Annotated in this window: 50 protein-coding genes and 2 pseudogenes (2 of these 52 running past the window's edge); 7 read left to right on the top strand and 45 right to left on the bottom strand. The window is 45.4% G+C overall.

Features of this window, described 5'->3' with window-relative positions; translation table 11 throughout:
* From LOZ80_RS10870 to LOZ80_RS10770, 22 genes and pseudogenes are all read right to left on the bottom strand, one after another.
* A protein-coding gene (locus LOZ80_RS10870) for a PLP-dependent cysteine synthase family protein (protein ID WP_238171444.1) crosses the window boundary here: on the bottom strand, window positions 1-116 show its start. Its footprint begins 1,024 nt before the window's first position; only the first 116 of its 1,140 coding nucleotides appear in the window; the start codon lies at window positions 114-116; its stop codon lies beyond the left edge, outside the window.
* The gene (locus LOZ80_RS10865) at window positions 97-1,740 is read right to left on the bottom strand and encodes an ABC transporter ATP-binding protein (RefSeq protein WP_238171443.1); all 1,644 of its coding nucleotides are present in this window, start codon (window positions 1,738-1,740) and stop codon (window positions 97-99) included. The genes LOZ80_RS10870 and LOZ80_RS10865 overlap by 20 nt, the downstream gene beginning before the upstream one ends.
* Window positions 1,741-1,751: 11 nt before the next feature.
* Window positions 1,752-2,591 (bottom strand): ABC transporter permease, encoded by an 840-nt coding sequence (locus LOZ80_RS10860; protein WP_238171442.1) that lies wholly within the window; start codon window positions 2,589-2,591, stop codon window positions 1,752-1,754.
* Window positions 2,572-3,543 carry an ABC transporter permease gene (locus LOZ80_RS10855; RefSeq protein WP_238171441.1) on the bottom strand — a complete coding sequence of 324 codons (972 nt, stop codon included), beginning with the start codon at window positions 3,541-3,543 and terminating at the stop codon, window positions 2,572-2,574. Before LOZ80_RS10855 ends, LOZ80_RS10860 begins: the two co-directional genes overlap by 20 nt.
* Before the next feature lie 8 nt (window positions 3,544-3,551).
* Complete coding sequence (locus LOZ80_RS10850) at window positions 3,552-5,138, bottom strand: ABC transporter substrate-binding protein (protein ID WP_238171440.1); 1,587 nt, start codon at window positions 5,136-5,138, stop codon at window positions 3,552-3,554.
* A gap of 41 nt (window positions 5,139-5,179) precedes the next feature.
* A complete protein-coding gene (locus tag LOZ80_RS10845) occupies window positions 5,180-5,977 on the bottom strand; it encodes a class I SAM-dependent methyltransferase (protein ID WP_238171439.1) in 798 nt (265 codons plus the stop codon).
* Window positions 5,952-6,812: a Rossmann-like domain-containing protein gene (locus LOZ80_RS10840; protein ID WP_238171438.1), complete on the bottom strand. Its 861-nt coding sequence runs from the start codon at window positions 6,810-6,812 to the stop codon at window positions 5,952-5,954. The genes LOZ80_RS10845 and LOZ80_RS10840 overlap by 26 nt, the downstream gene beginning before the upstream one ends.
* Window positions 6,809-8,068 carry an ATP-grasp domain-containing protein gene (locus LOZ80_RS10835; protein WP_238171437.1) on the bottom strand — a complete coding sequence of 420 codons (1,260 nt, stop codon included), beginning with the start codon at window positions 8,066-8,068 and terminating at the stop codon, window positions 6,809-6,811. Before LOZ80_RS10835 ends, LOZ80_RS10840 begins: the two co-directional genes overlap by 4 nt.
* Window positions 8,069-9,217: 1,149 nt before the next feature.
* Window positions 9,218-9,697 carry a carboxymuconolactone decarboxylase family protein gene (locus LOZ80_RS10830; protein WP_238171436.1) on the bottom strand — a complete coding sequence of 160 codons (480 nt, stop codon included), beginning with the start codon at window positions 9,695-9,697 and terminating at the stop codon, window positions 9,218-9,220.
* 62 nt (window positions 9,698-9,759) lie between these two features.
* On the bottom strand, window positions 9,760-10,653 hold the full coding sequence (locus LOZ80_RS10825) for a sigma-70 family RNA polymerase sigma factor (protein ID WP_238171435.1): 894 nt from the start codon (window positions 10,651-10,653) through the stop codon (window positions 9,760-9,762).
* Window positions 10,654-10,847: 194 nt separating this feature from the next.
* Window positions 10,848-11,816 (bottom strand): alpha/beta hydrolase, encoded by a 969-nt coding sequence (locus LOZ80_RS10820; RefSeq protein WP_238171434.1) that lies wholly within the window; start codon window positions 11,814-11,816, stop codon window positions 10,848-10,850.
* Window positions 11,817-12,564: 748 nt separating this feature from the next.
* Entirely contained in the window at window positions 12,565-13,839 is a 1,275-nt protein-coding gene (locus tag LOZ80_RS10815) for an FAD-binding protein (protein WP_238171433.1), read from the bottom strand.
* Window positions 13,840-13,967: 128 nt separating this feature from the next.
* A complete protein-coding gene (locus LOZ80_RS10810; protein ID WP_238171432.1) occupies window positions 13,968-14,981 on the bottom strand; it encodes an ABC transporter substrate-binding protein in 1,014 nt (337 codons plus the stop codon).
* A gap of 97 nt (window positions 14,982-15,078) precedes the next feature.
* On the bottom strand, window positions 15,079-16,917 hold the full coding sequence (locus LOZ80_RS10805) for a helix-turn-helix domain-containing protein (protein WP_238171431.1): 1,839 nt from the start codon (window positions 16,915-16,917) through the stop codon (window positions 15,079-15,081).
* A gap of 473 nt (window positions 16,918-17,390) precedes the next feature.
* Window positions 17,391-17,559, bottom strand: a pseudogene (locus LOZ80_RS39455) (transposase zinc-binding domain-containing protein); the annotation flags it as partial.
* Between the two features lie 168 nt (window positions 17,560-17,727).
* A complete protein-coding gene (locus LOZ80_RS10800; RefSeq protein ID WP_238171430.1) occupies window positions 17,728-23,250 on the bottom strand; it encodes a glycoside hydrolase family 99-like domain-containing protein in 5,523 nt (1,840 codons plus the stop codon).
* Window positions 23,251-23,264: 14 nt separating this feature from the next.
* Window positions 23,265-24,296, bottom strand: a complete 1,032-nt coding sequence (locus tag LOZ80_RS10795; RefSeq protein WP_238171429.1) for a glycoside hydrolase family 88/105 protein — start codon at window positions 24,294-24,296, stop codon at window positions 23,265-23,267.
* 15 nt (window positions 24,297-24,311) lie between these two features.
* Window positions 24,312-26,066 (bottom strand): hypothetical protein, encoded by a 1,755-nt coding sequence (locus LOZ80_RS10790; RefSeq protein WP_238171428.1) that lies wholly within the window; start codon window positions 26,064-26,066, stop codon window positions 24,312-24,314.
* A 14-nt stretch (window positions 26,067-26,080) separates the two neighbouring features.
* Window positions 26,081-27,715: an extracellular solute-binding protein gene (locus LOZ80_RS10785; RefSeq protein ID WP_238171427.1), complete on the bottom strand. Its 1,635-nt coding sequence runs from the start codon at window positions 27,713-27,715 to the stop codon at window positions 26,081-26,083.
* A 66-nt stretch (window positions 27,716-27,781) separates the two neighbouring features.
* A complete protein-coding gene (locus LOZ80_RS10780; RefSeq protein WP_238171426.1) occupies window positions 27,782-28,657 on the bottom strand; it encodes a carbohydrate ABC transporter permease in 876 nt (291 codons plus the stop codon).
* A gap of 24 nt (window positions 28,658-28,681) precedes the next feature.
* Entirely contained in the window at window positions 28,682-29,623 is a 942-nt protein-coding gene (locus LOZ80_RS10775; protein WP_443147060.1) for an ABC transporter permease, read from the bottom strand.
* Between the two features lie 251 nt (window positions 29,624-29,874).
* Window positions 29,875-32,106 (bottom strand): helix-turn-helix domain-containing protein, encoded by a 2,232-nt coding sequence (locus LOZ80_RS10770; protein ID WP_238171425.1) that lies wholly within the window; start codon window positions 32,104-32,106, stop codon window positions 29,875-29,877.
* 122 nt (window positions 32,107-32,228) lie between these two features.
* On the opposite strand from LOZ80_RS10770, the gene LOZ80_RS10765 reads away from it, so the two are divergent.
* Entirely contained in the window at window positions 32,229-32,657 is a 429-nt protein-coding gene (locus tag LOZ80_RS10765) for a hypothetical protein (RefSeq protein ID WP_238171424.1), read from the top strand.
* A gap of 342 nt (window positions 32,658-32,999) precedes the next feature.
* Here LOZ80_RS10765 and LOZ80_RS10760 read toward each other — a convergent pair whose 3' ends face one another.
* The 6 genes and pseudogenes from LOZ80_RS10760 to LOZ80_RS10735 form a co-directional block, all read right to left on the bottom strand.
* Window positions 33,000-33,503 carry a GNAT family N-acetyltransferase gene (locus tag LOZ80_RS10760; RefSeq protein WP_238171423.1) on the bottom strand — a complete coding sequence of 168 codons (504 nt, stop codon included), beginning with the start codon at window positions 33,501-33,503 and terminating at the stop codon, window positions 33,000-33,002.
* A 33-nt stretch (window positions 33,504-33,536) separates the two neighbouring features.
* Complete coding sequence (locus LOZ80_RS10755; RefSeq protein WP_283214752.1) at window positions 33,537-34,067, bottom strand: GNAT family N-acetyltransferase; 531 nt, start codon at window positions 34,065-34,067, stop codon at window positions 33,537-33,539.
* Window positions 34,068-34,122: 55 nt separating this feature from the next.
* Entirely contained in the window at window positions 34,123-34,593 is a 471-nt protein-coding gene (locus tag LOZ80_RS10750) for a GNAT family N-acetyltransferase (protein WP_238171422.1), read from the bottom strand.
* 42 nt (window positions 34,594-34,635) lie between these two features.
* Window positions 34,636-35,250: a hypothetical protein gene (locus LOZ80_RS10745; protein ID WP_238171421.1), complete on the bottom strand. Its 615-nt coding sequence runs from the start codon at window positions 35,248-35,250 to the stop codon at window positions 34,636-34,638.
* Between the two features lie 24 nt (window positions 35,251-35,274).
* Complete coding sequence (locus LOZ80_RS10740) at window positions 35,275-35,436, bottom strand: hypothetical protein (protein WP_238171420.1); 162 nt, start codon at window positions 35,434-35,436, stop codon at window positions 35,275-35,277.
* A gap of 58 nt (window positions 35,437-35,494) precedes the next feature.
* A pseudogene (locus LOZ80_RS10735) lies at window positions 35,495-35,905 on the bottom strand (response regulator transcription factor); the annotation flags it as partial.
* Window positions 35,906-36,024: 119 nt separating this feature from the next.
* Here LOZ80_RS10735 and LOZ80_RS10730 point away from each other — a divergent pair.
* The 4 genes from LOZ80_RS10730 to LOZ80_RS10715 all read left to right on the top strand — a co-directional run bounded on the left by LOZ80_RS10730 (window position 36,025) and on the right by LOZ80_RS10715 (window position 39,290).
* Window positions 36,025-37,041, top strand: coding sequence for an AI-2E family transporter (locus LOZ80_RS10730; protein ID WP_238171419.1), 1,017 nt, complete (start codon window positions 36,025-36,027; stop codon window positions 37,039-37,041).
* Window positions 37,042-37,056: 15 nt separating this feature from the next.
* Window positions 37,057-37,599 (top strand): CDP-diacylglycerol--serine O-phosphatidyltransferase, encoded by a 543-nt coding sequence (pssA, locus tag LOZ80_RS10725; RefSeq protein ID WP_238171418.1) that lies wholly within the window; start codon window positions 37,057-37,059, stop codon window positions 37,597-37,599.
* A gap of 52 nt (window positions 37,600-37,651) precedes the next feature.
* Window positions 37,652-38,179, top strand: coding sequence for a DedA family protein (locus LOZ80_RS10720; RefSeq protein WP_079417921.1), 528 nt, complete (start codon window positions 37,652-37,654; stop codon window positions 38,177-38,179).
* A 448-nt stretch (window positions 38,180-38,627) separates the two neighbouring features.
* The gene (locus tag LOZ80_RS10715) at window positions 38,628-39,290 is read left to right on the top strand and encodes a stalk domain-containing protein (RefSeq protein ID WP_079417748.1); all 663 of its coding nucleotides are present in this window, start codon (window positions 38,628-38,630) and stop codon (window positions 39,288-39,290) included.
* A gap of 310 nt (window positions 39,291-39,600) precedes the next feature.
* On the opposite strand, the gene LOZ80_RS10710 is transcribed toward LOZ80_RS10715, so the two are convergent.
* Window positions 39,601-40,371, bottom strand: a complete 771-nt coding sequence (locus tag LOZ80_RS10710; RefSeq protein ID WP_238171417.1) for a DUF3891 family protein — start codon at window positions 40,369-40,371, stop codon at window positions 39,601-39,603.
* 296 nt (window positions 40,372-40,667) lie between these two features.
* On the opposite strand from LOZ80_RS10710, the gene LOZ80_RS10705 reads away from it, so the two are divergent.
* On the top strand, window positions 40,668-40,901 hold the full coding sequence (locus tag LOZ80_RS10705; protein WP_238171416.1) for a hypothetical protein: 234 nt from the start codon (window positions 40,668-40,670) through the stop codon (window positions 40,899-40,901).
* A gap of 109 nt (window positions 40,902-41,010) precedes the next feature.
* On the opposite strand, the gene LOZ80_RS10700 is transcribed toward LOZ80_RS10705, so the two are convergent.
* The 5 genes from LOZ80_RS10700 to LOZ80_RS10680 all read right to left on the bottom strand — a co-directional run bounded on the left by LOZ80_RS10700 (window position 41,011) and on the right by LOZ80_RS10680 (window position 45,934).
* Window positions 41,011-41,853, bottom strand: coding sequence for an RMD1 family protein (locus LOZ80_RS10700; RefSeq protein WP_238171415.1), 843 nt, complete (start codon window positions 41,851-41,853; stop codon window positions 41,011-41,013).
* Between the two features lie 204 nt (window positions 41,854-42,057).
* On the bottom strand, window positions 42,058-42,702 hold the full coding sequence (locus LOZ80_RS10695) for a nitroreductase family protein (protein ID WP_238171414.1): 645 nt from the start codon (window positions 42,700-42,702) through the stop codon (window positions 42,058-42,060).
* Between the two features lie 132 nt (window positions 42,703-42,834).
* Window positions 42,835-43,281 carry an RrF2 family transcriptional regulator gene (locus LOZ80_RS10690; protein ID WP_238171413.1) on the bottom strand — a complete coding sequence of 149 codons (447 nt, stop codon included), beginning with the start codon at window positions 43,279-43,281 and terminating at the stop codon, window positions 42,835-42,837.
* Between the two features lie 230 nt (window positions 43,282-43,511).
* Window positions 43,512-44,522, bottom strand: coding sequence for an HD-GYP domain-containing protein (locus tag LOZ80_RS10685; protein ID WP_238171412.1), 1,011 nt, complete (start codon window positions 44,520-44,522; stop codon window positions 43,512-43,514).
* A 41-nt stretch (window positions 44,523-44,563) separates the two neighbouring features.
* Window positions 44,564-45,934 (bottom strand): dihydroorotase, encoded by a 1,371-nt coding sequence (locus LOZ80_RS10680; RefSeq protein ID WP_238171411.1) that lies wholly within the window; start codon window positions 45,932-45,934, stop codon window positions 44,564-44,566.
* A 306-nt stretch (window positions 45,935-46,240) separates the two neighbouring features.
* Here LOZ80_RS10680 and LOZ80_RS10675 point away from each other — a divergent pair, with 306 nt between their 5' ends.
* Window positions 46,241-46,978 (top strand): IclR family transcriptional regulator, encoded by a 738-nt coding sequence (locus LOZ80_RS10675; RefSeq protein ID WP_238171410.1) that lies wholly within the window; start codon window positions 46,241-46,243, stop codon window positions 46,976-46,978.
* A gap of 75 nt (window positions 46,979-47,053) precedes the next feature.
* Here the strand turns inward: LOZ80_RS10675 and LOZ80_RS10670 are convergent, their stop codons facing one another.
* The 11 genes from LOZ80_RS10670 to LOZ80_RS10625 all read right to left on the bottom strand — a co-directional run.
* Window positions 47,054-47,452: a cupredoxin domain-containing protein gene (locus LOZ80_RS10670; RefSeq protein WP_238171409.1), complete on the bottom strand. Its 399-nt coding sequence runs from the start codon at window positions 47,450-47,452 to the stop codon at window positions 47,054-47,056.
* 21 nt (window positions 47,453-47,473) lie between these two features.
* On the bottom strand, window positions 47,474-47,581 hold the full coding sequence (gene cydS, locus LOZ80_RS39450; protein ID WP_443147059.1) for a cytochrome bd oxidase small subunit CydS family protein: 108 nt from the start codon (window positions 47,579-47,581) through the stop codon (window positions 47,474-47,476).
* A 46-nt stretch (window positions 47,582-47,627) separates the two neighbouring features.
* A complete protein-coding gene (locus LOZ80_RS10665; protein WP_238171408.1) occupies window positions 47,628-48,653 on the bottom strand; it encodes a cytochrome d ubiquinol oxidase subunit II in 1,026 nt (341 codons plus the stop codon).
* Complete coding sequence (locus tag LOZ80_RS10660) at window positions 48,650-50,005, bottom strand: cytochrome ubiquinol oxidase subunit I (protein ID WP_238171407.1); 1,356 nt, start codon at window positions 50,003-50,005, stop codon at window positions 48,650-48,652. Before LOZ80_RS10660 ends, LOZ80_RS10665 begins: the two co-directional genes overlap by 4 nt.
* 484 nt (window positions 50,006-50,489) lie before the next feature.
* Window positions 50,490-51,896 (bottom strand): PAS domain-containing sensor histidine kinase, encoded by a 1,407-nt coding sequence (locus tag LOZ80_RS10655; protein WP_238171406.1) that lies wholly within the window; start codon window positions 51,894-51,896, stop codon window positions 50,490-50,492.
* Window positions 51,897-51,962: 66 nt separating this feature from the next.
* Entirely contained in the window at window positions 51,963-52,571 is a 609-nt protein-coding gene (locus LOZ80_RS10650; protein ID WP_238171405.1) for an ABC transporter ATP-binding protein, read from the bottom strand.
* Entirely contained in the window at window positions 52,561-53,478 is a 918-nt protein-coding gene (locus LOZ80_RS10645; protein ID WP_238171404.1) for an ABC transporter ATP-binding protein, read from the bottom strand. The genes LOZ80_RS10650 and LOZ80_RS10645 overlap by 11 nt, the downstream gene beginning before the upstream one ends.
* A gap of 30 nt (window positions 53,479-53,508) precedes the next feature.
* Window positions 53,509-54,366 (bottom strand): ABC transporter permease, encoded by an 858-nt coding sequence (locus LOZ80_RS10640; protein WP_238171403.1) that lies wholly within the window; start codon window positions 54,364-54,366, stop codon window positions 53,509-53,511.
* Window positions 54,363-55,337, bottom strand: a complete 975-nt coding sequence (locus LOZ80_RS10635; RefSeq protein ID WP_238171402.1) for an ABC transporter permease — start codon at window positions 55,335-55,337, stop codon at window positions 54,363-54,365. Before LOZ80_RS10635 ends, LOZ80_RS10640 begins: the two co-directional genes overlap by 4 nt.
* Complete coding sequence (locus tag LOZ80_RS10630; protein WP_238171401.1) at window positions 55,325-56,926, bottom strand: ABC transporter substrate-binding protein; 1,602 nt, start codon at window positions 56,924-56,926, stop codon at window positions 55,325-55,327. Before LOZ80_RS10630 ends, LOZ80_RS10635 begins: the two co-directional genes overlap by 13 nt.
* A 368-nt stretch (window positions 56,927-57,294) precedes the next feature.
* On the bottom strand, window positions 57,295-57,671 hold the 3' portion of the coding sequence (locus tag LOZ80_RS10625; RefSeq protein ID WP_238171400.1) for a response regulator transcription factor. Its footprint extends 247 nt past the window's final position; the window shows 377 of its 624 coding nt (coding positions 248-624); the start codon falls outside the window, past its right edge — the gene reads right to left on this strand; its stop codon occupies window positions 57,295-57,297.

Below are 57,671 nucleotides of genomic sequence, written 5' to 3'. Positions count from 1 at the left end.
CCTCCAGGATTATATCGTTCGTATTTGAACAAAACTTGGCCTTCATTCGCCTTATTGGTGCCCGCTATCGTTAGCAGCGGCGTATTGCCAATGGTCTCAAGAATACTGCAAATCATATGTCCTGTCCCCTCCTTTTGCATAAAAGCCATCTTCCAAATCGCCAGCACAGTTGAGCAGCAACTGGGTATACGCATGCGTACTTGCGCGGAGTTGATCTGCCGGTCTCATCTCACAAAACTTCCCCTGATTCATCACCGCAATATGATGACAAAAAGACTCAAGCACACGGATATCGTGCGAAATCATGATGATCGAGAACCCAAGTTGTTGTTGCATACGCTGCAGCAATTCTAATATTTGTGCTCTTACGCTCATATCCAGTGATGATACCGCCTCATCACAAATCAGGATGTCCGGGCCAAGCACCAGCGCTCTTGCAATGGCAACACGTTGACATTGACCTGAACTTAATTGAGGAGGTCTCCTATTCCATGCATCGCCACAGATCCCTACCTCTTCCAAAATCAGCTTGGCCTTTGTTTTCCATTCTTTTTTCTGGCCTATATGCAAGTATCTCAGTGGTTCTTGCACCAATTGCCAAGCCGTTCGTCCAGGATTGAGACTTGCTCTGGCATCTTGAAATACCATTTGAATATGCTGGCACATTTCTCGCTTTCTCTTGCCTTTCAAGCGGCTAATCTCTCTGCCGCGATAAAGGATACTCCCTCGACTCAAAGGTTCCAAACCGGCTAGACATTTTGCCAAAGTTGATTTCCCGCATCCACTTTCTCCTAGAATCCCTACGATGTCGCCCTTGTGAAGCTGCAGATTGACATTGTGCAGAACAGGCTTTTGATCATACCTCTTCTCAAGTTGGCTAATTTCGAGAATTAGTTCTTGCTCATCCCTTATCCCGAGTACTTGAGAAGGACTTGCTATGTGATAGCGGGAATTGAGCAAATGGCGCGTATAGGCAGTCTGCGGGTTGGTGAAAACACTTCGGGCATCTCCTTCTTCTTCAATGACACCGTTATGTAAAACAAGGACTCTATCACTCACCGCGTTGGCTACGGCAATATCATGTGTTATGAGGAGGACTGCTAAGCCGTATTCTTCCTGCATACTTTTGAGCAAATCGAGAACTTCTTTCTGACTCACGATATCCAAAGATGACGTCGGCTCATCAGCAATCAGCACCAATGGTTTAAGGCACAACGCCAGTGCAAGACAAATACGTTGACACATGCCGCCGCTGAGTTGAAACGGGTAACAATCCAGTATCCTTAGTTCATCCTCAAAATGAAGCTTCCTCAGCATTTGAATTGTAATCGGCATGACTTGATCAGATGTGGCCGCGCGATGGAACAGCAGCGTTTCCTTGAAATGGTCTCTGATCTTAAGAACCGGATTAAGAGCTTGCCGAGCATCCTGGAAAAGCATCGCGATCTGTCTTCCTCTGATGCCTTTCCAATTCACCCTTGTGCTGGCAAGGTCGGCAACAACATGAGTGCCAATATGCAGCATCCCGCTTGGGATATGGGCAGAAGCAGGAAGCAGCCCTGAGAGTGCCTTGGCAATCGTCGACTTTCCCGATCCGCTTTCCCCCAGCAGCGACAGGATTTCCCCTTCTCTAAGCTCGAAAGAAAGATGATTCAGGATGTTCGCTTCTTGAGAACTTTGCTTATACGCCACATGTAGATTCTTTACTTGCAGGATAGCCTCACGCTGTTTTATTGCCATGTACGATTCTCCTATAGCCTGGTAATTTCATATGGATCAAGCCGATCGCGCAGTCCCTCGCCAATTAAATTGAAAGCTAGAACAGTAAGAATGATAAAAAGTGTTGGTCCTAGTAAAATATAGGGCGCTTGCAGAAAGTGATCACGTCCATCTGCTAACATGCTGCCCCATTCAGGCGTTGGCGGTTGTGCGCCTAACCCTAAGAATGAAAGGGCGGAGATGGCAAGAATCAAGCTCCCTAACTCAAAAGTCGCCAAAATCAGCACTGGACTTAATGCTTTTGGCAATAATTCTCGCAGGATGATGACCTCGTTCTTAGCCCCGAGTACTCGGGCCGCTGCAAAAGCAGTTTCACTCTTGGCATACAGAACAACACTGCGCGTTAATCGGGCAAAAGATACCCACCATACAGATACGACAGCGATTAGCAGGTGGATATAGCTTGTGCCGAACAGCGCCGCGATGACCATCACAAGCACCATAAAGGGAAAAGCCAGCAGCACATCAATCAGTCGCATCAATAGGATATCGATGATCGTTCCGTGGAACATGCCCGCAACCAATCCCACGAGCATTCCTATAAGAAGTGCCGCTCCAAGCGCGAGGATGGTTGATACCAGCGTCGTTTGCCCACCGTGAAGAGTTCGTGAAAGAACATCTCTGCCAAATCGGTCTGTGCCTAAAGGGTGGACCTTGGCTGGTTTCTCCAGTCGTTCCGAGACATGCTGCTCCAAGGGGTCGTATGGCGTAAACAAGGGGGCTCCTATAACGAGAATGCCGATTAAACCAAGTAATACACAGCCAGCAACGAAGCTGATCGGAAATTTGAATTTACGCTTCCGCTTTGGCATCTGCCCCTCCTTGGTATGAAATTCGAGGATCTATGAGAATATAGACCACATCAACAAGTACATGGATGAGTACCACGATCGTTACCATGACAAATGCATACCCTTGAATGACGGGATAATCTTTGACCAGGATACTATCAAGCGCATATTTGCCAATGCCAGGCCATGAAAAGATGCTCTCAATGACGACAGCTCCGCTTATAAGTGTTGTGAGTGATAAAGCAACCATCGTTACGATAGGCAGATAAGCATTTCTTAAGGCATGCCCAACTACCAGCTTTCTTGACAATCCTCTTGAAAGGGCTGAAAGGATATAACTCTGACCAAACTCGGATAGCATGTTCGCTCTCACTAAGCGAATCAATTGCGGTGCGCCAATTAAGCCTAAGGTAATGGCTGGAAGACTTAGCCTGCTCAGGTTGGCGTCGCTGCTTATTTCATACAAGTGCCACGTCACGGCAAAAAGGGATAATAACATCAAGCCGATGACAAACGCCGGGAGCGAGGCGAACGCCACGCAAATAAAGCGGATGAGGGTATCCAAGGACTTGCCTGCATGAAGGGCTGAAACGATGCCAAACAACAGTCCCAGGCCGACTTGAATAACCAAAGCTGATAGGGAAAGCAGCATAGTTGCCGGGAGTCTTCCTGCTATTTCCATGCCAACATCTCTCCCTGTATGCATGGATGTACCCAAGTCCAACCGGGCTAGATGCCCCATCCAAGTAGCATACTGAACAAGGATGTTCTGATCGAGGCCCCACTCCGCTCGCAACTCCGCCGCTTTCTGCTCATACGCCTCTGTGTCGCTGCTCGCGACTTGCGCCGGTTGGTTCAACAGCAAACTCACAGGGTCTCCTGGAGCCAAATGAGTCAAAATGAATATGAGCAGCGTTGCACAAAATAGCGTAATGATGCCTTGTAATCCCTTCTCAAACAATGCTTTGCACATAAAGTCTCTTATTTACCGATGCCAGAACCGAATGAAAGGTTGGCATTCACGGCATTCTCGAATTGCATGAAATGCTCTTCGAATCCTGTGAGATTTTTGCTAACAGCTGTCAGTTGTGGACGCGGGAATAAAGCTATGATCGGAGCTTGCTGAGCGACTCGCTCATTAATTTGCACAGCGATCACATGACGCGCAGCATCATCTCCAGCGGCTTTTAATTGATCAAGCAAGGCATTCGTTTGAGCATCGTTGTAAACGCCATAGTTTCCCTTGCCTTTGGGTGAAAATTGCCCGCTTAGCAGGGTATGTGTATTGCCAAAGGTGCTCCATGCTTCAATGGAAGCATCCCAATCGCCTTTGTCACGAGCAGCCTGAATTAAACTATAGTCACCGTGCTGTACGTCTGCTTTCACACCAAGCTTGGTCCATTGGTTCTGCAAGGCTTCCCCAAGCGCTTTATCGCCGCCCCACGTCATCAAACGAATCGATAAGGGGTTGCCGTCCTTCATTCGTATGCCATCAGCACCTTTCATCCACCCGGCTTCATCGAGTAATTGGTTGGCTTTAGCGGGATCAGATTTGGGGTATACAGCGTTTCTTGCTTCAGCAAATTCTGGATTGGAGCTTAGCCATGTGGTTACTGGAATACTCTGCCCTTCTGCACCAAGAACAACCAGTTCCTTGCGATCTAACGCCCAGGATAGTGCTTGCCTTACTCTGCTATCCGCCAATTGCGGTTTACTTACATTTAAATAGATGGTTTGCGTATTGGCTGCCGGAGCTGCGGAAATTCTCACGTCTTTATTGTCTTTGAACTGTGCCAAGCTGGTTACCGGTATATTCAATGCCAGTTGGCTTTTCCCGCTCAGTACAGAAAGCACTCTTGTTTGGCCATCCGTGATTTCTTCATATACCACTCTTTTGATAGTTGGCTTCTTCCCCCAATAATTTTCATTCAGCACCGCCACCATTTTCTGTTTAGGAATGAACTCAACGATTTTATACATCCCTGATAAATCCATGGTGTCTACAGCGGCTTGCTTAGCTTCCGTGTTATGTATAACCGTTTGGTAGTAGGAAAGGTTCAAAGGCACTGGCACATGCGGACTGGTCGTTTTCACTTGTATGGTGTAGTCATCAAGCCTCGTGAACGTTAGATCAGCGAGAAATGGCAGTGCTTGTAGATCCTTGGCCTTGGAACGTTCCAAAGAGGCGATTACAGCAGCAGCATCGATAGCTTTCCCACTCCAGAAATGGGCATTGGATCTTAATTTGATTTCCCAAGTCAGAGCGTCCACTTCTTTGGAATTCTCGGCCAGAGACGGTTCCACTTTCCCGGATGAATTCACTTTAAATAACGCCTCTGCTGCGCCGATGTTTCTCAAATAGCTGGAGGTCAAAGGTTGCACAGGGTCCAAGCTGGCTGCGATTTCCTGACCAACAATAACTAAATCTTTAGCTTCTGCATTGGCAGACAGAGCACTTGGTGATGCCGTAATGCTGCTGTTGCTAGTGTTGTTATCGTTGTTAATGCCGCATCCCATTACTGTAATAATTACGAATAATAACGATATTGAAAGCAAACCTTTCTTCATATGAGCCTCCTTGTGATTCGTTGCCTACGAAATGCGAAATTTTATATCGCTTGCGCAATGATCTGCATACGTCTGCCTACCATTTCATTGCTAAAAGAAAGAGGGCCTTGCAGGTCGTAATTGTTAATATGAGGATCTGGTTTATCAAAGAGCTGCACGAGGCGGAAACCAGAAGAAGCGAGATACTGCACCAATTCCTGGGGAAATAAGAGACGATGCCTGAGATGCTCTACAATCGGCTTAAATCCATCAACTGTCCAGCAATAATCGCGCTCCAGTATTTGGTTTGCCAAGTCTATGCTGAATCGCGTTTGCAGAGAAATAACCTTGTCTTTCACCTGCCTCTGTTCAACAAGTTCATCTGTAAGCCAGCGCTGTCCTTCTTTCGTCAGAAAAAAAGCGGCGTTTCGCATATCAAGGTACAGCATCCCGTCTGTATGAAGATGACTGCGGAAACACTGCAAACTTGAGAGAACAGCATCATTCGTAAAGTTGTATAGAAAGGTGCTTCCTACACAAAAGAGTGCATCAAACTGCTGGTGAAGCGAGAAATTAGCTTGATCACCATGCACGAATGACATTTCGGGATAATGTTCTTTTGCCCATAAGAGCATCTCTTCCGAGTTGTCAAGCCCGACAGCCTCATATCCCATATGATTCAGATAAGCCACCTCACGACCAGGTCCGCAGCCGATATCCAGCACTTTTTTGCCTACCTTATATTCGCTCAAAAGCTTATGCATGAAATGCGCCATGCTTAGATCGTCCTCGCCACTGAATGCCAAGTAAAGCGAAGGGTTCGTATGTAAAAAGTTATCTGTATCCAACTTGAGGTTCATTCGCGTCACCTTCCTTTTCACATGTGTAGCCAAAGAGAAGTGATTCGCCTGCGCTGAACTGGGTGAATGGGAACGGTTCTGCAACAAGTGCTGTGACGCCTTGATTAATAAATTGAGCAATAACAGCACTTCCTGTTTGTGCATATACGGTTAAAGGAATTTGCCTTTCACGGACTCTCTTCAAAATATGATCAAACGTTCCATTGCTTAGCGTCATGCCTGTGCAGATCACACTGTCCGCATCATTCAGCACGCTATCCATATCCTTCTCCACAATATCCCCCCACTGGGTTTGCGCGAGCTGCAAATCACAAGGCAAACAAATCCCGCCATGTGCTCGAATTGCTTCAATCAGTGGATTGACCACGCCGATGAGCGCCACTTTCTGCGAGGGTTGAATATTCGCCATATCCGCAATAAGAGCATCACGCAGCTTCGCTTTCTGAATTGGCGATCCTGCAGGGATTCGGGTTATCCTGTCGCATAACACATCATGCGGGTAGACACTGCCTAGATAAGCGTCCAAAGCCGCGATTTGCACTGGCAATCTTGTATCCTGCAGCGCAACATGCAAGGGAGTTCCAGAAAGCTGCGCTGCCGCTTCCATTTCCACTTGGTCCGAAGTATGTGAACAAGCGCCGAAAGCCGCTTCCACTCTAACTAGTACATAGTAATTGTGATACTTGGTTATGGAGGATGGAAACTGCGTCGTTTGATAAATATAGGATGATCCCGTAACTGTTAATGTTTCTGGTTTAGGTCCAAGCTTGCCTTCCAGTACGGCTTGTCGCAATTCCGCAATGGTATGCGGTGAATCTGTCAGAGTTGGTCTCATACGGATGCCTCATGATGATCATAATGAAAGATCATGCGCTTAACCGCTTCTTCTGCATAAGCTCTGGCATTTAATCCTTCCTTATCATGGGTGATGACATAGCCTAAGTAGCAGGCGTTATCTATCGGAGTGGCAATCGTTGTACACTCACAGTCTTCGACGTTGAAGCGGGTAATATGGTCATCCGACGCTAGTAAATCAATACCTTGAATGCGAGTAAGCTTGCCACCATGCGGTGGAACGAGGAACATCACAGCGCCGCTTGTAATCCCATTATTTTTGGGAGCGATAAGAGGTTTGAAGCCTAATGAGATGTCAACAAATGCTTGAAGCAAATGGATATCCGTAACATTTTGTATAAGTTCAACAATATAGTTCCCTGCCGTCCTTGGATTGATCTCGACAATACGAGGCCCATCTGCGGTAATTTTCACTTCTGTATGGGCAATCCCATGATTAAAATCTACGGCTTTCAGCGCGTCAAGAACAAACTGAGTCACTGCCATTCTAGTTTCTTCGCTTAACTTTGCAGGGAACATGTGCCCATTCTCGATGAAATAGGGGGAGCCAGTAACGGATTTGTCCGTAATGCCGATTATGGTTGTTTCACCCTGGTAGGTGACGCTCTCTACACTCACTTCTTCCCCTGTCATGAATTCTTCGAGAAGATAGGTACAATCCCTTGCCTGGTCTCGAAAATTAAGCGGGAAGTCCTTCAATGCCTGATAAGCATCCTTTAGTTCATCTGCATTCTGAATAAGCCTAACAAATGCGCTGGATGCCAGATCTACCGGTTTGATAACTAGCGGAAAGCCGATGTCTTGAGCAGCTTCTTCGACTTCTGCCAGATGATGCGCAAGTCGATACTTAGGGTTGGCAAGACCTGCTATATCAAGTGCGCCGCGCATAAGATGTTTATGACGGACAGTTTTCACCGCTTTTGGGAACGGACATGGGAGTTTCAATGCATCTGCTACCTCTCTCACCACCTCAATGTAGTAATCACACACTGTAATGACACCATCGAAAGACATTGGACGTAAAAATGCAATCAGATGAGGAATATCATTCGTTTCTGTTACATAAACAGAATCGGCATTTCTGATCACTGGATGCTTTTCTGGGCTATGTGCATGCTGATAATGCTCCAACTTTCGAGTAACAAACGTGTACGTGTGCCCCTGCGACTTGAGCAAAGCCGGCAACAGAATACCGCTTGCTCCTACCCAGCTCTCAATCATTAAAAGATGTGCCATGGGATATCTCCTTGGATTTTAGTTAATAGTAAATTTTACTATTAGCAGCGAGTATACGTCACCTGTTTTACATTGTCAATCGTCTAATGAAATTTTTTCCACTTCTTAGCCCTTGCAACAGTACTCGCTTCGATAACGAATTAAAATGGCCATTAGGTTTGCGGATTTATGCTTTTGACTGGATATACTCCAGTAAAAGTTGCATTTTCACCCCCCAAACTCGATAATACTGGAGTTTTCTCCAATTAAATCTCAAAATTATCCTTTTATTGGAGTTTATGAGCCAAAATATTGGATAAATCCAGTCAAAGGCTGATTTCAATCTCTTTCGAGCCAATTTCATTGGATTAATCCAATGAAGAAGAAACACTAGCTAGTTTTTGGTGCATGGTGCCGCAAAGTGAGTGGTTGCAAGGTGTATGGTGCGGTGGGCGAGATTAGGAGTTGGAAAAGCAGTCAGGTGGAATCGCGCGTTGTCAGATAGCTGGAGACTCTTGCAGATTGCAATTGCTTCTTATAATTTCATTGGATAAATCCAATGAAATGCACAATTTCCGGGTTGAAAACTCACTTTCATTGGATATTTCCAATGAAAATCTCAAAATCAGCCCTTTCTGGGCGATTCCAAGCCAAACCATTGGAATAATCCAATGAAAGGTTGATTTCAGCCTCCTTTGAGCCAATTTCATTGGATATTTCCATTGGTAGAAACACTTGCTAGTTTTTGGCGCATGGTGCCGCAAAGTGAGTGGTTGCAAGGTGTATGGTGCGGTGGGCGAGATTAGGCGTTGGAAAAGCAGTCAGGTGGAATCGCGCGTTGTCAGATAGCTGGAGACTCTTGCAGATTGCAATTGCTTTTTGTGATTTCATTGGATAAACTCCAGTGGAATTCGGATTGCGGCCTCTAGGATGGCGATTTTAGGCTTTTCACTGGATAAACTCCAATCAAAGTTGCATTTCTACCCTCCAAACACCGATAACACTGGAGTTTTTCCAGTGGAACTTAGGAACAAGCTTGGGGGTTGGGGTTGGGGATAAGGTGTACCAGTTGGAGCCGCTAAAAAAAGAAGAGGCTGTCTCACAGTCATTATCGACTTTTGAGACAACCACTCCATTCTATAATTAATAATTTGCGGAGACCACAATGGGTTAGTGTAAACCTGCTTTATTCAATCCAAATACGGCGTCAGCCGAACCCGGTACATTCTTGAAGGCTACGTTTATGCGATTCCATGCATTAATCGCCATAATGGAGAACGTCAGATCGGAGATTTCTTTTTCAGAGAACTGCTCTCTAGCGCGATCATAAACATCATCAGGCACACCTTGTTCAGGCAGTTTGGTCAGGATTTCTGTCCATGCCAGCGCAGCACGTTCACGCGGATTAAACAACGTCGATTCCCACCAAATTGAGATGTGGTAGAGGCGAAGCTCACTCTCGCCATGAATCTTAGCCTGCTTGACATGCATGTCCAAACAGAATCCGCAGCCATTCATTTGCGAAGCTCTAATGTGAACGAGATCAAGAATCTTCTCCTCAATTACACTTTCCTGCTCAGCATTGCTGAATTCCAGCATTTTTTTGAAAAGTTCAGGTGATTGCTGCATATAATTAATGCGTTGTGTCATATTGGTATACCTCCTATTTATTTTGACACTGATAAGACAATTGGCAGCTTCAATGTGTGACATCATAAAATCAGTGCAGTAATTTTATCAGGGTTTACGATAATGTAAATACGCTGAATCGACGTCGCTAGGGCATCCCATTCGAAACAAATGACTCCAGTAGGAATGCCTTCTTTGGTTAACAATATCCCAGGCTGGTTATTAACTTCGATTAATTGTGCCTTAGATTCAGGAAATCGATTTATCGAAAGGGCTCTCAAAATGTCGAGCACACGTGCTCTATTAGATATTGGATGAGTTGCCGCGGACACTTTTCCTCCACCGTCGGCAATCAAAATGACATCCTCGGTTAACATTTCCACCAGAGATTGTATCTGACCATTCGAAATGGCTGCAATGAAGCGAGTTACCAATTCATTTTTTTCCAGTAGATACGTTGATTGCACATCATGTTTTACCGAGGATAAATCTATTTTTTTCTTGACACGGCTGAATATTTTTCGACAATTGACCTCTGATTTATTAAGTATTTCGCCAATTTCACCATGTTCATAAGCCAAGACTTCTTTTAAAATAAACACAGCTCGTTCCAAGGGAGTAAGCTTATCCATAAGAATAAGAAAACCATACGAAATAGATTCTTGACGCTCAATGATTTCTAACGGACTATCTTCGATAAGTTGTACAGTTGGTTCTGGAAGCCAATTCCCGACGTAGCTAATTCTTTGTTTGCGCGCAGATTTTAATTCGTTCAAACATCGATTGACCATCATTTTGCTTAAATAGGATTTAATATTAGTAATATTGTCGTTCAAATAGTCATATATGCTTATAAACAAATCTTGAACCATATCCTCAGCATCTGCTCTAGAGCCAAGCATACGGTATGCAATTGAAAATAAATGAGGTTTGTAGGTTGAATACAAGTCCTCAATGGTATTAGAAAATGGATCCATTGTCTGAAACTCCATAATTTCCGCCTTTCTTAAATTCGATAACCCCATTGATAAGACAATTGGCAGCTTCAATGTGTGACATCAATTGCCAAAAGTTAAAAAAAACTGCCCACAACGAGAATTCAATCGTTTGTGGGCAAGTTTCTATTCAGACTATATGGCCGGTCTAATCACATTTCGTTGACGCCAATGGTCTATTTTTTGGCCAAGGCCAATATTTCATCTGCTACGAGATCAGGGCGGTATTGATGGATATAATGCTCCGTATCCACGACTACCAGCTGCTTCCCTTGTAAGGACCAGGAAGTGAATTCCGCCTCGTATTTGTTCCAAACCTCATTGGTAACACCTAAGTAATCCGATGTCAGTATGGTAATAGGGAACGGGAAAGGCTTTTTGTTATCCAATACGACCTTCGCATTAACCTTGAATTGCTGCAGCTCGTCTGCTATATTGGCATTTTCAAGCTTCAGCAATGAAGCTGTCAGGTCAATCCCTTTCAGTTCCTCCGGCACGAACTTCAAGTCGTTACGAATTGAACGCGAGCTAGCGACAACACTGTCAGATTGAAAAAGCAACCGAATCACGCCTGATTTTATGAGCAGCTTTTTCATTAAGCCGTCACTTACTGGATCTGCGTCATTGTAATAATATTCCGGACTTCCGCTATCCAGCATCACGATGCCTTTTACTTCACCCGGGTATTTCTGCGCAAACCGCAGCGTTTCAAGGGAACCTAGAGAATGCCCCACGAACAGGTACGGCGGCTTTTGGCCGGATAGCTGCAGCACTTCGTGTATTTCGTTCGTGATTGTATCAATGTCGCGTTTCTTGTCCGTCGTATCACTGTACCCATACCCGAACCGATCATACACGGCGAATTTAACATGTGGCGTAAGCTTCTCATATAACGGAGAGAAATCAACATACGGATTGGCTGTACCCCAACCAGATGCGAATACAACCGTAACATCCCCTTGACCGCCGGAAAATAAATGCATGTTTTTTCCATCCACTTTGTACAATTTGCCGCTAGGTGTATATGATTTCAGATCCCTTCGGACGCTCACCTGCTCAAATATCGCACCTGATCCCAGTAGAACAAGAATAGCTGCCAACCCGATAACAACAGTCTTCCATAATCTTCTAAGCCATTTATTCATCTCTCACACTCCCTTGTAGTACCTTAAGTATACATCTCCAATCTTACTCAAGAAAAAACAGTACCTTAATTCCAGCTTAATTATTTACGATGTGAAGCGATTACTGAAAAAATAGCTGTTCCAAACTGTCACTGAACGGTGAGCCACGCCCCTTACGAACTCAACAACCCTTATTTAATCAGAATGGGCCATTTAAAAAATCTAATGAACTTCCGAAGCCTTATTTCAAACAAATGATCACCATTCTGCCTAAAAACTAGTCGGTAACACCAATACAGTTCATTAGATCTCCCAACAAGCCAATTTCTCGTCTATAAGCATCATACGGTTCATTAGAATGATAGATTAACCATGCGGAGGGCTCGGTGAACCGGGGACCGAAACGGCGACGGTTCGGCAGTGCGGGGAGTAAGGCCTAGGGGAACCAGGTTCGAACTTGGCTCGGGCTTCGTTCGAGCTTGGCTCCTGCTTGGTTCCTGCTTCGCTCCAGCTTGGCTCGGGTTTCGTTCCGGCTTGGCTCCAGCTCGGCTCAAACTTGGTTAGGACTAGCAGTTGCCCATAATTTGGCGATGAACGACACGTACAAAAGAGCTAAGCAGACGCTTAGCTCTTTTCAATCATCATTTGAAGATGTCCCTCCCACCATGCTTATCTGCTGTAATCCTCACTTGCATACCAGTCATAGGAAGGCTCAACCAGCAAATGGGCATAGCCTCCTCCTCATCAACATGCAAAATCCGTACATCATTCATTGTCTTTCGTTTCCCATCACATATGTATCTAAAAAGTCATTCCGGAACTTACCTTGCGGATCACAACGCAGAAGCAGCTTATGAAAGTCTGGCAGCTTCGCATAGAGGGATTTTACCTGAGCGGGCGGCATGGTAAACAATTTCCCCCAATGTGGACGTGCCTGGAAAGGCGCAAGCTCCTTTTCGATCATCGGCAGCACTTGCCGGACGGCTTCCCAATTCGGTTTCCATGTAAAATGAATAGCTATTGACCCTTGTTTGTAACAAGGACTCATCCACAAGTTGTCTGCCGCAACGGTACGAACCTCAGAGATATAAAGCAGTGGCGCGATATGCTCCCGAATGCGATTAAGCGCACACAAGGCAGCGTAGGCATCGCTTCGCGGTACGAAGTACTCGCTTTGGAGCTCCTCACCCGCACTCGGGGTGAAATCCATGCGAAAGTGCGGCAATCGTTCATGCCAAGGCCCCTGTACACCCAGCTGTTGACTGCAATTCTCAGCCGTATGTCCAGGTACCGGATGCCGCGGCGAGTCGGCAAGTCTCGCGCCGAAAAATTCAGATTCTGCCTGATCAGAAGCCTGTTTAACCATTTGACGCTTCAGCCAGACTTGATTGAAACTCGCCATCTTCCAATCAGTGAACAGACTAACACTATAGCCACTGGAGAAAATATCGTCGAAGTGTTTTTCTAGCTGTGCCCAAGGCAGGTTGTCGTACACATGCTGGCTCATCTGAAAATCCGGAATTACATCCAATGTGATTTTCGTGACTACGCCCAATGCTCCAAGCCCAACGACTGCGCCTAAGAAGTCTCCGTTTTGCTGCGCACGAGAGAACACGACTACGCTCCCATCAGCTTGGACGATCTCCATTGCAGCTACAGCGGTAGCCAAATTGCCATTCCGATCACCTGATCCATGCGTTGCCGTTGCGCATGCACCTGCGACGGTAATATGCGGCAGCGACGCCAAATTGTGAAGCGCATAGCCCTCATTGTGAAGATATTGACAGAGTTCTCCATATCTTATTCCGCCCTCAACCGTTACTGTATGGTTCACACGATCTAAGGCGATGACTTGGTTCAGATTCTGAAGGGAGAGAAGCCCTTCCGCACAGTCGGCGATGCTATTAAAAGAGTGCCTCGTGCCAAGCACCTTGATTTGTTTGCTGCAAGCTACTAATTCTTGTACTTGTTCCACGTTTCCTGGAACATGAAGTTGAGTAGCTCTATACGTGTAATTTCCAGCCCAATTCCGATTATTCTCCAAATCTTCGCACTCCTTTCACAGCTGTTATTCGTTAATTTTATCATATCTTTGCAAGGCAGGTAACGCGAACAGCGTTAACCCACCCCAATATATAGGAATGTGCTAACGCTGTTTGTACGGAAATAATCTTAAGAGCCGCTCTTAACGAGCATATCTGTGATCAAATCCGCTTGGCCAAGTATGGAAATTGGATCGTAATAAAGGTATGTATTATAGTCCAGAATGTGCACTTTATTGTTCTTCACAGCGGGAAGCGTCTTCCAGACGGGACTATCCAGAACCGCTTTCACCTGCTCTTCCGTTGTGCCGGCATTCATACAGATGAAAATATGATCCGCATTGGCATATGTCGGCAATGTTTCCATCGAGATTTCGACTAGCTGCTTGCCGCTGTCAATGGCTTGCTTTTGTACAAAATCAGGCACCTTGAATTTAAGCATATTGTAAATGACTTCGCCGCCTCGCCCATAATTATCACCGAGCAGCGAAATCTTTTTCTCGCGGACATTGATAATGACAGCCGATTCGTCTTCTTTGACCGAAGCTTTAATCTTCTCGCGGCTCTCCTTAGCTTTCTGCTCATATTTAACCAGCCAATCTGCGGCTTCCTTTTGTCGGCCGAATGTGTCGCCGAGCAGCTTCATTTCTTCTCTGACATTTTTATAAGAGGTATAAGGAATAAATACGGTTGGAGTGATTTTAGCAAACTTATCGTAATTCTCTTCCGAGAATCCGTTGATGACAATCAAATCGGGGTCCATGGACGTCACTTTTTCCAAAGAAGCAGGAGATCCAATATCCGCCATTTTCGCTTCTTGCTCCTTGAGGAACGGGCTGCCCATCCACCACTCCTTACTGGCGCCGATTGGCGTAATGCCTAGTGCAGCCAATGTCCCATGATAATAAGCTGCTACGACACGCTTGGGTGCAGCCGGAATTGTCACATCTCCCTTCGCAGTTTTCGCTGCATATGTCTTCGGCGCTGAAGCCGTAGCTTCTGCTTGCGCAGTTGCCGCAGGGGTTGTTGTTGCTTGCGTGCCTGTCTTGGTTGAGCTTGTTGTATCTGTACCGTTGCCGCAAGCGCTCAAAACGAGCAGCAAAGCTGTCATCCCTGCGGATAACCATGTTTTCTTGACGATCATGCTGTGTATCTCTCCCTTTGATAATGATAATAGTTCTCACCGGAATCATAACAATCTGTTCCTCTTGCCGTCCATGCACATTCATGACGATTATTCCCTACAATTGTGATGAAAGGCGCTTAATAATTTCCTGCAATTGAAGCTTTAAGGAAAGCGGGTCGAAGCCATAGAAGACATCACGATTGACTTCATAGACCTGATTTTTGCGAACGGCTGCGAATTTCTTCCAGTTCGGATGCGCTTTGAAGGATTCCCCGCTTTCCAGCCAATTGGATTCATAATTAATGAGGAAAACATGATCAGCGGAGTACTCGCCTAGTTCAGACAGCGATATGCAGCGGTTCAGCAGCTTCGCATCGATAATATGCTCCTTGACGATTGGCGGTGGAGACAGTAGTAACCCTCGATAGAGCATGGGCCCGCCCATGCTTCTCAAATCACCGTAAATATATATTTTACCGGATACAACTTTCATGATGATGAAGGTATCCTGTGCAGATAGATGACTTCCAAGCTGCTCTCTAGCCGCTGCAAGTTGCTGATCGAACGTTTGCAGCCATACTTCCGCCTCCTGCTGCTTGCCCACGACATCGGCAATAAAGCGGAGGTGGGCCCGCCACTCCATATTTTCCATATCGACCGACGCGACTGGGCCTAAACTGCGTATCCAATTCATATCCTGCTTATGAATATTAGAGAAAATAAGATCCGGCTGCAGCTCCGTGACCATTACTGCGCTATGCTCGTCCAAGCCCTCAATCGGCTTAAACTCCGCCTGACTGAGCAAGCTCTGGTAATGCTCCGACATCCAGGGGTTCATGATGCCGACACGCGGAACGACGCCCAAAGTAAGCAAGCTTGATGTCATGCAAGCATCCAACGATACATATTTCTTGGGCTGAAGCAGGTACGTGCTAGGTGAAACACCGACTAATTGTTTAAATTTCCGGCTGAAATAATATTGACTCTGAAAGCCTACTTCCTCAGCAATTTCTTGCAGATTGAATTTGGAGAGCAGCAGCAGCTCCCGCGATTTCTCAATGCGAAGATGGAGCAAATAGTCGATAAAGCTCATGCCTTTCTCTCTTTTGAACAATCGGGAGAAATGCTCCGGACTAATGCCTAGCTGCTCGGCGATCTGATCGCGTGTCAAATCATCCCTATAATGCTGATCGATGAGGGAAACCGCATGTGTGATGACATTATGCGTTTCCAGTGGTCGCTCTTCACTTGTATGGCGAACAATCCGATCCATCATTGTATAAAATAATAGCTGCCGCTTAAACAATCCTTGCGGTTGTCCACTCACTTGCATCGCATCCAATTCTTTGGATATCTGAAGCGCCCAATATGGCGTTTGCAGTTGAATCGGCTCTTGAAACATACGCTTCATCTTATGCGGAAGATAGGCGCCTCGATCCGCAGCCGTGCTGCTTCGCTGCAGCACATCGAAGGCAATCCGATCGAGCTGCAGCAGGCTGCTGCTCGTATTGACGACATGCATCCCGCTGCCGGAAGGCGCATATACAACCATCCCGTACCTAAGTACGACCTTCTTCCCATCCATGAACAACTCGCCAGTCCCCTCACGAACGAGCAGCAGCATATCCACTTCTGTCACATTCCATTCTTTTTGAGCGAAAGGTTCGTAGGTCAACTGCTTCGTATCCAATAAGACAAATACGGGGATATCCTGCCGCACCTCAGCCAAATGACTGACTTCACTTTCCACTGATCCAACCTTCTGCCCGGCTTGCCACTGACCTTGTTCCTTCAATGCCTGACGCACCTCGGCTGCCTCTTCATCCGTTAGCTTGCCTAGATGCTTTACGACACGGTGCTTATTTTTTCCAGCATCATCTTTATAGGTGCTGACGATTTTATAATAGAGATAGGACTTTCCATTTCTTGTAAAACTGCTTTTTTTTAAAAACATGTGGGTTCTTCCTCCAATGTTTTGGTGACTATGTTGGGTACTATAATTATTATACGAGGTCTTCCTCCAATAAGAAAACCGGCTTCGCCGCCCTAAGAGATGAACGTCTTCATAACGGCTTTCAACAATCTAGCAGATCCTAGTTCCCTTCAGGCTATGCAATGACAGAGAGCGTCGTGTGAAAAGGAACTATGATCCGCTAACTGGCGGGAAATGGGGTAAACGTAGCATGAAAGGGAACTGAGGTCCGCTATTTAAGCGGAACCTGCTGATTCCGACGGAGAAATGGTGACATAGCGGATCATAGTTCCCTTTGGCGTGGAATATGGTGGTTTTCAGAATTATAGCGTACTGTAGTTCCCTCAAACTCGCGATCATGACACATGTTGCTAGTATCGCGGCTTCACGTTCCCTTAACTTCGCGCGATTGCAAAGCTAGCGGATCTCATTCTGCCAAATAGCTTATTTATACACATGTCTCTTAGACCTTCGTCGATTGTCAAGATACCCTGTCTATGGTTGACTTGACATACGTCCCCAGACAAGACCCGGCTCCACTCCTTCCGTTTCTCCGCATGAACACATCGTTCAGAAACGTCCCTTGCACCCATAGGGTACCACCTTAAGAATGTGGCACCCTTCACTGCCAATTCTCATCAAAGAACATTCGGTGTAGGATGTCCTGTTTCATATTCGAAATGGACCCAAAAACTAAAAAGGTAGAACCCCTTAAATCCACGCAAAATTTATACTTTATTATTCTAAAAAAGACACATCTCCCCCCGAAAGAGAAGATGCGTCTTCGTTTACTTAATTCGGATTTTTATTCCCTTTAAAATAAGCCCAATCTGTCTGTATGCCCACGAGAAGTGCAGGTTGACTGGAGTTTCCAATCACGAAGTTCCCAGCTTGCGTGCCGATGGAAATCGGCGTGTCTTTCGCCAAGGTTCCCGTAAACCCATTCAATTGGCTTTTTTTCATAATCCCCTCCGTCAGCACTCTTCCCGACTTCCCTGGTATGATCCGCTCCAGCGTGATGCCTACAAAGCTCTCAGCAGAATCACCGGCGCTCATGAGCCGCAGCGTGTTAGTGTCCGTATCATAGCGCACGGCTGCAAATCGGGGAATGCCCACAGCTGTATGATTTTGCAAGGTTAGCTGCTTATCTGGCACCTGTGGATAGTATTCCGTCCCTGTGACGTTATACTCCGCCGTTCTTCCTGAAGCTCCCAGAACGTTATTCATTTGCGCTACAATATAGGCGTTGGGCTGATTCGTATAATTCTCATTAAATACGATTGTTTTGGTTGTTCCATCTTCAAATGTCACTTGCAGTGTTTGGTTCAGGAACGTGCAATCCCCCAGCCTTCTGCCAAGCGTATTATTGACATCAATGTTGGTGTTAAGGCCTACTTTGATCCCGGAAATATCCCAATACCCGTATAAATAGCCGCTCAGCCCACCGCCTCCGTCCCGGGTTTCATACGCCCCCAGAAGAGCCGGCACAGCACTGCCGCTGACCCTTACACTGGAACTGCTGCCAGTCGACTTGCTGAATATGGCCAGCGCTCTTCCCCGGTGCTCATCCGAATAGCCAATAGGTGTGCTGTTGTTCAAAGTAACTCGATAATCCGCATGGTTGGCATATTGATTTTCCGGCTTTTGGGTAATCCAAGGCAAATCGTCCTGAACCATATAAGTGCCTATAATCTCGGTGTTATTGAAGATAACCTCATCTCGGGTCCCGCTGCCTAACGATTCGATCATAATTGGCTTCAAAGTTTCCGTCGAAACAATTTTGCTGTTATTGATGACATTGATCTGTGGTTTGGTGAAATCCTCCCGATTGTGCACATACCAGCCATCAGCTTTGGACACAAAAGTGCTGCCATACACAATTTCCGTTACACCGCTGGCGGAGCCATACCCCCAAGCGTGGGAACCAACCCCGCTGATTCCTCCCCATACTTTAGCCGGATCTAAGTCGTCCGGTGGCGTAATTCCCGGATGTGCAGCCACCCAGCCCTTTCGATACTCAACTGCTTCCAGATTGCCGTAATGCTCGATATGAGCATTTTTCACGATATGGATCGCATCCTTGTTATTGCCATTATCTTCGATGTGAATCGGATATCGCATGTTTTTGGCGGTAACTGTGAGATTCTCCAGATTGGCTGTTGCCTTCAACCATAGCGTCGATTGATTGGTAATTTCACTGTTCGTGGCTGAGGCTGCGTTCTCTCCCTTCAGGACAACTTGATCTCTGTCGGTTCCTCGCAGCGTGGTATATGGCTTCACCACCCAATTTTTCTCCGTATATACGCCTGGATAGATTTCAATGACATACGGCTTCGCAGAGCTGCTATCCTGGATGCTGTCATTAGCCAATTTGGGAGAGAGGAAATCGCCGCTTCCGTCAGGCTTAACGGTCAAAGTAACCGTTTCATGAACGCCTGATCGGACGGTGACAGAGGAAGCAGCCGTTTTCCCGCCATCTACAGTTGTAACCATAATTTGAGCGATTCCCTCTTTTTTCCCATAAACAGCCCCATTCACGTCTACGATGGCCACTTCTGGATTGCTCGAGCTCCACACAACTGATCTTTCCACCGCGTTAAGTGGCAGTATTGCCGCCTTTAGCCTTGTGGTCGTTCCAGGATTCATCTCTATCGCTGTTTTATTCAAACTGACTCCCGACACTTTAGCCGGAATTGGATCATTGGCATAAGTCACTGGACGGATCTCCACGTCATCCAAATAATAGCTGTCTGCGGCTGCCGGAAAATCCGTATAGATATACATCGTCAAATTCGTAATATTGCCGGTTTCATTCAGCTTAAAATAACCTTCTGCCTTTTTCCAGGTGGAGGCATCCATAGCTGGCCCCGTAACCATGACCACTTGTTTGGTTTCTCCGTTCACTTTGTACTGCAAGCAAATCCGGATCTTCTCCCCCGCTGTGGAGCCGGCAGCCAGCTTGCCCCAAGCCGAGTAATAGTATTCTTTCTCATTCTCTACGCCGGGGAAAAGTATTTTCCCATAGGCATAATCCTTGGTGATTTTCACAGACTGATGGCCGGAATGAGACTCCGTGGTGCTTAGCTCCATGGCGACTCTTTCGCCGGAGTAGGCAAGCGTGCTCATTTCCATCCCCGGGTCTGTCAACAGATTATCTCCTGTTAGTTTGAAGGGGCCTGAAACATACAAAGTTTCCGCAAGCGCATCCCATGCTGTGTTGTATCCAAACAATTCTTTGAGCGCATCAGATGAAACAAGCAGGTCATAGCTGGACGCTACAGGAATATGCTGCAAAGTTACAGCCGTATTTCCTTTATAAGCGGTAAGCTGATCTGGTAAGACCCGAATAACGATGCCATTCTTGACAGCAAGGATGGCGCCAGTATCATCCCGTTCTGCCAGTATCCCATCCTTCGCCAGAACTTCGGCCAGCGGCAGCATGACGCTGCCGTCCCTCATTTCCAGCGGTGTTACGGTTTTCATCGGTTGCCCGTTCAGATGCATCTTCACACCCGTTAGGGGGACGTTGATGATTCCGATCTGGTCAATGCTGAAATCACCTGTTGTTGTCAGGGGATCGAACCGGATGGCTTCAATGCTTCCCGTCCATTTCTTATTGCTCCACATGGGAACATAATAGTCTGTGTAACCGCTGTCATTTGGTTTTATAAATAAACCAATTCCTTTGGCTTCATTCCATGTTTTATCGGTTTCCGTAATGAAATAAATCTGCCCGGCCGTATCACTGGAGCTATTTTTCATGCGGATATGGATATATGGATTGTCTTCTGCAGATAGGCCTAAGCCAGCCGGCGAATGGATGCCTGGATCGCTGCCCGTCGATGTACCCGAATAGTGGCCTCCACTAACAGTCACATGATACACTTGCTTCGCAACCGTCCAGCCCTGAGTGTCCCCATCTGTGTTAAAATCCCACAACTTGCTGTAAATTAGCGGTGTGGTCTCCGTGATCGGCGGAACTTCCACCGTTTTGGGAGGCACAATCCGCCCCTCGGGATACAAGCCACGGAGTCTTTCTTTCTGCGCCTCAGTAGGCATCGCATCCGAATGTTCTCCGCCTTCCGTAAACACGCTGCGTACCGCATTCAGATAATTGAAACCGTGAAGTCCAGCAGGCATAATAAAGTGGCCTTCTCCATACTCATTCCAGTTGTCCAAGAGCACCATTTTCCGGCCCACACTATTGGCTGGCAAGGATGGCACAAAGGTATCTTTCACCCATTGCCCCGTTGACTGAAACTCGGCAGGCGACGCATAGTATCCGGCAGGACCATCCCAAGCGCGATCATCCCTCCCCATGCTGACAACGGGAACGACATCCATAGAACCAGCATCTCTTTGCTGCTCGAGCTTTGTCTTCTGCAATTCTTCCTTGCCTGCATAAGCTCCCCATGAGTAGGAAAACATCGCATCCAGTCCCGCTTCGGTCTTCATTTCTTCGATAACAGCAGGGTCAGCACTTGAATTGGAGATCAAAATAATGACATCATCGAAGCCGGCATCTTTGCACGCCTGTCTCAAATAGTCTATTTCGGCTTTAACCCCCGCCGCCGTACCGCCAAAATTCCGTTTCAAACGGGAATAACTGAAAATCCCAATGACAGGCTTATTGTCAATGACGACATATCTGGGATCTTTGAAGTAATATTCCATCCAGTAGGGCACGACATTGTTCCGAAAATCGGCGCTACCGTTAACTTTGGACGAAGAAGCCTCCCACATGATCATGAAATCGGTTTTATTGCTGTATTTGGCATTAAAATAACCATCATGAAGCGCTGCACCCAAGCGAGGCTCCTTGATCGGCTTCCCTTCCGTGCCTGTTGGTCTGTACCAGCAATACATCTGGAAGTCAATGCCATGCTCAGCCATCCATTTGATTTCCCAATCGGCGACCTCCGGGTTGCCTTCATCATAGAATCCAAGATAAGGCACCCTTTCTGGATAAGGATTGATGCGATCCCAACCAAGGTGCTGCCCCTCTCTCCACAAGGAACAAGCTTGAGTCCCTACTAATTCGCCACTGGATGGTACCGGGACAGGTACGGGCACATAATCCTGAGGCTCTGCCGCCTCGTGATACAGAAGGATATCATCCAAGGACATACTTCCTCTATTGGCGCCTTCAATTGAAAAAACAACATGGTCAACTGGGCTTAATGGGACATCGATTTGTTCCACTTTCAATTTGCCGTTCAGATACAGATCTGCTTTGCCTGTCTCTGTATTCAGTTTAAGCTTCACATGATACCACAGGTTAGGGATATAGTCGTAAAAACCCACTGTTTGACCGCTTGTGTTTTTATATGCAAATTTGCCGTCTTTGGTAAGCCACTGGAAGACTGTTGTGTTTTCATTTTTTAGCGCTGCTGAGAAATCGTCCATCTTGACCGGAATAAATATTTTATACTCAAAAATGAGATTTCCATCCTGAGCAGGGATAGATTTATTTATACGCATAGCTGAAGCAGCTTGAGCTGCGTTCATTTTCAGACTAAATACATCCGGCGGCTTGGCATTATCCATCTTCTCCACGGCGATCACACCGCCGTTCGTCTGTGACTGCCAATCCTCAGGCAAGGGACCTTGAACCGTTGAAAGAAACCTTTCATTAATGGCATACCCTTTGTAAATTTTCACTGGAGCGAAAAACAGTTCTCCCGTTGTAACATCACCTGTAGTAACGAGAAAGTTGTCTATCAATGCCACATCATGAGTAAAATTCTTCTCCGATGCCTTCAATAAACCGTTTACATAAACCTGAACTTTTTTCGTGTCCAAATTAACGATCACTTTAACCCCATATTCCGTATTCGCATTAATCGTCTGAAGATTGTAACTGGCATCGCTGGATTTAAGCACTAGATTGCCATTCTTCACCTCAAGGCTAACCCCTTCGGTGACTCCGCTGCGAAGCTGCCATTTTACGCCGTTTACGACAGCCGGCATTTTAAAGCGATACTCCAGAGTAAGGGTCCCGCTAGGCTGGGAGCGGATCTTCTTGTTCAAGGAAACGGGAAGCACATCGCTGGTATCGCTGATTTTGAACCAATTATTGAAGCTGTAGGAAATGGAGCCCCCCGCTCTTTTCACATCCCAACCACTGGGTACAATGTCCGTAGGTTCATAGGAAGTGGCAAGGTTAGAAAAATCTTCGTCCAAGATATATTCCGCTTTGTCCGGAGAAGCTATCGGATCGGCATAAACCGTGGAAGTTTCCCAAGGATTTACGATTAACGTGGACAACATACACACCAACATAAGGATAGCTACGAACCTGCGCCTTGTCCCCATATCACTTGCCCCCTTCATGATTTAACATGCTCGTGCATCTCTTGGCATAACATCAGCAAGGCAATTCCTTGGCCCCACGGCATAATCGAGTCCCTAGGAATCGCTTTGTATTCCTGTATACTGTGTTGAATGCCCGTTCCTGCCGAAACACTCGTCACCGTTCCTTCCTCCGTAATATGCTGAAGTACAGCCTTATAGCCTTTCTCCGCGCAGCGCAAGTATTTGCGATCCAAATACCCCATCTGCATACTTTTCCATATGCCATATACAAAGCCCGCCGTGGCGGAGGTTTCCTCATAGGAGGAGGCGTCAGTTAGAATCGTGGGCCACAGGCCCGTGTCATTCTGAACAGCTGCCAAGGCTTCGACTTGCCGCTGAATTCTTCCGAAAAACCATTCCTTCTCCTGCTCATAACCTTTCAAGGTTGTGAATATTTCCGGTATGCTGATCGTGACCCAGCTGTTTCCTCTGGCCCAGAGACAGCCACTGAGATGATCGTTGCCTAATAAGCTGTAGCCATGGTACAGCAAGCCATTGTCCCCGGTTTGAAGGTACTCAATATGCAGTCTTGCCTGCCGCAGCCCTTCCTCAATATAAGCCGCATTATTCACCAACTGTCCCAACTCGGTTAGGAATACCCCGGCCATAAATACGGTATCGACCCACATCTCTCCGGCAAACTTATCGTTAATGACGGTATGCTCAAGAGCCCCGTTGGACAGCCTTGGTGCTTCCTTCATCAGCCAACTGGCGAATTTTTCGGCAAAATCAAGATAATGCGGTTCTCCTGTTTCTCGATAAAGCAGCAAAACGGAAAGCAGCGGTGCAGTGGTATTGATGTTGTACGAAATCTTCTGGCTTTGCGCCATGTTACCGTCGATGAACGTCTTGATGAATTGGTAAATCTCCTGGCTTCCTGTCGTCTCATAAACTTTCCGCAATCCGTACAAAGCGACGCCTGCGCCCCAGTCCCAGTCGCCCTTCTTGTCTACATTAAAATCCATCTGCATCGTCGCTTGCGCTACTTTCTTCAATATTCCTTTCACTTTACACACCTCCGGTTATTCCTGTTTGACCGTTATTTGGTTAAAATCGTAGATGGCCTTACTTCCATTGGACCTCACTTCAATCACTCCACTGTTAAAAGCGGAAACCATATAAGGACCGTTATAGGTCGGATACGGAAAGATCACCGTTTCTCCTTGTATCGCTCGCATGGATTCGTTCATGAACAGCTCCCCCACTTGGGAGGAACGGTATGCTAACTCCATTCGGACAGGATCGAAATCTAGGCGGTTCTGCACAATCATCCTGCGAAACGACGCAAAATCCCCATAGGTCCGATCATCTCCCACTTCGCACATAACCGCATTGCGCCTTCCATGGCTGATGACTTCTCTTCCGGCGAATTCACCTTCTGTTGTCCAGTTATAGCCGTTGTAGATAAATAAGGAGATGTAGATCCCTGATTTTCGCAGGAAAAGGTAGTTGCCTTCTTCCTCCACCTCATCAAAGGCATCCCTCGGAATATGGACGTGAATCCAGTGCAGCGCTTGTGTCTCTGGAATCTGATACATGGCCATCACGACATTTTTTTCACCGAAAAAGTGGCCGCAGCCGCAGCCCAAATCTCCCGTCCAGTAGCCATGCTCGCTTCCTTCTGTGCCGTGATGCCCTGGATGATGACTGAAAATCTTCAAGTTGGTTGCCTCTGGAAGGCTCAAATCCCACTGATGCTGCTGATGATGGGCATACCAGCCCGCTTCGCTGCCCTGAGCGTAGGCATCTTGATAATTCACGGCCCCCATGATAAAGCGGGGTGTGCAATACGTATATTTGTTAATGCTTCCTTCCTCCTGCGGCAGCTGCTTGTGCGGCGTTTCACAGGTGATGCAGTGTAAATGCTTGCTTTCTTGATGAACGTAAGCCTTCGTTCGCCCCAGTGCAATCTCATAAATCTGCTGAGAGGGCCGATAATTCGAACAAATAGCAGCAATCAGGCAGGGAGCCTGAATCATCGCTCTGTAGCTATGCCCGAAATACAGCTCGTATATAGGAAATGTACCGCTGCGGGCATGATCCAAGGCGACAGGCGCATAGATGCGGCCATGAGCACCTCCGTACAAACCGTCGAGGCTATCGCATACCATATCCAGCAGCAATACATCCAGCATCATCCCGGCAAGCTTAACCAGTTCCAGGTCATTAGCGTAATCATAAAGACACAGCAGGCACTCCATGACTTCCGGCATGTAGCTGGAGGAATCAAACTCTGCCCATCCCCGCTTGGCTCGGAATACAAGGTATTCCCGGAGGAAGTTTCCTTCCTCCTCCAGAAGTTCCCTGCCTTCTTTTCCATACGCCTTGAAGCACTCTAGCGGAAACTTATGTGCGGCTAGATACCGCGACGTATGGAAAAGCAGCATATGATTCTCCGACTTGTATTTGCTTTCAAAATTATGACTCAGATAAAAATTTCGGATGGCACTGCAGGTCTGTTCCTCCAAAAGCCCAACCGATTCAAACTGGTACAAGGCGCGTATAAGCTTTATCGCGGCAAAATCCGATTCTCCTTGCGGATCGCGCCCATAAAGATGCGGATGCTTAAACCATTCAGCGGTGCGCACCAAACTCTGATTGCTTGCCTCTACATAGATGGCTTTACTTAGGTTCGCTATGGCGATGCCTCCGTATAGATCCTTGGACAAATCCTGCTGGATTTGCTTATCTAGCAAGTAGTCGCTTCTTTCTGCGAAGCTCATCATGGCCTTGCTTGCCAGAAACTCTGCATCGCTGGACAATTGAATGAAATCCATGTTATCTCACCTTATTATTTTTTGGCTAGAAATTGGTAAATGTCTTTGGTCAGGAACGCATTCTTTTTATTTTGCTCATACCACTTCGCGTACCAATCCAGCGTCTGATTTTGTCCAATCTTCTGTTTTAAGCTTTTCAGGTCGTTCATCGCTTGATCAACCGTATAGCTGCCCCCGCTAACAACTGTCTTGGCGATCAGGTCCTTGCTTTGCTGGGTCCAATCGTTGTTAATTTTGAGCAAATCAGCCGGAAGCGTTGGCATATGCTCAAGATGAGTTAGCGTATACAGCGGAACAGCAGGATTCTCGTACAGATCGCGGGTTTCATTTTTGATTTTGCTCCATTCCTCGGAATTCGGAATCTCCTTGTTAACAACTGGAATATTGCAAATCTCTTTGGAATCAATCGTTGTCGCTGACATATACAAATCCGTGTTATACCCGATTTCAATTTTGCGCAAATCCGGATTAATCGCTCTCGGACATCCCAGCTCATCATTTTTCCAATGAACGTTTTCCGTGCCGAATTTGAGCGTTTTCCAGGTCTTCTCAGCCAGCATGAAGTCCATCTCTTTCATGGCAGAGGCCGGATCTTTGGAGCCTGCATACACGACAGTCGTCATCTGAAGCGGATTCAGCATTCTGATCGTGTACTGTCCGAATTCTGTCTTCGGCATAAGCATCGGGGCTATCGTCGCCTCTTTATTCGTGCTGCGAAGCGTCGTTAGAAAATCAACATTCGCATTGTCAGCCACATAGATGCCAAGCTTGCCAGACAGAAAATCTTTCTTCGCCTTCTCGCCATTTTTATCTGTCAAATAATCACGATCTACGACCCCTTCGTCAAACAATCGTTTTTTGAAGGAAACGGCCGCTTTCATTCTCGCCTCATCCTCGGTCAACTTGTCATCTTTAATAAACATCGTATTGCCATGCATAGCGTCAATCGCCTCATCGCCTAAATAAGCGAGCGAATAGCCGTAAGTATCCTTTTTCCCGTTGCCGTCAGGATCCTGCTCTGTGAACGCTTTCGCAACTTTAAGCAGTTCATCCGGTGTTTGGGGGATGGGCAGCGAAAGTTTTTTCAGCCAGTCGGTGCGGATGAAAACAGCTACTTGCACGGAGCTGGGAATCACACGTCCCATTTCGTACATTTTACCGTCAGGCTTCGTGCCGATCTTGCGCAGGATTGGATACTTATCCAGCATCTTCGTGTAGTTCGGCGCATATTGCTTGACCAGATCATCCAGTGGCATTAGCTGCTTCTGACTGTAGAGCTGATCCCGGTAGCCCGTCTCAAACTCATTGATCACGTCAGGCGCTTCTCCGGAAGCAAACAACGTATTAAATTTCTGCTTGGATTCAAATCTAGGAACGGCAACAAATTCCACATCTGCTGGCCCGTTTTCATTAATCCATTTCGTCCAGCGGTTGTTCGTAATCGAGCCTTCTGCCGCTGGCGTATTGCCGCGGTCGTAGAGGGACATTTTGATTTTGCCCCGTTTCTCAGGTGCGGATGTCGATGCCCCTGCTTTGGTGGGGGAAACGGTGCTCTCTCCTTGCGGTTTACTGCAACCAGCAGCTACCGTCCCTGCCGCCAACAATGTGACCACTGCCAATAACGTACTTTTCTTCTTATAGTCTCCCATTTCGTTCATCCCCTTTTGTATGTATCAACTGATTTCTAATCCCATTATCCTATCACGATTTCTCGGTTACCCTTTAATTGCGCCAAGCATCACTCCCTTTACAAAATACTTTTGCAGAAGTGGATAGACAATCAGCATCGGCAAGGTCATGATCACAATACCTCCGGCTTTCACAGCCTCAGGCGACATATTCTCCAGATCTTCCGGCTGCAAGGCAATCGTCTGAATCAGCATGCTCTGACTTTGCACCATTTGCTGCACGAATACGGTCAAATTCATCTTTTCTGCATCATTGATGAAGATGAGAACGTTTAAGAACGAGTTCCAGTAACCAACCGCCAAGAATAAGCAAATCGTAGCAACCACAGGCATGGACAAAGGCAGAAATATTTGCACAAGAAGCCGCCATTCCCCACAGCCGTCGATGCGCGCAGACTCTTCGATTTCGGCTGGAATTCCTTCGAAATAGCTTCGCATGAGCAGCAAATTATAGGCGCCAACTAACTCTGGGAGCCATAGAGACCAGTAGGTGTTAATGAGCCCTAAGGTTTTCATCAGAAGAAAAAAGGGAATCAGTCCGCCGCTGAACATCATCGTAAACACCATAGCCAGCGTTATAAATTTACGACCATAGCAGTATTTACGGGACAGTGCGTAAGCCGCAAGAGTCGTACAGAGCAAGCTTAACCCCGTTCCGATTACTGTGATGTACAAGCTATTCATGAAGGAAGGGATGACTCTCGAACCGATAAAAAGGGTTTTATAGGCTTCCAGATTGAAATGAATGGGCCAAAGCCAGACGAACCCGGAATCAATGGCCGCTGAGTCGCTGAACGAAACAGCGATAATATTGATCAGCGGTATCAGGCAGCTGACGGCTGCGAGCAGCAGAATGGTATGCACCGATGCATGGAACCATTTCCCTGCGGTATTTTCTCTCATGTTCTCACTTCCTTTCAAGCTCGATTACCATAGACTCTGGTTGAATTTGCGGGCAATTTGGTTGGCTGTTAGTACCAGTGTGAAGCCTACTAAGGATTCAAATAATCCCATCGCTGCGGGAACGCCGAACTCGCCCCCCTGAATGCCTATCTTGAATGTGTACGTGCTGATAACCTCTGAAATATCGGCAACCACACGATTCTGCATCACGTAGATGTGGTCGAAGCCAACCTCCATGACACGCCCTATGCCAAGAATCAGCATTAGAATGATAGTCGGGCGAATGCCCGGAAGCGACACGTGCCACATCTGGCGCCATTTGCCAGCACCATCCATGGCGGTCGACTCGTACAAGCTTGGATCAATCGTCGTAAGCGCCGCCAAATAAATAATCGCAGAGAAGCCAGCTTCTTTCCAAATACCTGAGCTTATGAAAACAGTAATCCAGGAAAACGGTTGATACAGAAAGGCAAACCGCTCAAACCCCAGCTTCTCCAGCACGTCGTTCACCATGCCGGTATCCTGCGAAAACAATGTAATAAAGATGCCGCCGACAATGACCCAGGAAAGGAAATGAGGCAAATACAGCAGTGTTTGCACGATTTTCTTAAACCACATTTTCCGAACTTCATTCAGCATCAAAGCAACCAATATCGGAACTGGAAATCCAATAAAGCTAAGCAAACTAAGCATGAATGTATTCCGAATGATTTTCCATCCTTGCGGATTCGTAAATAAATAATCAAAATGCTTGAACCCCACCCAAGGACTACCCCAAATACCATCCCAGAAGTTATAGTCCTTGAAGGCAAGAATGATCCCGCCCATCGGCGCATACTTGAATAGGATAAAACATACAAGGGCTGGAGTTAGCATGATATATAGCGGAATATTTTGCTTTATATACTTACGGCTCCTCTTTTTCGTATCTTTGATTTGACTCCAAGTTTCTGTTTCCCTATCCATAGTTATGTGCTTCGAAGATACTTGCATGAGACTTTACCTCCTATGTCGCCCTGCCGAGCGTGATATCGCATGGTTGTGATCGTTTGTATTCCGCTCACAACTCAACAGTACACGGAAGTCGTTCGATACGGCAATTCACACATTTAGACCTGATGCACAACTTCAATAATCCGCAGTACATAAGGGTTTTATCAACAAAAAACGATCGATTCAAGGACTTGCTCAGCTATCCTTGAATCGATCGTTTTCGATTATTGAAACTCCTTGCGATAATCGCCTGGTGTCCGGCCCACGATTTTCTTGAATACACGAATGAATGAAAAAGTATGTGTATATCCAACCTTCACGGCGATTTCCTGGATTGCCGTAGTTGTCGTTACCAGCAAATGTTTGGCTTGTTCGATCCGCAACCCAGCCAAATAATCAATAAATTTCTCACCGAATTCTTCTTTAAACAAACGGCTTAAATAATTCGGTGTCAACTTAAATCGATCACTCAGCATGACAAGCGAGAAATCGGGATTGTTAAATTCAACTTCGATATAAGCTTTCACTTGATCGATTAGATCATGTTGGCTTCGCTGCGCGCGAAGGTTATCAAGCCGATGGCAGGCATCCTGCAAAATAGCGTGCAGTTCATGCTCCAATTCATCTACAGCATCGAAGCTCGCTATCCATTCATTAATTGGATTCAACGCGTATTCTCGCCAACATTCCAGATATTCCGGGGACAACCCTGACATTTCCTTGTAAAAATGAAATAATAAATAATTCATCAGATTGACAACTTGTTCCCGTGAAAACAACTGGATGCGAATTTCACCAAACAAGGTCTTATAGTGCTGTTCCCACTGAGGATCTCCGATCCTGAATAGTTGAACCAGCTCACGTATAGATGGAAGCGACCTGAATATTTCTTCCCCTGATTTAGTAGTGATATTCTTGAAATCAATGACGCTGCTGATTCCGAACGTCGTCTTATAGCTAAGCGCTTCCAAGGCTTCTTCATAGGAGCTTGATACCCGTTGCAGACTTGATACTTTCGTCCCAAGTCCACAGGTAATCGTAATTGCTGCATTGGTTTGGACCCAATCCACCGTTTTGCGCATAATCTCATGAAGCAGATCACTGGATACTAGCTCGTTCGGCATCTGACAGACGACGCAAAGACGATGTTTCTCGATCCACTCCGGACAAATCAGGATGCCTGCATTCTGACTCAGCTCTTGAACAACGTTATCAATGATAAATTTAATCAAATATTGATCCTTATTCGTGTAAGTTGAGGTGAAATTCGAATACTTGTCGATCTCAAGAATGGCCACCCTGTATGTATCGCTTGACTCTTGAAAGCCGAAACGCGACAGCTCCTTGTCCCACCCATCTTCTAGCTTAAGCTGTGTTCCGGTCAGCAATTCCTCGAACAAATATCGCCGACGATAGCTGAAATTCTCATCGTTTTCCAATCGATACTTGCCGAATTGCTCCAGCAGATGATCCAGCAGATTGTCAATAATTTTGAATTCATCGTGCTTCACTTGGGCTAGAATATGGGGTCTCTGCAAGGGAACGGAAGATAGCCGCTCCAGCAGCGATTCAATCGGCTTATAGTTTTGTCGGCTCACGTATACGATCCATGCAGCACCTGCAAGAACTGTTAAGATGCCGATTACCATCCAGAATGCATTGAGGTTCGACAGAAAGCGAAAGACGACGCCGTCGACAAATCCGCTGCGAATCGTCCAACCCGTGTATTCCGATTTAATAACAGTAACATCTTCCCTATTCTTGCTTGCTGCTCCGCTTATCGTGTCATCACCAATGATGTATTCGCCACGGGCATCCAGGAGGTGCAGATAACTAAATTTAGAACGCGACACGTTGTCGATGAGTTTTGAGAGCGTATGCAATTTGATATTGGCAACCAGCACGCCATCCGTTCCAAGCGGCAAAGGCATCCGCATGATGAGAGAAACCACAGGTGTCGTTACACCGGAATTGTCGAGATACTCGCGACCAATGCTCCAGCGATTGGCAGGAGGAGCGGCTAGTAAAGTATGCAAATAAGAGCTGTTGGCGAATTGTTCAAGCCCCATCATGGACGAGTCACTTAAAACGATTTGGTCGCGGGTGCGATATAAATAAACGGAATCAATTTCACTGAAGCTGTCTCGCAGCAAAATCAATTTCTTATATACGTCTCGGTCATTCAAATAACGATTCTGCGCTAACGGAGATACGTTGTAAAAATCAATCACAGATTGGTCATCGAGAAAGGTCTGCACGATATATTGTTCGACGGTTCGCAGTTTAGAATCCACATATTGCATCGTATTTTCTGCGTAGATCTCGTTTGCCTTCAGCGCCTGCTGCTTGGACAACTCGCTCATCGTGACGAAAAAAATCCACAGCAGTACAACAATAACGAGAATGAAGACGGGTAAATAAGCAAATACAAGGCGATTTCTCCACTTTTTCCTCATGTGCACAGCCCCTTTATTCGTACAAAGTACAACGAGACGGTTCGCCAAGTCAATACGCAATTCGAAGAATCATGCACAATTCTCATTTCTTTACATTCATTTACGATTTAGAGCATGTTTGGGTGTACATTGGACATAACGATGAGATCATTTATTGCGAAGTCAGCTTCCACGGGAAATATATGATTGGTTTATTAAGCGATCGCAGCAATATACAGGAAGATGGCCGCGTTCAGGTGTATGTGCAGCCTGGGAAGCATGTGATGGCAGCGCTTGATGAGCTGTTCCGCTTACTTCCGGATGTAGAAGCAGTCAACAACGAATTTGCCGGAAACGGCGGAGTATTGGAAAACGAGATGTTCCAGGGGCAGTTCAAATTCGGCGTTAACATCGACAAGCTCGCCGAAGATCATCTCCGCACCTTCAGCTTCCAGCCCAGCTTCATCTATACACCTTATGAATGGACACCCGACATGTTTGTGACATGGGACGAGCTTAAAGCAGAAATACCTGTACGCTTGCGAGCACTTCTAGAAAGCCTGAGCAACTAACAAAAGAGGGGCTGTCCCATAAGTAGATAAACCTACTTGAGGGACAGCTTTTTGCTTTTTCTATTGGGATTCGGAGAGGTTCGACTTTCTCTAAACCTGCAATTATACATCTTTTTTGCTCTTGGTATAGCCGCAACGATTAAATGCCTGCGTTTGCTCCAATTGCAGGCATTTCCACTTTTTAACCGAATCCGCTTGGAATATTTTTGCAGGCTTTTACACTTGGGTGAACGGATCTGGTCTGGAAACCCCTTCATCCCACATGAAAGTAATCAACCCCATCATCTATCGACGCTTTCCTACTTAATTCGACTTATAGGACAGCCTCTTCTCGTGTAGCAATTACAGTTTTAAAACCATTAAATCTTCATCTGCATATTGCCCGTTGAACTTCAGCGCGTTTGGTTCCACGCCGTAAACTACAAATCCCAAGGACAAATACAACTGCTTTGCTGAGTCATTATTTGATACAACCATTAAGTTTATTTGCTCTAAACCATCGAGATCTCGTGCCTGTTTTATCAATTCCAGCATGAGCAGCTTGCCTAAACCCGTCCCTCGTGCCAGCGGTGCTACATACATGCCGTAAACATTGCCCTTATGGGCCGTTTTAAGACTATTTTCACGCACAAAAGTCACAATGCCAACTAGCGAATCACTGCCATCAAAAGCCCCTAAAACAAATTTGCCAGAGGTCGGCTTTAAACGTTCCGCTACCGTCTCTAGTGAAAATTCCACTTCTCTCTCATACGTTGACCCGAATGCATCAGGGCTGACTTTTAACGAACTCAACCGCAGCTCTTGATACAATTGGGCATCTCGTTCGTGCAAGATACGTATATGCATTGATTCTCCTCCATCTGCCCTGCCAGTGTCATACTACTCCGCCGTAATTGCAAATATGTTGTGATCTTCCCACGCCCCGTTAATTTTCAAATACGTTTTAGCTAACCCCTCGTGTCTAAAGCAAGCCTTTGATAACACTCGAATAGACGGCAAGTTTCTTGGCATGACCGAAGCTTCAACACGGTGCAAATTAAGCTCGCTAAACGCAATTTCTACACATAATGAAACTGCCGCGGTTGCATACCCTTTGCCGTTGTACTTTTGATCTATGTAATAGCCCATAAATGCGTTTTGAAAAACGCCGCGAGCAATGCCTGTTAATGCAATTCTTCCGACCACCTCATCATTTTCTTTAAGAAAGATTCCAAAAAAATAAGATTGATCGTTTTGCGCCCCTTGAATACCATTGGCAATCTCATTTTCTTGTCCTTCTAAGGTAAAATGTGATTCGTCCCTGATCGGTTCAAAGGGTTGGAAAAAATCGCGATTTCTTCGCTTTATATCAAGAATAGCCTCGGCGTCCTTCATTTCGAGAAGTTTCAAATAGATGTTGCTGCTGCTCAAATCATTTCCTCCCCCTTGTTTCCTGATATCATCACCGCTACTCGTGGATAATCCGTCAGTCTAGCTCCTTGAACATCCTCCAAACCACATATTTGCTTGTCTCTTCTTCCAGCAGCCTCAAACCGGATTTCTCATAAAATTTAACAGCAAATTGATTGGTCGGAGAAACTCTCAAATGATACGCCTTCACCTGATGCCTATTGAAAAAGCTTTCTGCATATGCCAACAAGTGCCGCCCAAGCCTCTTGCCGCGATACTCAGGTGTTAGGTAAAACAGATTTACGTAACCAATGTCACTCCCCTCATAGGGAACGATTTGAAGCTCAATTTGGCCAATCGGTTTGCCGTTATCTTCAACAAGAACTAATCCATCAGGAAAGGATTTGATTCGTTCTTCAATGCGTTTTACATAGTCATCTTCATCGCCAAAACCTTCATCGCTTCCAAAGCTCACCCTATAGGAATCTTTGCGGAAAGAGATAATCGTTTCTCTATTATTCTTAACATCAATCGTTCTGAATTCCATAATTCCACTCCTTGCAAGGTATCAACATGACAAAATATCTTTTCACAGCGGCGGCAGAAAAGCTACAAAAGCTTCACTGATTTGCTGAAGGGAAGCCTGCACAATGATCAGCTCACTCACCTTCCCATCGCGCATAAGGGGTCGAATGAAAACAACGCTGCGTGTCCCACTAATCGTATCTGTCCATTCCTCTTCAATCATTTTCCCGTTATCTAAAATGCTTTTCCGTTCTTCTGTCAGCGGGAACCATTCTTCAAGGGCAAGAAACAAAATGCCTTGCCGCGAATTCCATTGATTAGTCGAAGGCAGTACACCGTCGGTGATAACGCCCGAAATTTTAACCAATGGCTCGTTCGTTACCGTATCTAAATTGCCTATATCCTTGGGGCCATCCTCTCGATGAATCATTACCGGGTAGAAGAGATCTTTCGTGCTCTGTTCCTCAAAGTATCTCTGCACCTCGATCTTATCTCCGCGCTGAAGGTTCGCATCCAGCAGCTTCCTCAAGTTGGAATTCAGTAGAAAGGAGAGGGAGATGCGAATTGAGTTTCCATTATCATCCTTAATGACGATACGAAACAAGTTATCATACTTCATATTGCCTTCAGGTCCCAGAATGGCAAGCTGCGCTTTATTTTGGTTGATGAACAGCGCCATTTCGCGAGAGATACGGCGATCATCTCAACGCTTTTTCTCGTAAGTGTCACTAAAAGTCTTAAGCTGTTTTTCTAATGATGCGGTTTTCTGGTGCTGATAAAAGGTTTCAAATAAATTAAGCTGCCCCACCAAAATGATCGCGTAGAACAACAGAAAAAAGAAGGCTGTGAATGCAAACAGCTTCATCGTAACCCCTATTCATCTCATCATTCCTCCTCGAATTTATACCCGGATGCGACCTTCAATTAATGGAAATCTGCCCAAAATTCAGAAGGTGCTCGTCTTTCCCTACGGTTCCTTCGACACGCTTCATCAGACTGATGGCTCGAGCTACGAGTACTTTGGGGCTGAAGGGTTTGGTTACGTAATCGTCCGCCCCCAACTCAAATCCAAGCATTTTATCGTCGTCCTCGGATTTGGCAGTCAGCATAATAATCGGTACGGCTGATTGGGCGCGAATCCGTTTGCAAACAGCCCATCCGTCCAACTCCGGCATAAGAATATCCAAAATAACCAGATCGGCATCCAGCTTTTCCAGCATTTCTAGCGCTTGCAAGCCATTCTCCGCCTCATAGACGATCCATTGCTCCCGTTTGAAATAATCGCCTAACTCGTACGTTATAAGACAAGAATAGCGGATTCTGGTGTTTTCTATGTGTTCTCAGATAGAGCTATTATACAAAATTACTCCTGATAAAACACATGAAGGACACAACACGCCGCTATAATCAGGATGGAGCAGATAGAAATTGAGGTCCTGAAAGGAAGTCGTTTATGAATATCAAGGCTATTTTGCAAAAAAAAGAAGTGCAGCGCTTTGCCGTATTAGCATTGTTTTGCCTTGTTCTCTATTTTATTCGCAGCATGCTGAATCTTGTTCTACTGACGTTCTTGCTGACATTTTTAATGAATCGGCTGCACCAATACAGTAAGCGATGGATCGAAAAAATTGTTCCCGTCAACTCCAAATTTCTGCTTGCGCTCATATATGGTGCCCTTCTAACGCTGTTGATTGTTGCAGGCGCAAAATTTTTCCCTGCTCTGGTCCGACAAATCGCCCAGCTGTTCGAGCTTGTCAGGCAGCTCTATGACAATCCTCAAAACGAAGTGGCGGGCTACATAACCACATGGTTGGACAGTCTCGACCTTCCAAGCATGGTGAAGCCAGGCTTCGATTTTATGATCAAAATCGGCAACCTCGGATTTCAAGCCTTTTTGGCCTTGATGCTCAGCCTGTTCCTGCTGCTAGGCAAAGAAAACGTCATTCGATTTACCGCGCAATTCCACACCAGCAAGCTGGGCTGGTTCTCCAGGGAAGTTGAGTTTTTCGGCAAAAAACTCGTTCAGACGTTCGGCAAAGTCATCGAAGCCCAACTGCTGATTGCCTTGATCAACTCCTTGCTGACAACCTTCGCGCTATGGCTGATGGGCTTTCCCAATCTGATCGGTTTGGCCTTGCTTATTTATGTCCTTGGGCTTGTACCGGTGGCTGGCGTCTTTCTATCACTGATTCCATTAAGTATGATTGCTTTTAGTTTGGGCGGATTCACTTATATTATCTACCTAGTTGTTGCTGTAACGATTATTCATGCGGTGGAGGCTTACATGCTCAATCCCCGGCTGATGGCATCCAAAACGCATTTGCCCGTCTTCTACACCTTTCTTGTTTTGCTCTTTTCCGAGCATTTCTTCGGCATTTGGGGATTGATCATCGGCATCCCAACCTTTGTTTTCTTACTTGATATTCTGGATATTCAAAAAACGGAAAAAACCAAACTTTCCAACACCTAGAAAAGGAGTGATCCCATGTCAGTTCAAACCATTCCTACTTTGCTCAAAATGGCTGTTCTCAGTGGGGGCATGATGTCCATGTTTTTCTCGTTTCACGATAAACCATCCCAAGCGGTGCTTTGCATTGTACTAGCGGCTGTATTGGCCGGATTTGACGAGTATATCGTCAGTAGACTGAACCTTGCCACCGAATTCGGCAAAGAGTTCCGTTCGCTCGCAGAGCTGATTTCCTTCGGCGCGGCCCCAGCCTTGATCGTTTATCTAATCAGCTTGCACAAATTGCCCGTTTCAGGGCTGCTGCTTGCTTCCCTTTTCATCATTTGCGGAGCACTTCGCCTGGCTCGGTTTAACATTGCAACCTGTGTTCATCGTCATCATACAGGTTTGCCTATCCATATTGCAGGATGCCTGTTAGCCGTGCTTACGCTTTGGTCACCGATCCTGAATCATATGGAATTAATGGTGATCCTGGTCATCGCATTGTGCGGCCTGATGGTTAGCCGAATCAGAATACCTAAAATCAGCAAACCCCATCTTATCCACAAAAAAAGCTTCTGAGGCAACCGCCGATAACTCAGCAGACTTCCAGTAGAAAAGGAGCGTGGCCGCCATAGCTTTCCTACAAGACATCATTATACAATACGGATACATCGCCATTTTCTTCTGTTTGGCTCTTGGTATTATCGGCTTGCCCGTCCCTGATGAAATCCTAATGACGATTGTCGGCTACCTCTCCTCGATGGGGCTGCTCCTTCTCCCGCTATCCCTTGCGGTCAGCTTCTTCGGGGCTATGACCGGCATGCTGTGCAGCTACACTCTCGGGCGCAAATTCGGCAAGCCGCTGCTCTGGAAATACGGCAAATGGATCAAGCTTACGTCAAAAAGGCTGGAAAAAACAGAGACTTGGTTCGAGCGCTATGGCCCCTGGGCCATATGCATCGGCTACTACATTCCAGGTCTCCGCCATCTTACCTGTTACTTGGCAGGAGTGAGCGCTATGAGCCCCCGGAAATATATACTCTATTCGGGCATGGGGGCTATGGTCTGGTGTGCTATTTTTATCTCAATCGGTTACTTCCTGGGAGCATCCGTCGATTTTTCCAATTATCATGCTTCATTGCTGCGTTTGTTCTTCTAGAGACGCTTTGAGCCGTCCTTGCGTTAAGTCATAGGATGGACAAGACTTACCTTATATAGCAAATTGCAAATCGTCTGCACTCCCGCGCGAAAAGGAACTATGATCCCCTATTTGCCCCAGAACCTTCTTTTTCCAGCTGAAAGGGAAGTAGGATCCCTTATTTCACCTCTGAATGATGATATTCCTGCAAATTAGACCAATTAGCGTACCTCAGTTCCCTTTGACAAGCCAAATGGTCGTTTCGTGGCTAAATAAGGGAACACAGTTCCCTCTGGAGTTCAACATTCGAATTTAGTCAATTCCAAGCAGTCCAATTGAATATTTCACCTTGCAGGACTTGATCTCAAGCACAAGGATATTCCTCCTTTCGACCCTTGTATTTCCTTTATTTGTTATATATAGTGTAAAAGGTGAGTTGGAACTAATACAGATACGAGGAGAGATACGGATGAAAAAAACGATAGTTTCTATCGTCGGGTTGTCATTGCTTTTGGGCGCAGCAGGCGGCGTTTATGCAGGAGCTAATTTACAAGAAATTAAGGCTTATCTGAACAACGATATAAAGGTAAAAGTAAACGGGGCGACAGTTCAGCTATTGGATGCACAAGGGAATGTAGTAACTCCGATTACATATGATGGAAGCACTTACTTACCAGCACGTGCTATAGCGAATTCTTTAAACGTAGCCGTAGACTATGATGCCGCTTCAAACAGCGTATTATTTGGTGAAAAGGTTGATGGCACTCCCGTTAATGCTGGACAAACTTTCTATCAAGCTATTAAAGATCCTAATTTGACGAAATATAAAAGCAAAGATTATACGGAAGTCATTAAAGATACTAAAAGCTCAGGATCCAACTTCACCTTAGAGCCAAAAGGCAAGTACCAAAAACTTTATTTGCAAGTTGCTGCTATCGGTTCTGATGTTCAACTGAAAATTCAAGACAAGAACAGCGTTTTGCTTAAACAAGATACCGTGAGTATCGCTGACGGATTAAAAACAATTGAAGTCAATATAGCGGGATTAAGTGATGTCACCGTTTTCTATTCTTATGAAAATGACGATAAATCAGGCATTTTCGTACCTTTAACAACTTCTTACTATAAATAAAGCTTGCTAATGAACGCTTACCTCCCCAAATACCGAAAAAGTCCTTGAAATCAATGATTTCAAGGACTTTTTTATACTAGACAATATTCAAACCCTGCAGATTAGGGATAGACTTTTAATCAAAAAACACGCTCGGATATTCTACAACCCCTGAAACATGATCAAGAGAGTTCTCTCGCAATTCTTATGCCATAAATACCTCATCTGCTACTTCCTGGTAAAACGTCCTTGAACAGCCCCATTTCATCGTCTTTATTGCGTGTTCATTCCAACGCCGCGGCTGCTCATCCATCCATAGTTCCTTTATCGTTTAAGCTTTTGTCAACGTAAGGCATAGCTTGGAAAGCTTGGCTTGCTTATAGGCGCCAGTTAATCCAAGCAGTGAAACTTCGGCTGTCTCAACTTCACGATATGGAACTTCCAGCTGCAAATCTGTTTGAAAAGGGAACGCGGTAAGCCGGACAATCGCTTCTCCGTCCCAACTAGGGATCACCGGATTCCCCCCGAGAAAATCAAAGGTTTCCGTCAATCCATCACGAAACCAAGTCTCCTTCGACTTCACAGTGCCCGGAGGATGGATACACATATATATACTCAAATCATCGCAGAAACGGAGCAAGGCTAGGTGAAACGCAAGTCTTTCCTTGGCATCTTGGCTCTGGAGATGAAGTCGTTCCTCGAGCCTTTCCTGACGTTTCTTTTCCAATTTAAGAAAATCAATAGCGTGAGGGTCTTCAGGTATCATTTGCAAGAGCTTGCAGAATTGAAGGCTGCAAAGAAGAGCAGCATAAAGATTTACGTCCTCTACTTCATTTACGCCCAAGTGGTAAAAATGCTTTTTGATAGCAAGCGGATAGTTCCAGAAGCCATAGGGCAACCGTTGACCAACTTCCCACATCGGGCTGTCATCCAGATCAATCCAACCTCGATCATGCTCTTTCACTGCATACATCACATCATCCCAGTACTCCGCTCCAATAAAATAATCCTTTTTCCAGGCAGCCGCTATCTTCCCCGCCAATTGAGCATGCTGATGTTGCTCATAGAATCGCAAAGTGCCCTTATGCTCATAAACGATCATCACTCCACCCCCAGCTTTTATAACGTAATATTATTTTTCAACTTAGAGGATGTCAATGGAAATAATGAATATAGTTAACCTTGTCAAACAAAAAACAAACAAGCAATGGTAGCCTTATACGGGGCTCTGGCGTCCGTACAGCTAATCCTGATATGTATGGCAAGCCAAACAGAGTATCCAAAACATCAGAGTAGCACATCGGAACTCCGTCAAACAGGGGGATGATGTGACAGGAGCTCCTGTTACAGAGCTAAAGTATAAGCATTACATGTAATGCCGTACTTGAAGAGGCTAATATGGCGACATATTGGCGAATCTGGGGTGGTACCACGAGTTCAACAATCTCGTCCCTAAGACTGAAACAAGTCTTGGGGGTGGGATTTTTTTTTGTTGTGCTAAAGAAATGCAACATATCGGCAGATGAGGGTACACCAAATCAGCTGGATCAGCATCCCTGGTTTCAAGTAACGACGATTGCGGCTAGTGCCGGTTCAGCAGGTAAAACGTATGAAGAATGTTCCACCTGCTAAATTACACGACTTTACCGTAGTCGCTCGCGTACCTCAGTTCCCTTTCATGTTACTTTTACCTCAGTTCCCGCCATTTAGCGAATCGTAGTTCCTTTTCATATTAGGCTTTCTAATGTGAGGGTATCCAACCTAAAATTTGCAAAACCGTTAAGACGACTTCAATGACGATCAGAATGACGACAATCCATTCGACGAACAGTCCTCGAATCGAATGACTGATCGTAGAAAAACCTTCCAGGATGTGATACAGGATATCTGTTTTACTTTTCAAAATTTTATATCGATCGTTCAATTCAAAAAAATTCATCATCCCATCGTAAACTTGGCTTGCTGAATTATGCGTCCAAGTAAGCTCTGGTTTATCCAAGATCATGATATAGGCAAGCGTATTATACTCGTGACGGACGATCTTGGCCGTTGTCCTTGCCAGTTCCCTGTTGCCAACGCGCAGCTTTCCTTTTTCAAGCCTGTCTATCATAATTTCAAGATTATCTTGAATCTGTCCCAACTGCTCCTCTATTTTCTCAAGTGCTACTGATTTAGCGAGAACCGTTGCAATCACTTCTGGCAAAAAATATTCATATTCGGTCACAACCACATAGTTGTCCGTCAATTCCAAGCTGCCGTTTTCATCGATGTGGAGACTGTAATCATCTTTGAACCTATCTTCCGGTGCTAGGTCTATTTCGGGTTCAAAGGATTGGATGAATTTCAAAAAGGTTGTTAGCTCATCTTTGTGCGCGTAGTTAACAAAGACAACACTACCGAAAGAAAATACAAGTACTTGCTGGAATTCATCTACATTTTTCTGATAGATCTTTTCCAGAATTCTGTTCTTCAGGATTAATGGCTGTTCCCATGTATACTTCTTAGGAATTCCACAGTAAATGGCGATTTTGTTCAAATCGATTTCATTTGTGACGGCCATTGCCTTAAATGCAATATCTTTCATATGATTATTGTTCCTTTAAGTTTTAAAATAATTTTGATCGCATTGTGGATAACAGGAGCTTGGCCCTTTATAGATGGCATCTTTTGTAATATGTCCATAATTTTGCTTACTCACTCAAACACAAAAAAGGTATATCCTGCGGATTCTGTTACGATTCCGAGGATATACCTGAGCTATTTTCATCGGTTCACTTCCACTCTCTTACTACAGGTTACCATTCCAGAACAAGACATCATCTATCGGTAAACGCACGGTTGGGTGCCCTGCTTGTGCTGCCTTGCCTATCGCGATAAGCATCACAGGAACATAACGCTCGGATATGCCAAACTCTGCTTTGAATTTAACTGCGTCGTATCCAGCCATGGGAACAGTATCATAACCACGAGCTTTGGCAACAAGCATAAGCTGCATTGAAACTAATCCGCAGTCAATCAGCACACTATTTTTAAGATCATTCGAGTCTATTTGGGACAATACACCATTTATATTAGCTACTATCGTGTTTTTTATTTCCTCCGTCATGTAGCCTGCCTCTACGGCAGCAGCATATATTTTCTCCGAATAACTATAGCTCTCCAAATCTCCTAAAACCGCAATTACCGCTGATGCATCAACAACTTGCCTCTGATTATTGGCAATCGGAAGCAGCTTCTCTTGGACAGCTTGATCATTGAATACAATAAATTTCCATGGTTGCAAGTTAGCGCCTGACGGTGCAAGGGTCGCTTCTGTCACTATATCTTTCAGTTCCTGCTCTGAAATGCGAACAGTAGGGTCATAATGGCGTACCGAGCGTCTTTCCTTAATTACCTCAAAAAAGTCCTGCCCATGTTTCGTGTTCGTCTCCATCTTTCTGCGCCTCCGATTCTTTTCTATAAAACCAAATTTAAACTGAGTAAAAATACACACAGTTTACACTAAAAAAAACTGAAAGTTAACTGTGTTATATTATGCACAGTATAGTTTGTTTTAAGATTCGTGTCAATTACTTTTAATGATGGCTTCGTTCGCCAAATCTGCAATCGTACGCTTCCTGAGCACATCCAAAATGCCTTGTTGCAATTCTTCTGCCATATCGGCAAAAACATCATTCATTTGAAGCCCTAATGGGTGGTCTCCTGTAGAATCTAACAACCCAGAGCACAGTGACTCCCCTACCTGAAGCGCCGTATACACATCTGCAAATGTTATGGACTCGGGCGGCTTTTTAATCCAATAGCCTCCGTCACGTCCCTCTCTTACTTCCAATATTTGTTCATGAGCAAGCTTAGCCATAATACGGCGCATAAGCGATGCTTCAGAACATAAGTGATTAGCAATATTACTGCTTGCGAAACGATTCGGATTCATGGACATGACAGCCAGAGCCTGCAAGGCTAATCCAAAAGCTTTGTTATTTGAAGGGGGACTTTGCTTGGACTTTTTCAATGTTAATCTGCTCCCTTCGATCTGCAATACTGACTTGATACTAATAAACTCCTCACATCGTACCAAAGAATAGGCTTTAATTCAAGGAATGTGCGTCTTGCACCAGCTCCCGTATTTCATCATCATCTGCTGAATATCTGCGTCTAGCTATATGAACAAGGCTGCCATCGTCCATTTGGACATGTGGCAGCCTGTTTGGCTGGTTCCATAGCTAAGACTGCATCTCTTTATCAACCCAGTACTTCCGTTATCTCCAATTCTAAAACTCTTAAATCTAACAATTTCCCCTCGATCTCTACAACAGGACGTGTAGGATAATTCACATTCGTTAGTACAATAGTTCCAAGTCGGCCATCCAATAACCGAACCTCTTTGCCAACTTGCATCGACATAAGCATATTCAGAAATGTTAAGCCAATTTTCGAGTCGAATTTACCTTGGAATACATCATTCTGCAAGGTTTGGATAACTTCATGGAATGGCAATGCCTTTCGATGTGGACGCTCCGAAATCATTGCGACATACACATCGGCGACAGCTATGATTTGACTTATTGGATCAATCTCATTTCCAATTAAACCGCTAGGATATCCGCTTCCGTCGATCCTTTCATGATGTTGAAGTGCAGCCAGTGCGACACGGGGATTAACGTCAGAATTCATTAAAATTTCGTAACCGAAAATCGTATGTTGCTTGACTATATCCTTCTCGTGTGCTTGGTAACGCCCATTGCTATCCAGCATCGTAGAGGGAAGTTTGACGGAACCGATATCAAAGAGGCTAGCAGCTAGTGAGAGGAGTTCTAATTCTGCCTCAGGAAGATGAAGCCATTTCCCCAACTTAATGGCAACGATGGCAACGGCAAGACTATGCTTATATCTGAAATCCTCATGGGAGCGCAATTGTTCAAGCAAGCTAAACAGGTTTCGCTTTTTCGTAGCTGCAATAATGGATGGAAGCACCTTATTCTGTGCAGTTTTATCGGGAAGCTTTCCATTGTGGTAAACAAAATCCTGAATCTCCTGAAATCCGGACTCCGCTTGCTTGATTTGTTCATAGGAAGGATCATGAATAGCTTCTTTTACATGAATAGCTTGCATATTGATGTTTAATTTCTTCAATTGGATTATATGTGATTCAGTGAGAATAACATTGGAAGAAATCATCAAAACCCCGTGCGGGTTCCAGATGCTATGTACTAGTCTCTTCCCAATCAGTCGCGTATAGTCTTCATTCTGCATCTCGGTTCCAGGATCCCCTTTCGGCTAATAGATTTGTATAATCACAACATATTCCATTCCTTTGCCTGATAAGATCCCTTAACAAATCGTCCGTAAGCGCTTGCTAACACTTCCTTGCCATCATAAACGAGTTGTCCTCTTACATAAGTTCTTTCAATTCTTCCTTTGACAATCATATCGTGATATAAGCTCCATCCCGCGGATGAATACTCTTCGGACTCATCTATCCTCCACTGCGCTTCCGGATCAAAGATGACGATATCCGCATCATATCCCACAGTCAGTCTCCCTTTTGATTTCCCCAAGCCAAATCTATCAGCTGGACTCTGACTAATTACTCGAACAAAGTCATGCAAATTTATAACGCCCGTAGCTACACCACTGCTATAAAGGATAGGCAATAATGACTCAATACCAGGTACGCCCGAGGCATTCTGAAAAATATCTCGCGAGCTCTTGCGATCCAGTTTCCATGACGCGTGATCCGAAGTGACCATTGAAATACGCCCTGAAGCCAGGTACGTCCACAATCCCTCGGCGTCTATTGCCTGCCGGAGTGGAGGATTTATTTTCCCTTTAGCCCCTAATCGAAGCATGTCGTCTTCATGAAAAATCAGATAATGCGTACACGTTTCTGCTGTTACGTCTGCTCCCAACTTCGCATAATATTGAACAGAATCGAAGATTTCGGGGAAGGTGCATTGAAACAAATGCAATTTGACGCCTGTCAGCAGTGCTAGTTCCATCACCGTATTCGCAGCAATGGATTCTGCAATCTTAGGCCTGCTCCAACAGTGAGCTCGAGGATCTCCCCCCAGCGGCGCCATACTAACAGTTGCAGCTCTAATAATTTCATCAACTTCGCAGTGGACACCAACAGGCAATTCGGTTTCAGCAATTATGCTAAATGCGTCCAACAATCTGCCATCATCTATACGAGGAATGCTAGTGGAGTCATTATTAAACATGGAAACATAAAAGCCGCAGGCACCAGCCTCTGCCATTGCATAGATTTCGTCCAGTGATCCTTCCTTCTGTATCGTAGCCAATAAAGCAAAATCTACAACTGATTCTTGTTCCATCCATTCTTTCTTCTCTGAAAGCAACTGTGCTGTACATATTATCCCACTTGCATTGTAGGGCATTTCAATGATGGTAGTTACACCTCCTGCAGCTGCAGCGCGTGTGAGGTTGCCTACCCCCTCTTCCATCGATGAGTAACAATGAACATGTGCATCAATAGCCCCAGGTAAGACTAACTTCCCAGACGCGTCAAGATATTCTCCAGCTTCTAAGATGTCATTGTGATCCCCAATGTATACGACAACACCATTCTCGATTCCAATAATGCTATTGTTCAATACACAGTCTGGAAGCACAATATTCCCTCTAATTGCAAGATCGACTTTCATTGTTCTGCCCCCTATGGAGTAATGTAATCACAGTTTTCTCGCAAAAAACGAGATACCCGTTTGCAGTCATTCGATTCTTATCACCGCCATAATTATCATAATATGATAATGCATTATCATTATACATGCAGACTTTAACATCTATTAATCTAAAATGTCAAGTTACGTCACATCAATTTCATGATGTCTTATTCTAATTGATTATTAGTAACCATTAGATTATTATCAATATATGATAATTCGATTTTTTCAACGATTTCACCCCAAATTGTGCCTACTTTAATGAGATGAGGATGAGTACAGTTCATGAACGGGACTCAAACATTGGACAGAGCTTTAGAAATTTTATTCGCCTTGGCAGAAACACATGAAATGTTAACGGTTAGTCAAATCGCAGATAAAGTTGGAATCCCTGATAGTACAGCCTACCGTTTCCTTCAAACCTTGGAACAACACGGCCTTATCGAACGAAAAGGCAAAGGACAAATTACTTTGGGTCTGCGAATTCTCGATCTTGCCCGCAATGTGCACCACCAAATTAACAAACAATTGATTGAACTCGCGATCCCTTTCATGGAGGACCTCACCAAAGAGACAGGTGAAACCTCAATCCTCGCCCTAAGATCGGGAGGGAGCGTAATTTGTATTCATTACGTTGAAAGCAGCAAACCTATTCGATTAAAAGCCGAAATTGGAAAAGCGTTCCCCTTGCAATTAGGCGCGTCTGGGAAAGTTTTGCTTGCATTCGAGTCTAGTAAAGTAGTCGATCAATTCCTAAGTGGAATCAAGGATTCTGACACGATTGGACTCATCCAGGGTCTAGCCAAAATAAGAAAAGACGGCTATTCCATCTCCTCCGGCGAAATCTACCCCGATGTTATTGCCATCGCTGCGCCCGTATTCGACTACCGCAATCAGGTTATTGCTTCTCTAACCATTGCAGGGCCAGTCTCTCGCGAGAGTATAGATGAAACACTCATTCAAAAGATCGTTCATACAACAACTTCGCTTTCAGTAAAACTTGGTATGAAGAATGAATACTGAGGTAGAATAGACCAAAAAGCCATGATCCAACATCGTTGGATATGGCTTTTTTGGTTATTTGAAGCTAACTTCTACTCATTTCACTGTAATTGTGACATAGTACATATACATACCGCAGTGCAATTTATAGGTTCCCGGCTTTAAATCTTGCAAGGTTGTGAAGTTATCCCCTTTTTCCAGATAGAGATCAAGTCCTATGTCGCGGGAAGCCACACTTCTTATGCAGGTAAAGCCACTTGGCTTTTTGAAATTCAGCTTTGTTGGAACGCCTGCCTTAACTTCAATATTGGCTGGATAAAAGCCATCATCCTTCACTTGAAATGTCGCAATTTGATAGCCGTCGCTTTCCGTCATGACGGGTCCATTGGCCGATGACTCTGTGTTCTGGAAATAAAATAAAGCGAAGATGAAGAGGCATGTAAAAAGGATGCCGGCCATAGTCCCGATTGCCCTGAACTTTGTCATATTCCTCATAGGAACCACCTTTCCGTTTCATTATAGTGGCTCATTGCTGCTACTTTTACGCCCTCCTAACCAGAACAACAATCCAATAGCGCCAATAACAACGAGAAAAGGTGCGACGAAGATAAGAAAAATTTCCAGCATAGATGAACCCCCCTCTTTCCGTCATGGAATCATTATTGTGATCTCATTTGTTGCGCTTGCCCTGCACATAGTTGGCATCGAACAAGAAAAGTCGCATTAGAAGATACAAGGATGGAATAAGCAGCAGCAAGCCCAATACGAACACAGAGATTAACGCAATCGCCATTGGTTCGCTGGTGAAATTATCATAGATTGTTAAATAAGGATACAGAATGTATGGTAAATGCCCTGCCCCATAGCCGAAGAAGGCGAATCCAAACTGCAGCAAGACGAAGATGAATGACAGCCCTAGCCGTTTGCGCGCCCATACCAGATAAATGGCCACGACGAAGCAGACAAAGGATAGAACGAACATCCAGGCATAATCCTCCATCCGCTGGAAATGTCCTGCATTATGCCCGCGGATCGCGAAGAATACCAGCAGACTGCTCAGAATGGTCGGGCCGCTCCAGGCGATCGCATACTTACGCACAAGCTCGAACGCTCCTCGATCATTTGCCCGATTGGCATAGTAACACAAGAACATAGCTGAGATGTAGAGCACGCTCACAATCGCAAGAAGAACTACGGTCCACGAATATGCGCTCGTGAACAGCTTGGTGAACAGGAAGGTTATCTGATTGTTATCGTCTACGGCAATGTAGCCGCCTTCGGAAATGGTCAAGACGGTTGATAGCGAAGCCGGAATAAGTAGTCCGCTTGCCCCATATAAGAACAAGTAAAACCGACTGTCTTTCTTGCTTCCATAGTTGCTAAAGGCATAGTATGATCCCCTAATGGCGAGCAAAATGATAGCCACACTGCCTGGAAGCAATAATGCTGTGCCGTAGTAGTACGCCGTATCTGGGAAAAAACCAACAAAGCCGACGAAGAAAAAAACAAGAAACACATTGGTGACTTCCCATACCGGAGAAAGATAACGCTCGATCACCTTGTTGATCAGATGCCGTTTGCCGGTTATCGTGCTGTAGTAGCTAAAGAAGCCGGCACCGAAGTCAATGGAAGCTACGATTAAATAGCCGAATAGGAATATCCATAACACGGTAATTCCAATTACTTCATAGCTCATTGCTGGCCGCCCCCTTCTATCCCTCTCGCGGCGATTTCATCCTCAGCCCGATTATTGCGGAACATGCGTAACAGTACCCGAACGGCCGTTAATCCAAGGACAATATAGAGAAGTGCGAAGACGATAAGCATCGTATCCACGTGATCGGAGACCGTTGCTCCTTCAGAAGTTCTCATGATGCCATGAAGAATCCATGGTTGGCGTCCAACTTCAGCGAAGATCCAGCCGTGCTCGATCGTCAGCATCGCAAGGGGAGCGGTTAAAATGATGCCGCGCAGCAGCCATTTATTCGAATAGACAAGTGACCTTTTGCGCCATAATAACAATAAGAACACCAATGCGACCAGTACCATCATGGCAACGAAACTCATTTTCAAATCGAATAAATAATGAATCCAAAGTGGAGGCGTTTCGTCAGCCGGAATATCATTAAGTCCTGTGACTTCGGCATTAGGCCGCCCATGAGCAAGAACACTGAGTGCGTACGGGATTTTAATGCCGTATTTGATCTCGTTATCCTCAGTCAAGATACCTCCGAAGACCAGTGGCGCTTGTTTGGTCGTTTCGAAATGCCATTCCATCGCGGCCAGCTTCTCCGGTTGATAGTTCGCCAAGTATTTACCCGATAAGTCACCTATTATCGCGCTTGAAAGAAGGAATACGCAAGCTGATATCATGGTGAGCTTGAGGGCTTTTTTGTAGTACACATGATTGCGGCCCTTGAGCAAGGACCAAGCTGAAATAGCGGCTAGAATGAAGGCACAGGTCAAGTAAGCAGTAATGAGCACATGTGAAACCTTGGTCGGCATCGCAGGACTCAGCATGGCGCCGAAAGGAGAAATATCAGTAATTTTGCCGTCTACTACAGTTACACCTGCTGGTGCATTCATGAAGGCATTGACAACCGTAATAAAGAAAGCGGATGCGGATGATCCAATGACGACTGGAGTGAGCATCCAGAAGTGTGTCATTTTATTCTTGAAGCGATCCCAAGTGTAGAGGTAAATACCGAGGAAAATCGCTTCAAAGAAGAAGGCGAAAGTCTCCAGGAAGAGCGGGATAGCGATCGATTGACCAGCTACTTTCATAAAGCTGGGCCATAGCAGGCTGAGCTGCAGCCCAATTGCAGTTCCCGTTACGACACCGACAGCCACGGTAATGACAAAGCCGCGCGCCCACCTCCTTGCCATAAGCAGATAATGCTCATCCTTGCGTCTAATGCCAATCCATTCCGCAAGAGCAATCATAAGTGGAACGCCTACCCCGATGGTAGCGAATATAATGTGGAATGCAAGAGTTAGCCCTGTTAGCATTCGGCTATACATGACTGGATCGTAGCTAGCTAATAACATGATGATTCCCCCTCCTAAAGCTTGGCTAACTAACAATTGTTATTTAAAGAGATACTTGGATAAAGACAGCAGCATAATGCCTGCTACGGTGATGCACAGAATAATTAGGCGCTTTTCTTGCTTAACAATTCGTTTATTTTCTTCATTAGGATTCATAGCCACCCATCCCTCCATGGCATATTAGCTAGTGTTAAATAACGATATACTGGCATTATAAACGAAACGCAAGTTAATATGTGATTTTTTTCACAATGAATGTGGCGAGGTTTTGAATATCTTGTTGCAGATATATGAACTTCCGTTTCTCCACTCCTTTTTCTTCTACAATCGGATTATCTGTCTTAAAGTATACCTTGAAGATGAGTAATTTATATGACTCCTTAGAGCTATAATTGCAACAGTTATTTGACTAAAAGGCCACGAAGCCAAGTTATTTCTGTGAAAAACAAAAATCCGCCCCTTTCGGCGGATGCGATGCTACGTCTTATTTTTTAAAAGGCAATTCAATTTCAACTGTAGTCCCCTGATTAATTTGGCTTTGAATAGACAATTTGCCACCATGTCCTTCGATGATCCGTTTGCAAACCATTAAACCTAAACCGTTGCCATTAACCTTTGTAGTGAAGAATGGTTGCCCTAACAGCGATAATCTTTCTTCCGTGATGCCTACACCTTGATCTTCGACGCTGATAACCAAGCTATGATTTAACTTTCGGGATGATATGCGTATGAACCCTCCGTTAGTCATAGACTCAATTGCATTCTTTAGTACATTAAGCAAAACTTGTTTGATTTGGTCCGGGTTGCAATAAATGGCAGGAATATCTTGCTGCATGTTCAATTGGATTTGAACGTTATATAGATGAGTATGGGGTTGCAGAAAACCAACTACACTTTGCACAAGCTCTTGCGTCGTACTCTCCATGTAAAAATGAAGATGCGGTTTGGCCAATGTCATAAATTCGTTGACTACATAATTAATATGTTCTAATTCTTCCATCATAACATCAACATAGTCTGCATTCTTAGCCTTTAGTAAATGAACAAACCCTTTCAAAGAAGTTAAGGGATTACGAATATCGTGCGCGATACCAGCCGCTAATTGACCAATTAGTGATAGTTTTTCCGATCTAATGATTGCTTCTTCCGACTTTTTGCGCTCTGTCAGATCACGAATCACGGTTTGTACAACAGGAAACCCCAAGTTTTTGTGGACATAAATAGAGGATATTTCGGCATCAAAAAAAGTTCCGTCTAATTTCTGAAGTTTCCTCTCCATAAAATCCGTGTAGTTATCCGACTGCATAACCTGCTCAAGCTGCGCTGAAATGAGGTCCTTGTCATTTGAACAGAAAAAATCATAGATCGATCTTCCCTTGAAGTCATCTGTTGTAGCGCCGCCAAAAAGTTTGCAGCAAGCATCATTCACAAAGTTCACGTAACCGTCTTTATGCAGAACTATTGGTTCAGGACTAAGCTTAATTAATCTTCTGAACTGTTTTTCTCTCTCCAGCAGCTCTTCTTCCGCTCTTTTCTTTTCACTAATGTCCCTTTCCACACCAACAAACCCGATCACGACTCCCTCATTATTCTTCACTGGTGAAACCGTCACATTGGCGTAAAAGGTAGAACCATCTTTTCTAAGTTTAAGCGCTTCGAAATCCTTGACTTGCCCACCGTTTATTAAAGTCTGATATAAACGAAGAGCATCTTCTTTATAAATTTCAGGCGTCATTGGCAGTACTTTTCCGATAACTTCTTCCCTTGTCCAGCCATGCAACTCTTCAAATTTCTTGTTAACCTCCAACACAGTGCCATGTGTATCCACGATCACGATCCCGTCAGAGGTTAAATTCATTAAGGAATCAATTAGATGTTCTTTCAGACGCATGAGTAAACATCCCCTAATTCAACAGTGTTTCTAGGATAATTCGTCTCCGATAGGAAAATTCCTTTTTTACCCGGTCATATTCTCCCAATCCATTATCCTATCACATAACTTGTTGACTAATTGCCGCTCATGACTAATGATCAATATGCCCGCATCATTTCGTTTCGCCCATTTCAGCACAGAGTGCCAAATTTGGGCCTGCGTGATCGCATCCAACATAGTCGTCATTTCATCCGCAATCAGATAGCGGGTCCCTGCTCCTAGAGCGCGCGCTACACACATTCGTTGTAACTCGCCTCCAGACAGCTCGTTCGGATAACGATCCAACCAATGGTCTTCGATGGCTAGTTCTGTCATCCAATTATCGTCGGGCACTCCTGACTCCTGAAGAGTGCGCCTCAGCTTCCAACTGGGGTTCACCGCTAGCTCGGGATGTTGCAATACCAATTGTACTGGATTCCGTTGACCTACGGCGATAGGCCCTCCATCTTGAATAACTTGTCCTTGATTGGGATGAAGATGACCGGCAAGCAATTTCCCAAGCGTGGATTTCCCACAACCGCTAGGTCCAACCAGGCCTACAATCTCCCCCGCCTCAATAAAAATGTCGGTATGTTGAAAAATCCATGATGCTTTGTGATAACGATATCCGAGAGACTTCCCCTCAAGTGGCATGCAAGCACCTCACTTCACCGTTCCTCACATAACGAGTTTCTGGAAAAGCCTCATTACATTCGGAAGTAGCCAATGGGCATCGTGGAGCAAACAAGCACCCTTTAGGCAACTTATCCGGCAACGGTTGAGAGCCGGGTAAAGCAGCAAATTGTTGCCCAGGCAGCGCTTGCCAAAGAGCCTTGGTGTAAGGGTGCCTCAGTAGTGCTCCTGCTCCAGTGAAGTCGCTGCGGAGAGCGATTTCTACTACAGTTCCTGCATAAAGAACGGCGATTCGATCCGCTACCGTTAAGGCCGCCTCGATATCATGCGTAATCAGCATAACGGCGCACCCCTCCTCCGCCAACTGTCGAAAGCGACTCAGAGTCTCCGTCATTGCTGAGCCGTCAAGGCCAGGCGTCGGTTCATCAGCGATTAGCAAGCGAGCTCCGCTTACCGTTGCCGTCGAAATGAGAATTTTCCGTGCCATTCCGCCGGATAATTGAAATGGAAACCATTTAGCAACTATGCCGGCAAGGTTATATTTGTAAAAAGCTTTCCGTTGGAGCTCCGCAGGATCGCCCTGGCGAACGGATTGCCGTACTTGCTCGCCAACGCGCATTAACGGATCCAAATACTGTACAGATTGCGGGATGAGCGAGATTTCTTTTCCACGCAACTGTCTTTGCCTGTCCGGCGTCAATGCTTCTCCCTTGAAATAAATGTGGCCTGTGACCTCAGCATTCCCAGGTAGAATGCCGAGTATTGCGTGAGCGAGCAGACTTTTGCCTGAACCGCTGGATCCTACCACCGCCAAAATTTCACCTGAAGTTATGGACAGTTGAAGGTTACGAATGATTTCAGTCTGCACCTGTCGCAGACCGCGATCAAACCGTTTGAAACGAATAGAAAGCTTACTTACTTCCAGCATAAGCGGCCCCTTTCTTCCAGATTTCTAACTTTATCTATCATGAGCATGCCGTGGATCCACCCATTGTTTCAAGTTTTCTCCCAATCTAGCAAAGGCCATTACCATGAATAACAAACTTAACCCAGGAAACAAGGCCAACCACCAAAACCCGGAAGATAAATAGCGCATCGATTCCGATAAAATAATTCCAATTGCTGGTTCATGAGGTGATAGCCCCATACCGATAAAGGTAATCGATGCTTCATGCAGAATAGCATGCGGGACGATAAGTATGAGTCCGACCAATAGCTGCGGAATCAGGTGAGGAATGATGTGCCTGGTCACGATCCACCAGTTGGATTTGCCAAAATTGCGTGAAATGGCTAGATAGGGCGCTGTTTGAATCTGCATGACTTCCGCGCGAATGACCCTCGACAAACTTGGCCAATGTGTCAATGCGACACCGATAATAATGCCTTTCGCCCCTCCACCAAGTACAAATGAAATCAAGAGCAGCGTCACTAAATGCGGCACACTAAGAAATAAATCAGTCACCCAGCTTATGAAGCGATTGACCATAGTACCCATAACAGCAGCCGCAATCCCCATCATACTGGCGATTATCACACTTGAAACTCCCGCGATCAGACCGACTTGAAGACTGCGTCCGAGACCTTTGATCGTCCGAGTGAGCATATCCCTCCCAAGCCAATCTGTCCCAAAAAGATGTCGGATGGCAGGGCCTAAATTACGCTGTTCCAAGTTCGTAGCTAGACCGGATGCATCGAACCACACGGACATCGCGATAATACTTAGTAATACGAACAATGCGGTCAATGATGAAATCCAAATTCTCAGTCGATAATGAAGTTTGGGAAGCGTCATACCGACGCGCATAAGATGCTTCATGATCGCCTGCCTTTCTTCATCCTAGGGTCGATTAGACGATAACTTAGCTCAGCCATCGCATTTCCTGTATACACGAATACTGCACTAAACAACACAATTCCCAATAACAAAGGAATGTCGCCACGAAGTCCAGCTTCAACTGCCGCCTGTCCCAAACCTGGATACGAAAATACTTGCTCAGCCAGAACGACTCCGCCGAACAGCTCGCTGAATGAAGCAAATTGCAGTGTGATAGCTGGCAATGCCACATTGCGCAGCCCGTGTCTCCAAAAGATTGTAAACCCTCGTTCACCACGTGCTCTTGCAAACAACCAATAGTCCTTATTCATCACTTCAATAAGCTTTTCTTTCGTATGAAGCGCGATTGCTGCGATCCCTGTAACACTAAGCGTCAGTACTGGCAGCAGCATATGCCGGAGTCGATCCATCCATTGAACCTGATCTGAGGCAATACCTGCTGGGGTGGCAAGCCCTACTGGCAGGATACCGAGCCATACAGCAAAAACAAGCATGAACAGCAAGCCTATCCAGAAAGTCGGCGTTGAAGAGAGGGTGTAACAATACCAACGGACTAAATTATCGATCCATGTGTTCCGATTCATCGCAGCGAACACGCCAGAAACGAATCCAAGCAGTCCGGATAACACCCAGGCAGCCCCCATTAGTACTAAAGATGCGGTAAAACGTTCACCGATCACTTCCAATACAGGGCGGCGGTAGACCATAGAAGTTCCTAAATCTCCACTCACCAATGCGCTCAACCAACTCCAATACCGCAAGAGTGGCGGGTCATTTAAACCCCAATAATGCATAATTGCCTCTCGCTGTTCCCCACTAACCCTGATCATATCCGCACCAACATAAGCTTGAATGGGATCAATTGGCGATAAATGAACCAACATAAATGAAATAGCGCTCACGGCAAACAGCAGTAGGATCAGACCTATTCCTTTGCGTACTAAGATTTCCATCGCCATTCCTCAATGTTCGCGGTTACCGGCCAGCCATGTCCATGTGGATGTATGTTTTGCTTACCGATATCAAGTCCTGATTTAACTAAATAAAGATGATCGAGATTAACCAACCATGCCCATGGCGCATCCCCTTTTGCGCTTAAGCCGGTTTCACCGTCCCATTGGGCCTTTCTCCAGAATGCCCAAGCATCCTTTTCATTCGTTGCCCGCAAGGCTTGCATCATGTAATCCTCAACTCTGGGATTGTTGTAAAATCCAGGATTGTAGTATTCAACTCCGCCAAATTTATTGCTGTAAACATTGTACATTTCGAGCGGATCATGGCTTCCCCAGCCCAAAAGAACAGGATTAGCATGCATTTGCTTCTCAATGTCGTCCCAGCTCTTCCCTTCCGCTTTAACCTGGATGCCTAACGGTTTCAGCATATCCGCTGCTGCGATAGCAAGGGATTGACGCGTCACATCACTGGCGGGATAAAGCAGATTTAATTCTGCTTTTAATGTCTGTTTTTCAACTATTCCATCATTATCTATGTCTTGCCATCCGTTATCGGCCAGCAGTTTCTTCGCTGCATGCATATCTGCATCCACGAAAATCGCTTCTTCGTTGAACCAAGGAAGACCATCATTCAATGTGTATGCGGGTGTGCCGTGTCCTTCTAGAATACCTTTTACCAAAGCTTTCCTGTCCAGCGCTATATTAATCGCCTTACGAATGGCAGCATCCGCTGTAACATCGTTGCCGATCGGATATCCTTCCTTCGTTTTACTTCCAGATTTCACATAAGGAAACATGATGCCTCGATTGTCAACCGACTGGACGCCAACAAATTGCATCCCGTTCACCGCGTGTTTGCTAAATGCTGCAGGAATTGCAGCCATATCAACTGTCCCAGCCTTAGCAGAAGCAAATGCCGCATCCTCACCTAAGAAAAGGAAAGTGATCTTTTGGAAAAAAGGCTTACTTCCGTAATAATCATGATTAGCTTCGACCATTAATTGCTGTCCTTTATCCCATTGAACCAACTTGTACGGACCAGAGCCAATCGGTTTAAGAGCATAGTCTTTCCCATGCGCATGCTTGGGAACTATGCCTGTTGACACAAGCATCTGTGCAAACGTAGATTGCGGTTCTTTTAAAATAAACTTTACCGTTATATCATTTACGATTTGCACACTTTTTAGATTGCCTAGATCAATCGACGAGCCGCTGGCAGCTGCGGTTTCATAGGTATACTGAACATCATCTGCCGTTAACGGATGTCCATCGCTGAACTTAACTTCCTTGCGCAGCTTTACTGTCCAGATCGTTCCATCCTGACTTACCTCATACTCAGTAGCCAGATCATTGACAATATTCAAATCTTTGTCTCGTTTGAGCAGCGTGCTTTGAAATAACGGTGAACCATAACGCCCCCAACCCGTTGTCGGATCAAAACCTGCCTCGGGTTCGCCACCGATAGCTAGAACAATTTCTGTTCTCTCAGTCTCAGCCACTCGCTGAGGCTTCTCTGCTTTACAAGCAGATACACAAATTAGTATGGATAACAAAATCAAAATAATGGATAAACGATGCCTCAAATTCATCACACCCCATAATGTTCACGTGTGCAGTAACACGATTTTATAAAATAGTAACACATTATGGCGATCTAGTCATTATTAATTTCAAAATATTGGGTTTTCAATGACAGAGAGCGTCGGTGAAAAGGAACTATGATCCGCTAACTGGCGGAAACTGAGATAAACGTAGCCTGAAAGGGAACTGCGATCCGCTATTTAAGCGGAACCTGCTGATTCCAACCGTGAAAAGGTGAAATAGCGTATCTCAGTTCCCTCTGGCTTAGAAAATGGCGGTTTTCAGAATGATAGCGGACTGTAGTTCCCTCAAACTCGCTATCCTGACACATTTTGCTAGTATCGCGGCTTGACGTTCTCTTATCTCCACGCGATAGCTAATATTGGTCATAAGAACCGAGCAAACCTAACTTGTATCCTTTGGCCACCGCACCGATGCGTGTTTTGACGCCGAGCTTCTGATTGATCGACGCGAGATGGTATTCGACCGTGCGCTGGCTGATAGCCAACTGCTGGGCGATCTCTTTGTTCGTCAACTCCACAGCGACCAACTCCAACACCTCTCGCTCCTTCAGGGTAAGATGGTCTGGGGATCGGGACATCATTTTTTCCGAAACGAGTGCATAGCCCATCACACTTTGTTTAATGGCGTTAATAATCTGGGCATAAGTGCTCTGCTTGGACAAGTAAGCATGCGCCCCGATTTCATAGGCTTTGGCGTAAAACTCATCATACATATAGCCGGACAGCAGGA

The organism is Paenibacillus sp. HWE-109, assembly GCF_022163125.1.
In the GTDB taxonomy this organism is placed as follows: domain Bacteria; phylum Bacillota; class Bacilli; order Paenibacillales; family NBRC-103111; genus Paenibacillus_E.
Note: the sequence above shows the minus strand (reverse complement) of the source record. Positions and strands in the feature narration are given on the sequence as shown.

Excerpts from the sequence above, each read along its gene's own strand:
- LOZ80_RS10865 (WP_238171443.1), bottom strand. The coding sequence starts at position 1,740 with ATGGCAATAAAACAGCGTGAGGCTATCCTGCAAGTAAAGAATCTACAT.
- LOZ80_RS10860 (WP_238171442.1), bottom strand. The coding sequence starts at position 2,591 with ATGCCAAAGCGGAAGCGTAAATTCAAATTTCCGATCAGCTTCGTTGCT.
- LOZ80_RS10855 (WP_238171441.1), bottom strand. The coding sequence starts at position 3,543 with ATGTGCAAAGCATTGTTTGAGAAGGGATTACAAGGCATCATTACGCTA.
- LOZ80_RS10850 (WP_238171440.1), bottom strand. The coding sequence starts at position 5,138 with ATGAAGAAAGGTTTGCTTTCAATATCGTTATTATTCGTAATTATTACA.
- LOZ80_RS10845 (WP_238171439.1), bottom strand. The coding sequence starts at position 5,977 with ATGAACCTCAAGTTGGATACAGATAACTTTTTACATACGAACCCTTCG.
- LOZ80_RS10840 (WP_238171438.1), bottom strand. The coding sequence starts at position 6,812 with ATGAGACCAACTCTGACAGATTCACCGCATACCATTGCGGAATTGCGA.
- LOZ80_RS10835 (WP_238171437.1), bottom strand. The coding sequence starts at position 8,068 with ATGGCACATCTTTTAATGATTGAGAGCTGGGTAGGAGCAAGCGGTATT.
- LOZ80_RS10830 (WP_238171436.1), bottom strand. The coding sequence starts at position 9,697 with ATGACACAACGCATTAATTATATGCAGCAATCACCTGAACTTTTCAAA.
- LOZ80_RS10825 (WP_238171435.1), bottom strand. The coding sequence starts at position 10,653 with ATGGATCCATTTTCTAATACCATTGAGGACTTGTATTCAACCTACAAA.
- LOZ80_RS10820 (WP_238171434.1), bottom strand. The coding sequence starts at position 11,816 with ATGAATAAATGGCTTAGAAGATTATGGAAGACTGTTGTTATCGGGTTG.
- LOZ80_RS10810 (WP_238171432.1), bottom strand. The coding sequence starts at position 14,981 with ATGATCGTCAAGAAAACATGGTTATCCGCAGGGATGACAGCTTTGCTG.
- LOZ80_RS10805 (WP_238171431.1), bottom strand. The coding sequence starts at position 16,917 with ATGTTTTTAAAAAAAAGCAGTTTTACAAGAAATGGAAAGTCCTATCTC.
- LOZ80_RS10800 (WP_238171430.1), bottom strand. The coding sequence starts at position 23,250 with ATGGGGACAAGGCGCAGGTTCGTAGCTATCCTTATGTTGGTGTGTATG.
- LOZ80_RS10790 (WP_238171428.1), bottom strand. The coding sequence starts at position 26,066 with ATGGATTTCATTCAATTGTCCAGCGATGCAGAGTTTCTGGCAAGCAAG.
- LOZ80_RS10785 (WP_238171427.1), bottom strand. The coding sequence starts at position 27,715 with ATGGGAGACTATAAGAAGAAAAGTACGTTATTGGCAGTGGTCACATTG.
- LOZ80_RS10780 (WP_238171426.1), bottom strand. The coding sequence starts at position 28,657 with ATGAGAGAAAATACCGCAGGGAAATGGTTCCATGCATCGGTGCATACC.
- LOZ80_RS10775 (WP_443147060.1), bottom strand. The coding sequence starts at position 29,623 with ATGGATAGGGAAACAGAAACTTGGAGTCAAATCAAAGATACGAAAAAG.
- LOZ80_RS10770 (WP_238171425.1), bottom strand. The coding sequence starts at position 32,106 with ATGAGGAAAAAGTGGAGAAATCGCCTTGTATTTGCTTATTTACCCGTC.
- LOZ80_RS10760 (WP_238171423.1), bottom strand. The coding sequence starts at position 33,503 with ATGCATATACGTATCTTGCACGAACGAGATGCCCAATTGTATCAAGAG.
- LOZ80_RS10750 (WP_238171422.1), bottom strand. The coding sequence starts at position 34,593 with ATGGAATTCAGAACGATTGATGTTAAGAATAATAGAGAAACGATTATC.
- LOZ80_RS10745 (WP_238171421.1), bottom strand. The coding sequence starts at position 35,250 with ATGGCGCTGTTCATCAACCAAAATAAAGCGCAGCTTGCCATTCTGGGA.
- LOZ80_RS10740 (WP_238171420.1), bottom strand. The coding sequence starts at position 35,436 with ATGAAGCTGTTTGCATTCACAGCCTTCTTTTTTCTGTTGTTCTACGCG.
- LOZ80_RS10730 (WP_238171419.1), top strand. The coding sequence starts at position 36,025 with ATGAATATCAAGGCTATTTTGCAAAAAAAAGAAGTGCAGCGCTTTGCC.
- pssA (WP_238171418.1), top strand. The coding sequence starts at position 37,057 with ATGTCAGTTCAAACCATTCCTACTTTGCTCAAAATGGCTGTTCTCAGT.
- LOZ80_RS10715 (WP_079417748.1), top strand. The coding sequence starts at position 38,628 with ATGAAAAAAACGATAGTTTCTATCGTCGGGTTGTCATTGCTTTTGGGC.
- LOZ80_RS10710 (WP_238171417.1), bottom strand. The coding sequence starts at position 40,371 with ATGATCGTTTATGAGCATAAGGGCACTTTGCGATTCTATGAGCAACAT.
- LOZ80_RS10705 (WP_238171416.1), top strand. The coding sequence starts at position 40,668 with ATGGCGACATATTGGCGAATCTGGGGTGGTACCACGAGTTCAACAATC.
- LOZ80_RS10700 (WP_238171415.1), bottom strand. The coding sequence starts at position 41,853 with ATGAAAGATATTGCATTTAAGGCAATGGCCGTCACAAATGAAATCGAT.
- LOZ80_RS10695 (WP_238171414.1), bottom strand. The coding sequence starts at position 42,702 with ATGGAGACGAACACGAAACATGGGCAGGACTTTTTTGAGGTAATTAAG.
- LOZ80_RS10685 (WP_238171412.1), bottom strand. The coding sequence starts at position 44,522 with ATGCAGAATGAAGACTATACGCGACTGATTGGGAAGAGACTAGTACAT.
- LOZ80_RS10680 (WP_238171411.1), bottom strand. The coding sequence starts at position 45,934 with ATGAAAGTCGATCTTGCAATTAGAGGGAATATTGTGCTTCCAGACTGT.
- LOZ80_RS10675 (WP_238171410.1), top strand. The coding sequence starts at position 46,241 with ATGAACGGGACTCAAACATTGGACAGAGCTTTAGAAATTTTATTCGCC.
- LOZ80_RS10670 (WP_238171409.1), bottom strand. The coding sequence starts at position 47,452 with ATGAGGAATATGACAAAGTTCAGGGCAATCGGGACTATGGCCGGCATC.
- LOZ80_RS10665 (WP_238171408.1), bottom strand. The coding sequence starts at position 48,653 with ATGAGCTATGAAGTAATTGGAATTACCGTGTTATGGATATTCCTATTC.
- LOZ80_RS10660 (WP_238171407.1), bottom strand. The coding sequence starts at position 50,005 with ATGTTATTAGCTAGCTACGATCCAGTCATGTATAGCCGAATGCTAACA.
- LOZ80_RS10655 (WP_238171406.1), bottom strand. The coding sequence starts at position 51,896 with ATGCGTCTGAAAGAACATCTAATTGATTCCTTAATGAATTTAACCTCT.
- LOZ80_RS10650 (WP_238171405.1), bottom strand. The coding sequence starts at position 52,571 with ATGCCACTTGAGGGGAAGTCTCTCGGATATCGTTATCACAAAGCATCA.
- LOZ80_RS10645 (WP_238171404.1), bottom strand. The coding sequence starts at position 53,478 with ATGCTGGAAGTAAGTAAGCTTTCTATTCGTTTCAAACGGTTTGATCGC.
- LOZ80_RS10640 (WP_238171403.1), bottom strand. The coding sequence starts at position 54,366 with ATGAAGCATCTTATGCGCGTCGGTATGACGCTTCCCAAACTTCATTAT.
- LOZ80_RS10635 (WP_238171402.1), bottom strand. The coding sequence starts at position 55,337 with ATGGAAATCTTAGTACGCAAAGGAATAGGTCTGATCCTACTGCTGTTT.
- LOZ80_RS10630 (WP_238171401.1), bottom strand. The coding sequence starts at position 56,926 with ATGAATTTGAGGCATCGTTTATCCATTATTTTGATTTTGTTATCCATA.